The sequence below is a fragment of the Bradyrhizobium sp. NP1 genome (assembly GCF_030378205.1).
Lineage (GTDB): Bacteria > Pseudomonadota > Alphaproteobacteria > Rhizobiales > Xanthobacteraceae > Bradyrhizobium.
In genome coordinates, this window is the sequence record NZ_CP127385.1 from 4,262,463 (window position 1) to 4,315,398 (window position 52,936).

69 protein-coding genes and 1 pseudogene (2 of these 70 only partly in view) are annotated in these 52,936 nt (G+C 64.3%); 34 read left to right on the top strand and 36 right to left on the bottom strand.

Features of this window, described 5'->3' with window-relative positions:
- A protein-coding gene (locus QOU61_RS20510; protein WP_289653020.1) for an acetamidase/formamidase family protein crosses the window boundary here: on the bottom strand, positions 1-177 show its 5' end (the start). Its footprint begins 990 nt before the window's first position; only the first 177 of its 1,167 coding nucleotides appear in the window; the start codon lies at positions 175-177; the stop codon falls past the left edge of the window.
- A gap of 248 nt (positions 178-425) precedes the next feature.
- On the opposite strand from QOU61_RS20510, the pseudogene QOU61_RS20515 reads away from it, so the two are divergent.
- From QOU61_RS20515 to QOU61_RS20530, 4 genes and pseudogenes are all read left to right on the top strand, one after another.
- Positions 426-644 (top strand): annotated as a pseudogene (locus QOU61_RS20515) (DMT family transporter); the annotation flags it as partial.
- A 281-nt stretch (positions 645-925) separates the two neighbouring features.
- Positions 926-1,552 carry a nucleoside deaminase gene (locus QOU61_RS20520; protein WP_289653021.1) on the top strand — a complete coding sequence of 209 codons (627 nt, stop codon included), beginning with the start codon at positions 926-928 and terminating at the stop codon, positions 1,550-1,552.
- A 231-nt stretch (positions 1,553-1,783) separates the two neighbouring features.
- Positions 1,784-3,055 (top strand): alkaline phosphatase family protein, encoded by a 1,272-nt coding sequence (locus QOU61_RS20525; protein ID WP_289653022.1) that lies wholly within the window; start codon positions 1,784-1,786, stop codon positions 3,053-3,055.
- Between the two features lie 492 nt (positions 3,056-3,547).
- Entirely contained in the window at positions 3,548-3,775 is a 228-nt protein-coding gene (locus QOU61_RS20530) for a hypothetical protein (RefSeq protein WP_289653023.1), read from the top strand.
- Positions 3,776-3,979: 204 nt separating this feature from the next.
- Here the strand turns inward: QOU61_RS20530 and QOU61_RS20535 are convergent, their stop codons facing one another.
- Positions 3,980-4,435: a cupin domain-containing protein gene (locus QOU61_RS20535; protein WP_289653024.1), complete on the bottom strand. Its 456-nt coding sequence runs from the start codon at positions 4,433-4,435 to the stop codon at positions 3,980-3,982.
- A gap of 92 nt (positions 4,436-4,527) precedes the next feature.
- Between QOU61_RS20535 and pdxR the strand changes: the two genes are divergently transcribed.
- From pdxR to QOU61_RS20555, 4 genes are all read left to right on the top strand, one after another.
- A complete protein-coding gene (gene pdxR / locus QOU61_RS20540) occupies positions 4,528-5,964 on the top strand; it encodes a MocR-like pyridoxine biosynthesis transcription factor PdxR (protein WP_289653025.1) in 1,437 nt (478 codons plus the stop codon).
- Between the two features lie 162 nt (positions 5,965-6,126).
- Positions 6,127-6,342: a hypothetical protein gene (locus tag QOU61_RS20545; RefSeq protein ID WP_289653026.1), complete on the top strand. Its 216-nt coding sequence runs from the start codon at positions 6,127-6,129 to the stop codon at positions 6,340-6,342.
- A 252-nt stretch (positions 6,343-6,594) separates the two neighbouring features.
- A complete protein-coding gene (locus QOU61_RS20550) occupies positions 6,595-6,828 on the top strand; it encodes a DUF6894 family protein (protein ID WP_289653027.1) in 234 nt (77 codons plus the stop codon).
- A gap of 8 nt (positions 6,829-6,836) precedes the next feature.
- Positions 6,837-7,013 (top strand): hypothetical protein, encoded by a 177-nt coding sequence (locus QOU61_RS20555; RefSeq protein WP_289662307.1) that lies wholly within the window; start codon positions 6,837-6,839, stop codon positions 7,011-7,013.
- 55 nt (positions 7,014-7,068) lie between these two features.
- On the opposite strand, the gene QOU61_RS20560 is transcribed toward QOU61_RS20555, so the two are convergent.
- On the bottom strand, positions 7,069-7,488 hold the full coding sequence (locus QOU61_RS20560) for a hypothetical protein (RefSeq protein WP_289653028.1): 420 nt from the start codon (positions 7,486-7,488) through the stop codon (positions 7,069-7,071).
- Positions 7,489-7,761: 273 nt separating this feature from the next.
- Here QOU61_RS20560 and QOU61_RS20565 point away from each other — a divergent pair, with 273 nt between their 5' ends.
- Positions 7,762-8,364: a hypothetical protein gene (locus QOU61_RS20565; RefSeq protein ID WP_289653029.1), complete on the top strand. Its 603-nt coding sequence runs from the start codon at positions 7,762-7,764 to the stop codon at positions 8,362-8,364.
- Between the two features lie 63 nt (positions 8,365-8,427).
- Here QOU61_RS20565 and QOU61_RS20570 read toward each other — a convergent pair whose 3' ends face one another.
- The gene (locus QOU61_RS20570) at positions 8,428-9,576 is read right to left on the bottom strand and encodes an ABC transporter substrate-binding protein (protein ID WP_289653030.1); all 1,149 of its coding nucleotides are present in this window, start codon (positions 9,574-9,576) and stop codon (positions 8,428-8,430) included.
- A gap of 167 nt (positions 9,577-9,743) precedes the next feature.
- Between QOU61_RS20570 and QOU61_RS20575 the strand changes: the two genes are divergently transcribed.
- Positions 9,744-10,493, top strand: coding sequence for a hypothetical protein (locus QOU61_RS20575; RefSeq protein ID WP_289653031.1), 750 nt, complete (start codon positions 9,744-9,746; stop codon positions 10,491-10,493).
- 109 nt (positions 10,494-10,602) lie between these two features.
- On the opposite strand, the gene rpsU is transcribed toward QOU61_RS20575, so the two are convergent.
- Positions 10,603-10,881, bottom strand: a complete 279-nt coding sequence (gene rpsU / locus QOU61_RS20580; RefSeq protein ID WP_289661626.1) for a 30S ribosomal protein S21 — start codon at positions 10,879-10,881, stop codon at positions 10,603-10,605.
- A gap of 388 nt (positions 10,882-11,269) precedes the next feature.
- Entirely contained in the window at positions 11,270-12,430 is a 1,161-nt protein-coding gene (locus QOU61_RS20585; protein WP_289653032.1) for a sensor histidine kinase, read from the bottom strand.
- A gap of 76 nt (positions 12,431-12,506) precedes the next feature.
- Here QOU61_RS20585 and QOU61_RS20590 point away from each other — a divergent pair, with 76 nt between their 5' ends.
- Together QOU61_RS20590 and QOU61_RS20595 are read left to right on the top strand one after the other, a co-directional pair.
- Positions 12,507-12,848: a response regulator gene (locus QOU61_RS20590; protein ID WP_289653033.1), complete on the top strand. Its 342-nt coding sequence runs from the start codon at positions 12,507-12,509 to the stop codon at positions 12,846-12,848.
- A gap of 164 nt (positions 12,849-13,012) precedes the next feature.
- Complete coding sequence (locus QOU61_RS20595; RefSeq protein WP_502876799.1) at positions 13,013-13,177, top strand: hypothetical protein; 165 nt, start codon at positions 13,013-13,015, stop codon at positions 13,175-13,177.
- A 269-nt stretch (positions 13,178-13,446) separates the two neighbouring features.
- Here QOU61_RS20595 and QOU61_RS20600 read toward each other — a convergent pair whose 3' ends face one another.
- Positions 13,447-13,869: a hypothetical protein gene (locus tag QOU61_RS20600; protein ID WP_289653035.1), complete on the bottom strand. Its 423-nt coding sequence runs from the start codon at positions 13,867-13,869 to the stop codon at positions 13,447-13,449.
- Between the two features lie 365 nt (positions 13,870-14,234).
- Between QOU61_RS20600 and QOU61_RS20605 the strand changes: the two genes are divergently transcribed.
- The 5 genes from QOU61_RS20605 (at position 14,235) to QOU61_RS20625 (ending at position 16,150) form a co-directional block, all read left to right on the top strand.
- The gene (locus tag QOU61_RS20605) at positions 14,235-14,504 is read left to right on the top strand and encodes a hypothetical protein (protein WP_289653036.1); all 270 of its coding nucleotides are present in this window, start codon (positions 14,235-14,237) and stop codon (positions 14,502-14,504) included.
- Complete coding sequence (locus QOU61_RS20610) at positions 14,497-14,799, top strand: hypothetical protein (RefSeq protein ID WP_289653037.1); 303 nt, start codon at positions 14,497-14,499, stop codon at positions 14,797-14,799. The genes QOU61_RS20605 and QOU61_RS20610 overlap by 8 nt, the downstream gene beginning before the upstream one ends.
- A gap of 28 nt (positions 14,800-14,827) precedes the next feature.
- Positions 14,828-15,106, top strand: coding sequence for a DUF1488 family protein (locus QOU61_RS20615; protein WP_289653038.1), 279 nt, complete (start codon positions 14,828-14,830; stop codon positions 15,104-15,106).
- 458 nt (positions 15,107-15,564) lie between these two features.
- Positions 15,565-15,771, top strand: coding sequence for a hypothetical protein (locus QOU61_RS20620; RefSeq protein ID WP_289653039.1), 207 nt, complete (start codon positions 15,565-15,567; stop codon positions 15,769-15,771).
- A 226-nt stretch (positions 15,772-15,997) separates the two neighbouring features.
- Complete coding sequence (locus tag QOU61_RS20625) at positions 15,998-16,150, top strand: hypothetical protein (protein ID WP_289653040.1); 153 nt, start codon at positions 15,998-16,000, stop codon at positions 16,148-16,150.
- 43 nt (positions 16,151-16,193) lie between these two features.
- Here the strand turns inward: QOU61_RS20625 and QOU61_RS20630 are convergent, their stop codons facing one another.
- The 7 genes from QOU61_RS20630 to QOU61_RS20660 form a co-directional block, all read right to left on the bottom strand.
- Complete coding sequence (locus QOU61_RS20630; RefSeq protein WP_289653041.1) at positions 16,194-16,715, bottom strand: GDSL-type esterase/lipase family protein; 522 nt, start codon at positions 16,713-16,715, stop codon at positions 16,194-16,196.
- A 131-nt stretch (positions 16,716-16,846) separates the two neighbouring features.
- Entirely contained in the window at positions 16,847-20,212 is a 3,366-nt protein-coding gene (locus QOU61_RS20635) for an ATP-binding protein (protein WP_289653042.1), read from the bottom strand.
- Between the two features lie 826 nt (positions 20,213-21,038).
- Positions 21,039-21,497, bottom strand: a complete 459-nt coding sequence (gene greA, locus QOU61_RS20640) for a transcription elongation factor GreA (protein ID WP_289653043.1) — start codon at positions 21,495-21,497, stop codon at positions 21,039-21,041.
- Between the two features lie 32 nt (positions 21,498-21,529).
- Entirely contained in the window at positions 21,530-22,339 is an 810-nt protein-coding gene (locus QOU61_RS20645; RefSeq protein ID WP_289653044.1) for a DUF2066 domain-containing protein, read from the bottom strand.
- 411 nt (positions 22,340-22,750) lie between these two features.
- Positions 22,751-23,041 (bottom strand): copper-binding protein, encoded by a 291-nt coding sequence (locus tag QOU61_RS20650; protein ID WP_289653045.1) that lies wholly within the window; start codon positions 23,039-23,041, stop codon positions 22,751-22,753.
- A gap of 66 nt (positions 23,042-23,107) precedes the next feature.
- Positions 23,108-23,341: a hypothetical protein gene (locus tag QOU61_RS20655; RefSeq protein ID WP_289653046.1), complete on the bottom strand. Its 234-nt coding sequence runs from the start codon at positions 23,339-23,341 to the stop codon at positions 23,108-23,110.
- Between the two features lie 95 nt (positions 23,342-23,436).
- Positions 23,437-24,339, bottom strand: coding sequence for a coiled-coil domain-containing protein (locus QOU61_RS20660; protein WP_289653047.1), 903 nt, complete (start codon positions 24,337-24,339; stop codon positions 23,437-23,439).
- 173 nt (positions 24,340-24,512) lie between these two features.
- On the opposite strand from QOU61_RS20660, the gene QOU61_RS20665 reads away from it, so the two are divergent.
- On the top strand, positions 24,513-24,848 hold the full coding sequence (locus QOU61_RS20665; protein WP_289653048.1) for a hypothetical protein: 336 nt from the start codon (positions 24,513-24,515) through the stop codon (positions 24,846-24,848).
- 17 nt (positions 24,849-24,865) lie between these two features.
- Here QOU61_RS20665 and QOU61_RS20670 read toward each other — a convergent pair whose 3' ends face one another.
- Both QOU61_RS20670 and QOU61_RS20675 read right to left on the bottom strand, forming a co-directional pair.
- Positions 24,866-25,702 carry an HD domain-containing protein gene (locus QOU61_RS20670; protein WP_289653049.1) on the bottom strand — a complete coding sequence of 279 codons (837 nt, stop codon included), beginning with the start codon at positions 25,700-25,702 and terminating at the stop codon, positions 24,866-24,868.
- Between the two features lie 157 nt (positions 25,703-25,859).
- The gene (locus QOU61_RS20675) at positions 25,860-26,210 is read right to left on the bottom strand and encodes a hypothetical protein (RefSeq protein ID WP_289661630.1); all 351 of its coding nucleotides are present in this window, start codon (positions 26,208-26,210) and stop codon (positions 25,860-25,862) included.
- Positions 26,211-26,445: 235 nt separating this feature from the next.
- Here QOU61_RS20675 and QOU61_RS20680 point away from each other — a divergent pair, with 235 nt between their 5' ends.
- Positions 26,446-26,688 (top strand): hypothetical protein, encoded by a 243-nt coding sequence (locus QOU61_RS20680; protein ID WP_289653050.1) that lies wholly within the window; start codon positions 26,446-26,448, stop codon positions 26,686-26,688.
- A 128-nt stretch (positions 26,689-26,816) separates the two neighbouring features.
- Here QOU61_RS20680 and QOU61_RS20685 read toward each other — a convergent pair whose 3' ends face one another.
- Positions 26,817-27,002 (bottom strand): hypothetical protein, encoded by a 186-nt coding sequence (locus QOU61_RS20685; RefSeq protein ID WP_289661632.1) that lies wholly within the window; start codon positions 27,000-27,002, stop codon positions 26,817-26,819.
- Between the two features lie 275 nt (positions 27,003-27,277).
- On the opposite strand from QOU61_RS20685, the gene QOU61_RS20690 reads away from it, so the two are divergent.
- A complete protein-coding gene (locus tag QOU61_RS20690; protein WP_289653051.1) occupies positions 27,278-27,670 on the top strand; it encodes a hypothetical protein in 393 nt (130 codons plus the stop codon).
- A gap of 182 nt (positions 27,671-27,852) precedes the next feature.
- Here QOU61_RS20690 and QOU61_RS20695 read toward each other — a convergent pair whose 3' ends face one another.
- Entirely contained in the window at positions 27,853-28,443 is a 591-nt protein-coding gene (locus QOU61_RS20695; RefSeq protein ID WP_289653052.1) for an NADPH-dependent FMN reductase, read from the bottom strand.
- On the bottom strand, positions 28,440-29,210 hold the full coding sequence (locus tag QOU61_RS20700) for a helix-turn-helix transcriptional regulator (RefSeq protein ID WP_289653053.1): 771 nt from the start codon (positions 29,208-29,210) through the stop codon (positions 28,440-28,442). Before QOU61_RS20700 ends, QOU61_RS20695 begins: the two co-directional genes overlap by 4 nt.
- Positions 29,211-29,330: 120 nt before the next feature.
- Between QOU61_RS20700 and QOU61_RS20705 the strand changes: the two genes are divergently transcribed.
- The 3 genes from QOU61_RS20705 (at position 29,331) to QOU61_RS20715 (ending at position 31,714) form a co-directional block, all read left to right on the top strand.
- The gene (locus QOU61_RS20705; RefSeq protein ID WP_289653054.1) at positions 29,331-30,194 is read left to right on the top strand and encodes a nitroreductase family protein; all 864 of its coding nucleotides are present in this window, start codon (positions 29,331-29,333) and stop codon (positions 30,192-30,194) included.
- Between the two features lie 68 nt (positions 30,195-30,262).
- Complete coding sequence (locus QOU61_RS20710) at positions 30,263-31,204, top strand: alpha/beta hydrolase (protein WP_289653055.1); 942 nt, start codon at positions 30,263-30,265, stop codon at positions 31,202-31,204.
- Positions 31,205-31,255: 51 nt separating this feature from the next.
- Positions 31,256-31,714 carry a hypothetical protein gene (locus QOU61_RS20715; RefSeq protein WP_289653056.1) on the top strand — a complete coding sequence of 153 codons (459 nt, stop codon included), beginning with the start codon at positions 31,256-31,258 and terminating at the stop codon, positions 31,712-31,714.
- Between the two features lie 38 nt (positions 31,715-31,752).
- Here the strand turns inward: QOU61_RS20715 and abc-f are convergent, their stop codons facing one another.
- The 7 genes from abc-f to QOU61_RS20750 form a co-directional block, all read right to left on the bottom strand.
- Positions 31,753-33,375 carry a ribosomal protection-like ABC-F family protein gene (abc-f, locus tag QOU61_RS20720; RefSeq protein WP_289653057.1) on the bottom strand — a complete coding sequence of 541 codons (1,623 nt, stop codon included), beginning with the start codon at positions 33,373-33,375 and terminating at the stop codon, positions 31,753-31,755.
- Positions 33,376-33,547: 172 nt separating this feature from the next.
- A complete protein-coding gene (locus tag QOU61_RS20725) occupies positions 33,548-33,697 on the bottom strand; it encodes a hypothetical protein (RefSeq protein WP_289653058.1) in 150 nt (49 codons plus the stop codon).
- Positions 33,698-33,791: 94 nt separating this feature from the next.
- Positions 33,792-34,160: a hypothetical protein gene (locus QOU61_RS20730; protein WP_354142459.1), complete on the bottom strand. Its 369-nt coding sequence runs from the start codon at positions 34,158-34,160 to the stop codon at positions 33,792-33,794.
- Between the two features lie 212 nt (positions 34,161-34,372).
- Positions 34,373-35,197 (bottom strand): tetratricopeptide repeat protein, encoded by an 825-nt coding sequence (locus tag QOU61_RS20735; protein ID WP_289653059.1) that lies wholly within the window; start codon positions 35,195-35,197, stop codon positions 34,373-34,375.
- Positions 35,198-35,273: 76 nt separating this feature from the next.
- On the bottom strand, positions 35,274-35,960 hold the full coding sequence (locus QOU61_RS20740) for a substrate-binding domain-containing protein (RefSeq protein ID WP_289653060.1): 687 nt from the start codon (positions 35,958-35,960) through the stop codon (positions 35,274-35,276).
- Position 35,961: 1 nt separating this feature from the next.
- Positions 35,962-36,666 (bottom strand): GrlR family regulatory protein, encoded by a 705-nt coding sequence (locus QOU61_RS20745; RefSeq protein ID WP_289653061.1) that lies wholly within the window; start codon positions 36,664-36,666, stop codon positions 35,962-35,964.
- A gap of 282 nt (positions 36,667-36,948) precedes the next feature.
- A complete protein-coding gene (locus tag QOU61_RS20750) occupies positions 36,949-37,983 on the bottom strand; it encodes a glutamine synthetase beta-grasp domain-containing protein (protein WP_289653062.1) in 1,035 nt (344 codons plus the stop codon).
- 554 nt (positions 37,984-38,537) lie between these two features.
- On the opposite strand from QOU61_RS20750, the gene QOU61_RS20755 reads away from it, so the two are divergent.
- Entirely contained in the window at positions 38,538-38,762 is a 225-nt protein-coding gene (locus tag QOU61_RS20755; protein WP_289653063.1) for a DUF2735 domain-containing protein, read from the top strand.
- Between the two features lie 114 nt (positions 38,763-38,876).
- On the opposite strand, the gene QOU61_RS20760 is transcribed toward QOU61_RS20755, so the two are convergent.
- Positions 38,877-39,188, bottom strand: a complete 312-nt coding sequence (locus QOU61_RS20760) for an MliC family protein (RefSeq protein ID WP_289653064.1) — start codon at positions 39,186-39,188, stop codon at positions 38,877-38,879.
- 83 nt (positions 39,189-39,271) lie between these two features.
- On the opposite strand from QOU61_RS20760, the gene QOU61_RS20765 reads away from it, so the two are divergent.
- The gene (locus tag QOU61_RS20765) at positions 39,272-40,018 is read left to right on the top strand and encodes a tyrosine-protein phosphatase (protein WP_289653065.1); all 747 of its coding nucleotides are present in this window, start codon (positions 39,272-39,274) and stop codon (positions 40,016-40,018) included.
- A 9-nt stretch (positions 40,019-40,027) separates the two neighbouring features.
- On the opposite strand, the gene QOU61_RS20770 is transcribed toward QOU61_RS20765, so the two are convergent.
- Both QOU61_RS20770 and QOU61_RS20775 read right to left on the bottom strand, forming a co-directional pair.
- A complete protein-coding gene (locus QOU61_RS20770) occupies positions 40,028-40,225 on the bottom strand; it encodes a hypothetical protein (protein WP_130579548.1) in 198 nt (65 codons plus the stop codon).
- Between the two features lie 98 nt (positions 40,226-40,323).
- On the bottom strand, positions 40,324-41,037 hold the full coding sequence (locus tag QOU61_RS20775; RefSeq protein ID WP_289653066.1) for an SGNH/GDSL hydrolase family protein: 714 nt from the start codon (positions 41,035-41,037) through the stop codon (positions 40,324-40,326).
- 129 nt (positions 41,038-41,166) lie between these two features.
- On the opposite strand from QOU61_RS20775, the gene fabG reads away from it, so the two are divergent.
- Positions 41,167-41,847 (top strand): 3-oxoacyl-ACP reductase FabG, encoded by a 681-nt coding sequence (gene fabG / locus QOU61_RS20780; protein WP_289653067.1) that lies wholly within the window; start codon positions 41,167-41,169, stop codon positions 41,845-41,847.
- Between the two features lie 26 nt (positions 41,848-41,873).
- On the opposite strand, the gene QOU61_RS20785 is transcribed toward fabG, so the two are convergent.
- Entirely contained in the window at positions 41,874-42,578 is a 705-nt protein-coding gene (locus QOU61_RS20785; protein ID WP_289653068.1) for a GrlR family regulatory protein, read from the bottom strand.
- 196 nt (positions 42,579-42,774) lie between these two features.
- Between QOU61_RS20785 and QOU61_RS20790 the strand changes: the two genes are divergently transcribed.
- The 3 genes from QOU61_RS20790 (at position 42,775) to QOU61_RS20800 (ending at position 44,180) form a co-directional block, all read left to right on the top strand.
- Positions 42,775-43,464 carry a DUF2161 domain-containing phosphodiesterase gene (locus tag QOU61_RS20790; protein WP_289653069.1) on the top strand — a complete coding sequence of 230 codons (690 nt, stop codon included), beginning with the start codon at positions 42,775-42,777 and terminating at the stop codon, positions 43,462-43,464.
- Between the two features lie 23 nt (positions 43,465-43,487).
- A complete protein-coding gene (locus tag QOU61_RS20795; RefSeq protein WP_289653070.1) occupies positions 43,488-43,787 on the top strand; it encodes a putative quinol monooxygenase in 300 nt (99 codons plus the stop codon).
- Positions 43,788-43,880: 93 nt separating this feature from the next.
- Positions 43,881-44,180, top strand: coding sequence for a hypothetical protein (locus QOU61_RS20800; protein WP_289653071.1), 300 nt, complete (start codon positions 43,881-43,883; stop codon positions 44,178-44,180).
- 66 nt (positions 44,181-44,246) lie between these two features.
- On the opposite strand, the gene QOU61_RS20805 is transcribed toward QOU61_RS20800, so the two are convergent.
- A complete protein-coding gene (locus tag QOU61_RS20805) occupies positions 44,247-44,870 on the bottom strand; it encodes a GNAT family N-acetyltransferase (RefSeq protein WP_289653072.1) in 624 nt (207 codons plus the stop codon).
- Between the two features lie 136 nt (positions 44,871-45,006).
- The gene (locus QOU61_RS20810; protein ID WP_289653073.1) at positions 45,007-45,405 is read right to left on the bottom strand and encodes a PaaI family thioesterase; all 399 of its coding nucleotides are present in this window, start codon (positions 45,403-45,405) and stop codon (positions 45,007-45,009) included.
- Between the two features lie 132 nt (positions 45,406-45,537).
- Here QOU61_RS20810 and QOU61_RS20815 point away from each other — a divergent pair, with 132 nt between their 5' ends.
- Complete coding sequence (locus tag QOU61_RS20815) at positions 45,538-46,323, top strand: cobalamin-binding protein (protein ID WP_289653074.1); 786 nt, start codon at positions 45,538-45,540, stop codon at positions 46,321-46,323.
- Here the strand turns inward: QOU61_RS20815 and QOU61_RS20820 are convergent, their stop codons facing one another.
- Positions 46,324-47,604 carry an ArgE/DapE family deacylase gene (locus QOU61_RS20820; protein ID WP_289653075.1) on the bottom strand — a complete coding sequence of 427 codons (1,281 nt, stop codon included), beginning with the start codon at positions 47,602-47,604 and terminating at the stop codon, positions 46,324-46,326.
- 163 nt (positions 47,605-47,767) lie between these two features.
- Here QOU61_RS20820 and QOU61_RS20825 point away from each other — a divergent pair, with 163 nt between their 5' ends.
- Positions 47,768-47,980 carry a DUF6719 family protein gene (locus QOU61_RS20825; protein ID WP_289653076.1) on the top strand — a complete coding sequence of 71 codons (213 nt, stop codon included), beginning with the start codon at positions 47,768-47,770 and terminating at the stop codon, positions 47,978-47,980.
- Positions 47,981-48,004: 24 nt separating this feature from the next.
- Here QOU61_RS20825 and QOU61_RS20830 read toward each other — a convergent pair whose 3' ends face one another.
- Both QOU61_RS20830 and QOU61_RS20835 read right to left on the bottom strand, forming a co-directional pair.
- A complete protein-coding gene (locus QOU61_RS20830) occupies positions 48,005-48,370 on the bottom strand; it encodes a hypothetical protein (RefSeq protein ID WP_289653077.1) in 366 nt (121 codons plus the stop codon).
- 45 nt (positions 48,371-48,415) lie between these two features.
- Positions 48,416-48,571, bottom strand: a complete 156-nt coding sequence (locus tag QOU61_RS20835) for a hypothetical protein (RefSeq protein ID WP_289653078.1) — start codon at positions 48,569-48,571, stop codon at positions 48,416-48,418.
- A gap of 274 nt (positions 48,572-48,845) precedes the next feature.
- On the opposite strand from QOU61_RS20835, the gene QOU61_RS20840 reads away from it, so the two are divergent.
- Positions 48,846-49,118, top strand: coding sequence for a hypothetical protein (locus tag QOU61_RS20840; RefSeq protein WP_289653079.1), 273 nt, complete (start codon positions 48,846-48,848; stop codon positions 49,116-49,118).
- Positions 49,119-49,129: 11 nt separating this feature from the next.
- On the opposite strand, the gene QOU61_RS20845 is transcribed toward QOU61_RS20840, so the two are convergent.
- Complete coding sequence (locus QOU61_RS20845) at positions 49,130-49,639, bottom strand: CreA family protein (RefSeq protein ID WP_289653080.1); 510 nt, start codon at positions 49,637-49,639, stop codon at positions 49,130-49,132.
- A 245-nt stretch (positions 49,640-49,884) separates the two neighbouring features.
- On the opposite strand from QOU61_RS20845, the gene QOU61_RS20850 reads away from it, so the two are divergent.
- Positions 49,885-51,684 carry a L,D-transpeptidase gene (locus QOU61_RS20850; RefSeq protein WP_289653081.1) on the top strand — a complete coding sequence of 600 codons (1,800 nt, stop codon included), beginning with the start codon at positions 49,885-49,887 and terminating at the stop codon, positions 51,682-51,684.
- Between the two features lie 116 nt (positions 51,685-51,800).
- A protein-coding gene (locus tag QOU61_RS20855) for a glycosyltransferase family protein (protein WP_289653082.1) crosses the window boundary here: on the top strand, positions 51,801-52,936 show its 5' portion. It continues 505 nt past the right edge of the window; 1,136 of the gene's 1,641 nt are visible here — the first part of the coding sequence; the start codon lies at positions 51,801-51,803; its stop codon lies beyond the right edge, outside the window.

Genomic DNA, 52,936 nt, shown 5'->3' on the forward strand with positions numbered 1-52,936 from the left:
GGCCGCCGTCGCCGCGGAGCCGAACTGATCGTCAAAGGCGTCGCGGGTCTCGTAGACGATGTAGTCGCCCGGGCTTGCGCTCGCGACCGGCGGCAACGCCCAGTGCAGGCGATTGAAGCAATTGGGATCGTCCTTTGCGGTTGCTCCGCTCCGCTTGATCTCGACCGTCCTGGTCATGGCTCTTTTCCTCCTGCTCAATTCCCCTTTGCGACGGGGTCCCTTTCCATACCCGATCGCGTCGGCTCGCGATCGGGATCGTCGCGGGGCTCCCGTCAAATTGAACGGTTCGAACCGATCCGCGGCCGTTCGTATGCGCGCGGACATTGGCGCAGATGGATGAAAATGCCCCGTTATGCGTTGTTGGATATCGCTAGCGGCAGCGATCGGCGGCCGGCATCCGGGACTGTCCTGTTGCGCGCCGTTGCGGCGGGGCGTTCGGCGCGATCTTCATCGCGCTCGCCATTCTGCTGATTCCGAAACTCGGCGCGGCAACCTTCATCGCCCTCCTCGTCGCGGGGCAAATGCTCTGCTCGCTCGCCTTCGACCATTTCGGCCTGCTCGGCATTCCCGTCCAACCCGCAAGCCTGATCCGGCTTGCCGGCGCCGCCTTCCTCATTCTCGGCGTCGTCATGATCCGCATGTAGCCGTTATGCGGGCGGTATCCGGCTGATCCGCCGGCCGTGAGGTCGATCTGGAATGTGGTAAGTTGCCGAAAGTGCATAGCGCATCCGGGGCGCTTGGACCAATTTCCTGATGCCAAATCGCAAAAGCGGCTCTCGCGTGGTGTCACGTTTCCTGAAGTCAACGAAACCAATTTGTAACGTCGATTGAATTATAGATATCGGGGGGTCATCATTTTTGGCAGGGCAAATCCCGCAGTCCTCGTCAGGATAGCTGCCGTGCCGTGAAAGCGGAGGCCGAGAGCATGCGTGATCCGCAAGCGTCCGATGCGATCATGATGCGTCGCTGTATTGCTCTCGCCAAATCCGCTGGACAAAACGGAGAGTACCCGTTTGCGTCCGTCATCTCGCGGCGGGGCGAGTTCATTTGCGAAGCGCTCAATCTGGTCAGGGCTGAAGGAGATGCCACGCGACACGCCGAAATGGTTGCAATTGCTTTAGCGCAGAAGAAGCTCGGCTCCATGAGCCTCGATGATTGCACGCTCTATTCGACCATAGAGCCCTGCGCGATGTGCTGCTACGCCATTCGTGAAACCAGGATCGGAAGGGTCGTGTTCAGCTTGCGATCGCCGGTCATGGGCGGCAACTCGCGCTGGAAAATTCTCCACGATGATCACCTGTCATCGAAATTGCCGGAAGTATTTGCCCGGCCACCCGAGGTCGTATCCGGATATTTGCAATACGAGGTTCAGAACGTATTTCGGAAGCGAAGTCCGCTCGTCTGGGAGTTCTTGAAGGCTCGAGAAATATTCATTGACAGTCCCGATATCGATCACGTCGAGACTTCGAACTCGAAAATCAGGCGAAGCCTTTGGTGGGGTCTTGTCAACTGGGCAAGGGCCTCGATTCTCGATCGCTTTTGGCGCGGTTAGGATTGGCTACATCAGCGCGTGGCGGTGACGAGCAAGATGGCGAGCCCTCGCCGATCACGCGCCGCGCCGCTTTATTCCCTCCGCCCACGACTTTTTAAAATCCAACTCCCCGCGTCCGCTTCGCGCATCCGTCGCGCACCTGTAACAAACGCTCACTAGCAGGAGACCCCGGCGCTGGTCCGCTTCGCGAGCCCGCGCGAGATTGATCGTCATCCAATTTGGGGAGCATCCATGTTCGACTTGATCAAGCGGCCGCTTGCTGCGGCCATGCTGATAGGGACGCTGACGGCCGCATCGCAGGCCACGGCGCGCGACCGCGATCACGATCGCGACGGCCGGATCGGCCATGTCTTCGTCATCGTGCTCGAGAACGAAGGCTTCGACATCACCTTCGGCGCCAACTCGCCCGCGCCCTTCCTGTCGAAGACGCTGCCGAGCCAGGGCGTGCTCCTGAAGAACTATTTCGGCACCGGCCATGTCAGCCTCGACAATTACGTCGCGATGATCTCGGGGCAGGCGGCGACGCCGCAGACCCGCAACGATTGCGGCGTCTATCAGGATTTCGCGCTCACCGGCATCACGCCGGACGGCCAGGCTGTTGGCACCGGCTGCGTCTATCCCGCGTCCATCAAGACGCTGGCCGATCAGCTCACGGCGACCGGCAAGAGCTGGCGCGGCTACATGGAGGACATGGGCAATGATCCGGCGCGCGAGCAGCGAAGCTGCGGGCAGCCGCTGGCCAACGGCAAGGTTGCGCTCAACCAGGCGGATGACACCCAGGCCGCCGAGCCGCAGGATCAGTACGCCGCGCGTCACAATCCGTTCGTCTACTTCCACTCGCTGATCGACAGCGGCGCCTGCGCCAACCACGTGGTCAACTTCAACCGCCTGGCACAGGACCTGGCCTATGAGTCGACCACCCCGCATTTCGCGTTCATCACGCCCAATCTCTGCCATGACGGCCACGACGCCAAGTGCAAGAACGGCGAGACCGGCGGCCTCGCCGGCGCCGACGCCTTCCTGCAGAAGACCGTGCCGATGATCCTGAACTCGCCCGCCTTCAAGGAGGATGGACTCCTGATCATCACCTTCGACGAGGCGAGCCTCGATGCGGCGCCGGACGGCAAGGGCAACCTCGTGCTCACCGCCGCCGGCGAGACCTGCTGCGGCCAGCAGCCCGGACCGAACCTCGCGCCGTTTCCGCAGAGCACCGAGCCGTTCCCGAACGTGATCTTCAACTTCCAGAGCTTTGGCGGCGATCGAACCGGCGCGGTGCTGGTCTCACCGTTCCTGAAGGGAGGAACGGTGTCCAACGTCCCCTACAACCACTATTCGATGCTCAAGACGGTCGAGGATATTTTCCACCTCGATCATCTCGGCTATGCCGGCCAGCCCGGGCTGCAGGGCTTCTTCGGCTGCGCCAACTCGGACATCGCGTTCCGCTCCCGCGACGACGATCAGTTCGGCCGCTGCGAGCGTGAGCGCGAGCGCGATCGCGACTGATCGCTCGCGATCCGAAACGGTCTATCCGTGGCCCCCGACGGCGTGTCCGTCGGGGGCCGCTTTCTTTTGCGCCTTTGCGCACCTGCGCCGCTCGAGGCGCCATACCTCGGTATAGGTCCTTGAACCCTTTGGATGCCCGAACTTTACCTGCGTTCAATTGAGCCGTTGATGCTGATCGTCCTAGGTTTCATGCATCGGACAAAGGCACATCACCTTCATCAAGTCCGACAGTGGAAAAGGGAAAGACCCGTCGCGATAACGCCAGGAGGAGACAATGCCCGACCGTTTCGAAAGTCTCAGACATGGCAAAGCCGCACGATGCGCCGTCTGTGATGGCCGGTTTGGCCTCGTCCGGCACTACGCGTGGCGGACCCAGCTTTGCTCCAGGAAGTGCGTCGATCGCTTCAGAGCGCGCCGGGAAAGCGACCGCAACTGGCTACCCTTCTTCCCGACCGCTTTCGATCCGCTGGCAAGGAACCGCGCGAGGACCTCATGACGTTCGATATCTCACAGCGAGGCAAGGAATATTTGCAGACAGCCCGGACCCTGCTCCGCGCCGCCCAGACCATGACCGACCGGGCGATTGCGGCTCAGCTCAAGGCGCTGGCCGACGACTACGAGCGGCGCGCCGAGAAAGCATCGCAAGCCGATGCGGCCAAGGCGGCGGCCAGGGCATCGGCCCGCGTGGACGCCAGCGTTGAGGGCGCGTGGGGCGCTTGATGGACTGCCTGCCCGCGGCCACGGCTGGCTGAGGCGCGGCGGCAGCCCCATGAGTTCCCTCGCGGTGTGTGAATCGCATCACATGGCGTTCCCGCGAATCGCGCTAGGCTTGGGCCTTCTCCCTTACCTTGGCCCGCCCGCAAATGGGCGGGCTCTCCTTGAGCCGCGCCGCCCGTACGCAGCCCGCGCTAGTAGGGCCGTCCCTCACAGTACCTTCATCAGATCGGCCGCGCTGGCGCCTTCCGGCGCGATGTAGATCGCAAGCAATGTCGCGGGCTCGGTTGCGCTCGCGTTGCGCGAGACGCGGTGGATGGCGCCGACCGGCTCCCACCACGCCTCGCCCGCCCGATAGGTCCGCTCGGGGCCGTCGCCGACCTGGGATGCGATCGCGCCCGACAGCACGAACGCCATCACGCCATTGGCATGGGCATGCGCCGGCGATCCCGTCCCCGGCGGATAGGTGACCTCGAGCAGCGAAATCTCGCGCGCGGGATCCCCGGGCAGCTTCTGCCTGATCACCTCGCGCCTCGACGACTGCTTTGCGTTCTTTGCCGCGTCCTGCGCGGCCGCCTCCGTGCCGCGCGCGGCGGCGAAGGCCGCGACCAGCGCGGCAAGCGAAGCAAGGCTGAATTCGCGTCTGGCCAGGTTCTTGTCCGTCATGGGATGTCTCCGCATCGATGCAATCCGGATGCGGATCGAAGCACGCGCATGGCCTAGCCTGAAGAGCCAAGATAAGACAAAATGACCGGGCCATGGCCCGCCCGCGAACACACCCGAAAATCGCCGGGGATCCCGCCCGCAGCCGGTCCGATCCGCTCTATCGGCAGATCTACCAGCGGTTCCGACAGGCGATCGCGAAAGGCCAGCTCCGGCCGGGCGACCGCCTGCCCTCGGTGCGCGATCTCGCAGCCGAGCTTTCGACAGCGCGCGGCACGGTCGATGCCGCCTATGCGGTGCTCGCGGGCGAAGGCTATGTCATCAGCCGCGGGCCTTCCGGGACGATCGTCGCGCCGGGGCTCCCCGATGTGGCGGCCGCCGGTCCGTCCAGGCGCCGGCTCCCGGCTGCGGCGCCATCGCCCGAACATGCCGCGCCCAGGCCCTTGCAGATGGGACTGCCCGCGCTCGATGCCTTCCCGCGCAAGCGCTGGGCGCATGTCGTCGCGCGCGAGGCGCGGCGGCTCTCCGCGGCGCAGATGATGTATCCGGACCCGGCCGGCTTCGCGCCGCTGCGCCAGGCGGTCGCCGCCTATCTGGTCGCCTCGCGCGGCATCGCCTGCGAATGGCGGCAGGTGGTGATGACGACCGGGTTCCAGGGCGGCCTCGATCTTGCGCTGCGCGTCCTGCTTCGGCCGAACGATCGCGTCTGGATCGAGGACCCGTGCTTCCCGCCGGTCCGCGCCGCGCTGGAAATGGCGGGCGCGCGCCTCGCGCCGGTCGCCGTCGATGCCGGAGGCATGCGCGTCGCCGACGGCCTCAAGCGGGCGCCGCGCGGGCGGCTGGCGGTGGTGACGCCCTCGCACCAAAGCCCGCTCGGGGTCGCGCTGTCGCTGCCGCGCCGCCTCGCGCTGCTGCGCTGGGCCAACGAGGCCGACGCCTATGTGATCGAGGACGATTATGACAGCGAATTCCGCTTTGTCGGCCGCCCGCTGCCGGCGCTGAAGAGCCTCGACCGCGAGCAGCGCGTGATCTACGCGGGATCGTTCAGCAAGACGCTGTTTCCCGGCCTGCGGCTCGGCTATCTGGTGCTGCCCGATCGCCTGCTGCCGCGCTTCGTCGAGGCCAACACCTGGCACACATCGGGGCAGAGCGCCTTCGGCCAGCGCGCGGTAGGGGCTTTCATGACCGAAGGGCATTTCGCGCGGCATCTGAAGCGCATGCGCAAGCTCTATGCCGTCAGGCGCGCCGCCCTCGTCGACGCGTTCCATGCCAGCTTCGGCGAATCCATGACCATCGCGATGCAGCCGGGCGGGATGCACCTTCTGCTGCGCCTGGCGAGCCGCACCTCCGACGCGCGGCTTGCCCGGCGCGCGCAGGCCGAAGGGCTCGCCGCCGAGCCGCTTTCGCCACGCGCGATCCGGCATGATTGCGGCCAGGGCCTGCTGGTCGGCTTCACCAATGTCGCCGAGCACGATGCCGCCGCCATCGCGCAGAGGCTCAAGCATGCGCTCGGTTGCCATCTTCCGGGGTGAGCAGGCCGGCCACCTGCCCCGGAACCGGCTGTTGCGCGGCGACAACGGCTGTCGGGCGGAACCCACAGGCATTCGCTTCGCTACAATCTTTCCTTCTGCCCGCCATCTTTTCGCACCCGCCGCGCGTCACGCTGCCTGTGGTTGTATTGCGGAGGGCGTGCGATGGACACCGAGCTTCAGACCAAGGTTGAGAAGTACGAGGCCAAGGTCGTCCAGTGCGAGGAGTGGGCGCGCAAGGCGCCCGAGGGACCGCAGCGGGAATTCTACACCGTGCTCGCGCAGTACTATGGCGAGCTCGCCACCGACTTCCGCAAAATCCTCGCCAAGCGCAGCGCCGCGTTTCCGCTGTTCGCCGGCTCGGAGCAGAAGAGCGCCTGAGCGCGACGTCTTTCGCCATCCGCTGTCGTTCGGCCGGTGACGCTGCGGCCTCGCATCGTTGGCGCGGGCTCATTGGCCCTTCCGCCTGATGACCGCACGCTGCGCGCCCGCACATCCGGTCATCACCTCGATTTGATTCGAATCCTCAGGGATTCCCGTAGTTTCCCGATGCGGGATGATCCGGATTCTCCGCTTCCCCTCCCGCTGCTATCCCTCACCTCCGAGTGGGGCGATTCCTCAGGAAAGCGGACCATGACCGAAATCTATTTCCACTGCTCCGATGCCGAACACGTCATGATCGATCGCTGCGGCTCGGCGGTGGACGATCTCGCCGAGGCGCACGCGCAGGCGCACCGCTTCGTTCGTGCGCTGATCATGACGCCGTCAACCGAAGACTGGCGCGACTGGATCCTGCACGCCACCGACGAACGCGGCGAGGAGCTCTTCGTCGTTTCGTTCGCTTCACTCCTCGGCAAGCTGCACTGAGATTCATCATGTCGCGCATCCCGTTCGCTACGATTGAGCTTCTCCAGCGCGTGCGCGCGGTCGTCGCGCGCTACCAGGATCTGGTTGTAAACGTGGTCAATCCCTATCGGCCCGAGCTCTACTATATGCGCGGTCCGGGCCCGAAATGGCGCGCGAAGCAGCAGCTTCGCCATCGCAATCCGTAGAACGGATCAGAGATGCAGGACGCCCGCGCCGGTTGCGGCCGGGCACCTTGCAATATCACACGCAACCCATACCCCGGCGTGCTGGCGGAACTAACGCCAGTGCGGCATGTTGTGACCGGCGTGGGGACCCGCGATCAGCGAGCGAGGTGAAATCATGGCGATTTGCACCGAAAAGCACCATGCCAATCACGCCCATCAGCACGGTCCGGGATGCGGCCACACGGCGGTTCATCATCAGGGCCACATCGACTACCTGCATGACGGCCATCTGCACCACATGCACGGGGATCACGTCGATGAGCACGCGATAGCGGTCGACGCAACGAACCCCGTGCGCTGCACGCCGGACAATGTTTGCAGCGGTCATACGCACGGGCCGGGCTGCGGCCACCAGCCAGTCCCTCACGGCGATCACGTCGACTATCTGGTCAACGGCCGTCTGCATCACCCACACGACGACCATTGCGACGACCACGGACCGCTGTCTCTGGCTTGAGGCTCGCAGCCGGGGGACGCGCTCGCCAACCCGCCCTAGAGCGTTTTCGAGCGCTCCGCCCGAAAGCCGCCTTATTGTCGCCGGCCTGATAGCGCGCGCGTGCCACGTTCGCGCACGATGGTTAATGCGGCAACCGCGCTGTCCTTTAAAACCAGCCACAATTTGCACTTCTTCAATTTTAGACTCGGTAGAAGTTGAGTCGAAGCGCGGGAAGGGCGGCGGCCGCCGCGGGAGTTCAGACGGAGTAACTCCATGCATCTCGCAGTCGTGAGCGGCTCCATGCGAGCCGCTGTCATCGTCGTAGCGATCGTGGTGGTGGCAAATCCGTCGCATGCGTCGAAGTCCTGCATGACGCAGGCGGAGGCGCGCGCGCAATTTGCCACATCCCATCTCTACTGGCATGGATCGGGCCATTGCTGGGACGCGACGCCGCCCCGGCACGATCTCGTCCGCCGCGTCAGGCCGAAGGAGCATCGTGAGGCCCAGCGCGACACCGAGGAGGCCAAACCGCCCGCGCCCAGGTGGCGCGAGGCGATGTCGGAGATGCTGCCGGCCGAGGCGGTGTTCGGGCCCCCGGTGCTGCCAGCGTCGCCAGCGCCCCCGGTCGTCGATGCGGACGACCCGCCGCTTTCGCGCGCGAACTGGCTCGACCGCTGGGTGGATATCGCCCAGACCGTGCCGCTGGCCCTGCTGGCGCGGGGTCCGGAGCCGGCCGATCCCGCACCGGCGGCTGCGCCCAAGGCCGAGCCGCTGGTCACGACGACCCGCGTGATGCTGACGTTTCTCTCGCTCGTGCTGGCGCTCGCGATCGTCGAGCTTCTGTTCCGGGCGACGACCCGCGAAGGCCGCAGATAGGCTCGAAAAAAGCCGCCGGCGTGATCGCCGGCGGCCGCCCGATCGTGCACGGATTGGCAGCGGCTACTTCATCAGCCTGAACTTCCCGCCCTCGACCTTGATCAGGAACGCGGTGCGCTCGTCATAGCCGTTGTGGTCGGTCGCGCTCATGTTGGAAAGGCCGTTGTTGAGATAGACGTCCTTGCCGCGCTCGAGCTCGTCGCGCAAGGCGGCGCGGAATTCCGGCGTGCCGGGTTTTGCCGTCTTCAGCGCGCCGGGCACCGCCTTCTTCAGGAGCGCGATCGCGTCCCACAGATGCGCGCCGAAAATATTCGGCTTCGTGCCGTTGGCGCTTTCATAGGCCGAGATGAATTCCTCGGTCGCGCGGCGGAACGGATCGTTCTGCGGCAGGTCGGGAGCGATGGTGAAGGCCTCGCCGGCGAACACCGCGCCCTCGACATCCTTGCCGCCGAGCTTGATGAATTCCTCGGTGGCAACGCCATGGGTCTGGAAGATCTTGCCGGTAAAACCCTTCTCGCGCAGCGCCTGCTGCGGCAGCACGGCGGGCGTGCCGGCTGACGCGACGAACACCGCATCGGGACTGGTCGCGATCACCTTGAGCGCCTGGCCGGTCACGCTGGTGTCGGCGCGCGCATAGACCTCGTGCGTGGTCACGACAAGCCCGAGCGTCGGCGCGAGCTTGCTGACCTCCTTGTAGTAGCCTTCGCCATAGCCGTCGGAGACCCCGATATAGCCGAGCGTCTTGACGCCCGACTTCGCGATGTATTTCAGCATCGCGGAGGCCATCAGGTCGTCATTGGGCACGACCTTGAAGGCCCAGTGCCGCTTGTCGTCCATCGGCTGCACGATCGCGGTTGCGGCCGCGAGCGAGATCACCGGCGTCTTCGATTCCAGCGCGACGTCCAGGATCGGCATGGTGACCGGCGTCAGCGACGAGCCGATCAGGATGTCGACGCCTTCCTGGATCACCAGCCGCCGCGCATTCTGGGTGCCCTTGGTGGGATCGGACTCGTCGTCGAGCGTGATGTAGACCACCTTCTCCCCGCCCATCTCCTTCGGCAGCGCCGCGACCGTGCGGATCTGCGGTTGCCCGAGCGCGGAGCCCGGCCCCGAGGCCGAGACGATGATCCCGACCTTGATGTCGGCTTGCGCTGGCATGGCACCGAGCGCGAGCGTTGCGGCGACGCAAAGCCCGCCGAGACCGATTTTCATTTTCAAGTTCCTCCCCATGTTGCCGTCGAAGGCTGGCGAAAGGCCCGGCCTCGCCGGGTTGCCTCGTTTTCCGGCAGCCGGCCAGCCGCGTCGGGCCTCCACGTTTTGCGAGGAAACCAGAGCCGCCGCCGCTCGACAAGTCGACCTAAGGACGGTACGAATTGCCGATGCGCCCTCGCAAGTCCACCCTTGCCGCGACCACTCTTTTCCTTGCGGCATCGTCGTTCATGGCAGCCGATGCCGGCACGGTGGTACCGCAGGCCGCGGAGGTCCACCGCCCCTTGCCGGTGCGGCCAATCGTCCTTGCCGGCGACGATGAAGAGAATTTCGACATCGACCTGATCGTCGGCCTGTCCGGCAAGTGCCCGATACTCACCATCGCGGGGCAGCCGCTCGGCTGTCGCGCCGTGAAGTATTTTCACGGCCAGGGCGGCCGCGCCTATTTCACCATCGCGATCGACGATCCCACCGACGGCGCGCATATCGTTTCATTCTCGGGCGACAAGGCACGCCGCGACGGCGACCGCTACGAGCTTTCGGTCGACCAGATGCTGCTTAATTCAAAGGACCGGCCCAAGGTCAACGGGCTGCGCGCCCCGCTGGTCGAGCCGTCGAACGGCACCTGCAAGCAGGTCGGCGACATCGAGAGGAAGCAGATCACCAGCATCGCCTGCCTCGCCACCGACCAGAACGGCAGGAAATACGAGCTGCAGTTCCAGGCCGACGACGGCCCGGTGACCGTGCAGCGGATCAGCCAGGCGCCGCTGCAATCGATCAAGCGGCGCGAGCGGCTGAAGGCCCTGACTGCCTGCCGACGCAAGGCGAGGGACGCGCAGATCCTGCGGCGTGACTCCACCACCTATCTGATCCAGTGCATGGAAGAGAGCGGCCAGCCTCCGACCCCCGACGACCAGTGACGCGCCATCGCCCCCGCGTCAGCACGGCGCCACGGACGCTCCATCTCGATGAAGCCCCGCCGCTATCGAGCGCCGGAAGGCCGAAGTCACAATATCCTATGAATCGCGTCTAGACTGTTGGCACGCCGGTGGTCGCGGGCAAGGCTCGCTTGCGCGCCGGAAGCTCTCGCTTCGGCGGCGCCGGGATCAGTCCTTCGCGTATGGCCTGCTTCCGCGCAAGTTTGCGGGCTCGACGCACAGCCTCGGATTTTTCGCGGGTCCTTTTTTCCGATGGCTTTTCGTAGGAGCGTCGCCGCTTCATTTCCCTGAAGACGCCCTCGCGCTGCATCTTCTTCTTCAGCACGCGGAGCGCCTGGTCGATGTTGTTATCGCGGACAAGTACTTGCAATGTCGTTTGCTCCGATCGGTTGATACAAGCCCGAGCCAAAAGCGTGCGCGCTCGCACCGCGCAAAAAAGCGCGACTTTGTTCTGTTCAATCCGACGATGTCTTTGGAAAAGGGTCTTTACGACCGATCTACAAGGCCCAAGGCCAATCGAAGATGGAAAGCTATACACTTATTTCGCGGATGCAAGGTGCGTTTCGCCCCCCGGACGATAGATCCGCCCTCCACCAGGGCGTGCGCCCCTTCAGCTTGAACCAGCCGAAACCTGGGAGCAGGCAGCGGTTCCACCGGCGTCGGTGGCCGAGAGACGTTGCGCTCCCGCCTGCGCTGGGATGGCGACCGCGGGGCACGCGTCGGATGATCAAAACCGTCGTCGACGAACCACTCGAAGATCACCTTGCAAGGTTGGCCATCGGAAAATTCATCGAGACCACCAATCCTTCTGGAAGCCAGTGGCAGACCATGTGTCCGCCATGCCTGCTGATCGTGGACTCGACCAGCGATGTTCCGAACCCCTTGCTGGAGGGTTTTCCGACGACGGGGCCGCCGAGTTCCTTCCATTCGATGGAGAGGCTCTCACCGTCGACGGACCAGCTGAGTTCGACCCTCCCTTCCTCCCTGCCAAATGCGCCATACTTGGCAGCGTTCGTTGCGAGCTCGTGGAAGATCAGCGCCATGCTGTTTGTCGCGTGATCTCCAAGGCTGACATGTGGTCCGTCCATGGAGGCCCGTTCGTATGGGCGAAGCACGATTTCCATGACCTCACGAAGACCGACACTCGGGAACTGGCCATCCGCAAATGCCCTTCTTACGAGCTGGTTGGCTTCTGAAAGCGCGTGCAGCCGGCCCGAAAGCTTGTTCACCAGATCTTCCTTGGTATTCGAGGTTCGGGCGGTCAGGCGCAGCATGCCGCCCGTGATCGCAAGCAGGTTCTTGATCCGGTGCGCCATCTCCCTCGTCAGCTGCTCCTGCTCGGTCAAGGCGGCTTGCAGCCTTTCCTCCGACTGGACCATGCGCAGGGCGACGGCGGAGAAAGCTGCCAGTTCGGTCAATACCCGCGCATGTTCCTGTGAGAAGTGTTGGCTTTTGGACGCGACAACCCAGAGCGTGCCGACAGCTCCGGTTTCGTCCGGCTCCCTGAGCCGAAGAGGCACGAGAAGCACTTCTGGAACCGAGATGCCGGCATCGCGAATCCAGTCATAGACGGCCTCCGGGTGCTTCATCAGCACCGGCTCGTTGTTCGCAAGCGTGATGCCGCACGGGCTGAAATCGAACGGCGTTCTCATGCCTTCAAAAGCGGAAAGCGATCCGTGAAGAGCGAACCAGCGAAACTGCCTGTCGCGATGTTCGAGAATGGAAATTCCGGCGGAATCCGCCCCGGTGGCCTCCATCGCGAGCCGGACGAGGCGAGGCAGCACCTCGTTCGGATTGTTGGCCATGTCATGGGCGAGATCGCGAAAGGCCAGCTTCTCGCGGAGATAGTCCGGAGTGGCGGAGCTGCGCTCGGCGAGCTCGTTGGTAATGATGATGTCTGATATTTCGGGCGGCAGCATTTTGATGATCGCTCAGGAACTTATGCCGCCGACAGCACTTTAAACATGTTAAACCCTTTTCGCCCGGAGAGAGCAGTTGAGAATACTCCTCGTCGAAGACGAGCCGCTCGTTCTCATGGATATCGAACTTCAGCTGCACGAGGCAGGATACGAGGTCATTTCGGTATGCGATGCGGACAGTGCGATCACGGTGCTCGCTGACGGCACGATTGATGTGGTCTTAACCGACATCGACATGCCCGGTTCCATGGACGGTCTTATGCTTGCTGAGGCGGTGCGGAGCCGCTGGCCGCCCGTCGAGATTGTGGTCATGTCGGGGAAGCGACGTCCGGCGCGCGAGGACCTTCCGTTACGGGCTCGCTTCATCGAGAAGCCTCTTCATACGGCAGACCTCCTCAACGCCGTGAGTGTGTGGTGAAGGAACGGCCTGGGAAGAGATAACGTCGACGTCACTGTCTCGCTCGCTTGCGGTTCCGTGCCACGGGCGCGCAAGTCATCGCGACAGTCAGCCTGAAAAAAACGAGGGGCACCGCTATTCAAATGGAGAGCCAAATGTCCCAGCGAATACCAGCGAGCCGCGTTGTGCTCGAAGCCAACAGGGCATTCAAGTCAACTCAGCCGGAAACGACCGAATATGAAAAACTCCAAAGAGCCTTTCACGACAATCGCGAGCGGCTGAAGTCGGAGCGCCTGGCGCGAGAGGCCAATGCCACCAAGCGCGGCCGCAAGACCCGCCCTTCCTCCTGACCTTGACCGACCTGGCGTCGGACCTGGCGTCGCCCTTTGCTCCGGCTCTCTAACGGTCCCGCGACCGGCCGGCAGGTGGATTCGGACGCGCCTCCAAGGTTCCATCAGTACGCCGGATTGCCCGCCTTGCGCGGCTACCCACGGCAAACAGTGAGGGCCCCGCCCCTTCTCCAGTTCCAGCAAAGGATCGGAATCCGCAGGACCGCGCAAACGCTGCGGTCGCCTGTGCAATCACGTTCGGGAGCCGATCGTTGACAGACCGACCGGAGCTATTTCTTCCTGTCTGGCGCGAAGCTCGGCTGCCAGGTCGCCGCTTTCTGGCTGGGTGCCGCGGCAATGACCTTGATTTTTTCCTTCTTGGGTTTCTTGATTTCCCGGTTACCCCGCCGCTCGCCCTTGTTGGCCATGCCGGTCTTCTCCTGTTTTTCGAGACGACTGAATTCGTCTGGCAACAGGACCTGCCCGCGTGGAGTGCAGATCCTAACGTCCATGTAGCCTTGTTGCAGAAGCTCCCTGGCCTTCCTTAGCGCGGCCGCCGCCGTGACGCGGCCGAGATTTTTGCGAGACCCTTCGTGGTCGCCGCCGACCAGGTATTTCAGTTGCATCCGCCTCGCGCCGGCGCGACCTCGTTGTTTTGGCGCGTTTTCCTTGGGCGAACCGGTACCCGTTTCGCTGGAAAGCGCTTTAGGCATGGAACACAGCCACCGCGATCACGACAACAACAAGTAACAGCGGGACGATGACGGGTGGCACCATCCATTCGGCCATGCGAGATTGCCGCAAGGAAATGCTCCTGCTTCTATGCGGCGGGAGCGCGCGGGCCCTCAGTCACCGGTGAATGCCGTCGGAGTTGCGGTGATCGCGAACCCTACGCCGCTATTGCCACAATAGCGAGCGCTAAAGCGTCTGGTACCAGCCGCGGCAGAAGCACGCAGCAAGCAATCAGGAACCGCTCGTGCTCGGCGCGTGGCAAGAAAGCGATGGCTATTGCGGGTGAACGGGCGCATGCTGAGTTCCGGGCAGCGCCAGCGCTGGCATTGGTGAAAGGCAGGCGCGCATGACCATCCGCTCGCGACGTGAAATCGTCACCTTCAGACATCCGTTCCGGATCAGAGGCATCGATCGCTTGCTGCCTGCCGGCGAGTACGCCGTCATTACCGACGAGGAGACGATCGAGGGGCTTTCATTCGAGGCATTCCGCCGCATCGCCACCATGATCATCGTGCCGGCAAGTGGCTCGCACGGGCTTGCGACCGAAATGGTCTCGATCGGCTCGGTCGATCTGGCCGACGCCCAACGCATTGACGCAAGCGTCTCCGATGTCTGAGGAGCCATTCGACCTCGACAGTCATCGCGGCTTGGCGGCGCAGAAGGCGACCGACATCCGCCGTGCGCTGGCGGAAGTTGAGACACATGCCAGGGACCTGCGCGAACGGCAGGCTGCACTGGAAAGTGGCCTATTGTCGATGGTCGCGACGTCATGGCCGGAAGCGGCCGCCAAGGCGCGCTACGTGCTCAACTTGTACGCTGCGGCGCTGCCGCCGGAAGATACGCGGCATCGCGATCTCGTCGCGGCTATCCTGGAGGATTTTGCCCGTCTCACCGCGCAGGGTGAGCCATGATCATTGCCGCGTTGAAGGAATTTGTCACATGACGCTCACGCAAGGCCGCTTCATCGGATACGAATACGACAGGATGATCGTCCTGTTCTCGATGCTCGACGATCGGAGGGAGATTCCCTGCGCGATCTCCACCTCCGCCATGGACCAGCTGGAAGGCGCGGTGCGCGTGCAAGCAAGCCAACGCGAGGCGCAGTTCATGCGGCTGCGCGAGCGCATCGAAGCCTGCGCCGACGGCAAATACCGGGCGACCGAGCTCGAGGGCACGCCTCCGGGGATCATCCTGCGCAGCATTGATTTCCGGAAATAGCAGCAACCTTCCCCTTCGTGCTTTTTGACGTGCGCCGATGCGTTTTGGGTGTAGGCTATCGGGTATCACCGCTCAGTCATTGGCATATATCGGTGACTGAGAGTGTTGTGCTCCCGCCACAAGCAGGGAGTGCTACATGCCAGACGCGCAACTCACCAACAAACTCTCGGCTCGCGAAACCGTGCGCCCACGGTGTCCGCTGTGCCAAGGCCTTATGGAAGTCCTGCATGTTGCGTCAGGAAGACCAGGCTTCGAGCATTGGACCTTGAGGTGCAGGAAATGCGGGCTTGTCCATCAAGCACAGGTCTCCGCAGATCCAATCAATTCCGAAGCACTGGCCTGGTGCGACGGCGAGCTGAAGCCACCCCGATAAGGGCGAATCTGCCCGACTTCCCTCGTTATTGCCGGCGAATGAGCGCAGCATTCCCAGCAAGGATATCCGACCAAGGAGGTTGCGCGTGAAACAAGATGTCTACAACAGCAAGGGTGTCCACGTCGGCCTCGTGATCGGTCCAGCCATTTTCGATCTCTCGGGGAAGATGCTGTATGAGCTCAAGGGAACAAAAATCTACCGGGTGTCCGGTGAATTGATTGGTCATCTGTATGACACGAGCGTTTCCGAAGGGCTGCGGCTCGACAAGGCGGCTGATCGGCTATTCGCGTAGCTTCGACGCACGGCGCTAACGGCGACGGTTGCTTGTGCCGTTTACTTATTTTCCCGGCCCGAATTTTTGTAGGCTTTTTATACGGAAGCTGCGCGCGCCGAACGTGATGTAGCAGGCGAGACAGGCTGAGGTCATAAGTCACATTGAATTAAGCTGCCCGGGTTACAGTTCACTCGGACGAATCAGGGCCCGGGGACTTATGAGACAGGCACGGAAATCGGCGAACTTGCCGCGAGAAAGGGCTGCGACAACGGCCAGCGACGACGAATGTATCGAGCGGCTGGCCTTGCTCATCGAGCACCAGGACCAAAACAAGCTGCACGAAATCGTCGCGCTGATTGCCCGCCTGACGGCTCCGATGCAGATCGAGTCGTACTGAAAATTTCAAGAGCCCCAATCGGCGGCCTCGCGGACCGCCGATGTCAATTGATCAAGGGCAGCAATTGGCTGGCGAGATAGCGTTGTCCCGCCGCGGTCAGATGAATGCCATCCGGCAGAACCATGCCCTTCCCTCTGGCGGCCATGTAATAGGGAGCCGCGTCGATCACACGAATGTTCCGCGCCTTCAGCCGTGCGACAATCTCGTTCACCCCGGCCCTCGCCTGCTCGGTCGTTGCGCCGCGACGGACATCGTTTCCGCCAATCAACAGGATGACGGTGCGCGTGCCCTGGGGCACGGCGCCGTCGAGCCTGCTCAGCACGCCTGAGGTCGTGTCGCCGGAGATCCCTTGGTTGCTGACGGAATAATTCTTGCCGTTGGCGTGGAGCATCGCCTCGAGCTGGGACGGGAAAGCCTCGCCGGAAGAAACCCCGTAGCCTTGAACGACGCTGGCACCGAGCGCAACGATTTGCGCGTGAGAAGCGGGAACGCAGGCGGCCTGGGAAACGAAAAAAGCAACAGCCCAAAGAACAGCTTTCATCCAGTATTGCGTGGAGCGATTCACGTCTTCCCCCAATTTCGAAAACGCGCCGAAACCTCAAATTCGGCAGCAGACGTCGGCGTCCGTCCGACCGATGTCCAGTCTACCGCCGACAGTCCACGCGACAAGGGCTCTCGGCTTTGCCGGACGTCCCATCAACGTAGTTCGTCGAGCAGCATCCTGGCATTTCGCAGGTCGCTCGTGTCGAAACCTTCGGTGAACCAATCGCGGACGGGGCCGAGCAGGTCACGCGCCGCTTGTCGTTCGCCCTGATCACGCAGGAGCCGCGCCAGGCTCATGGACGAGCGCAGTTCCCATGACTTCGCCTGCTGCGCTTGCGCAAGCGTCAGCGAGTGCTCGAACTGCGCTTGCGCTTTCGCCACGTTGCGCTGCGGCGACTTGAGCTCGATTTCACCGGCGACGCGATGAACTTCGGCCTCGCACCACCTCTCCTTCGTCGCCTGCATGGCTGCCATTGCGTTGTCGATGCAACGCCAGGCATCATCGAACTGGCCCGAATCTGCATGGGCGATTGCCAGCATGAACTCCTGCTCCGGTGTGAATATTGTGGATCCGGCCGATCGCCACAAATCGATGCCGGACTTGACCATCTCGACTGCTTTGGCTTGCCCCGTCAGGGTCAGGATGTAGCCGCGCCTCAGCACGCCCTCCGCCTTCCGGAACGGCGCACTCTTCTCCTCCGCCAGGGCAACAAGCTCTTTCAGAAGCCCGTTCGCCGCGTCGTAATTCCCGCAGTAGGTGTTGACAAGAATTGGGAAATTCATCGTAAACATCAACGTGGCGGCATGGTCGATCTGGCGCGCTTCCTTGAGCGCGCCGTCTGCATCGTTGAGCGCAGCCTCAGGGTAACCGAGCAGCCACAAGGCCATTGAACGAAAGCCCAGGCAGGTCACACGGAGGTCCTGGCCAAACCGGGTGATCAATCGCCGGTGCTCGGCAGGGCGGTAAAGGGCGAGCGCTTCATCGTAGTGCGCTCGAGCCTGAACGATGTCCCCCACCAGCGCCAGCGTGCTCCCCATGGTGCGATGTCCAACGATGAGTGGCACCACCGTCCCATCCCTGTCGTCAAATTCCAGAAACCGCGCCGCGAGCTCCCGCGCGACGTCACCGTCGAAGCATATGAAATTGACGATCCACTGGCCAAACAGAGCTGAAAGCAGCAACGACGTATCATCGGGAGATTCGCCGAGACGTTCCGCCTGCTCGATCAGCGCCCCTACCTGAGCCACGGCAGCCTTGGTTTCGGGCGCGCCATACCCTTTGACATGCATGAGCGTGTTCATGAGCGCGACTTGCAGAATAATCTGCTCGCGGCGCAGATCACGCGTGCTGGGCAGGGTTGCGATCTGCGCCAAAGCCTGGCCGAGTTGTTCTGCTGCTTCGGCCAGCGCCGAGCGGTCTTGCGATCGCTGTCCCGCCCTGCCCCATAGGTGCGCTGACTTCTCGATCAGGTTGGCCTTTGTGCAGTGACGCGCCAGCAGCTCCGGCTGGCTCTCGGCGACCTCGGCGAACTGTGTTTCAAGGATTTCGGCGATACGCGCATGCAGTAGCCGCCTCGGCTCCCGCAGCAGCGTGCTGTAGGCTGCGTCCTGCACCAGCGCATGCTTGAACAGATAGCTCGCATGCGGCGGGGTGCCCTGTCGAAACAACAGACCAGCCGCAACGAGCCGGTCGAGATTGGCATTCAATTCGGCGTCCGGCTTTCGCGCGACCGCAGCCAGCAGCATGTGGGAAAACTCCCGGCCGATCGCCGCTCCGACCTGTGCGACGTCCTTCGCAGGGCCGAGCCGGTCGAGCCGCGACATCAGCGAGGCTTGCAGGCTTGCCGGGACCGCCGCCACGGACTTCGACTGACGTGCGACCGGCCGCTGCATCTTGCTCTCCCCCTCCGCATCCAGCACCGCCTTGGTCATTTCCTCGACGAAAAGTGGAACGCCATCGCTGCGCTCGATGATGTCCTGGCGGACGCGCGTCGGCAGCGAGCGGCTACCGACGACTCCCTGGATGAGGGAATCGATTTCACGCCGCACCAGGCGATTGAGCGTCAGTGCGGTCACGTGTGACCGTCCAATCCAGGGCGCGCTGAATTCCGGCCTGAAGGTAACCAATATCAAAAGCCGCGGCCTCACGGCGAGATCCACCAACCGGGCAAACAATTCGAGGCTGGTTGGATCGGTCCAATGCGCATCTTCTAAAATCATCAGCACGGGACTGATCCGCGCCAACGCCTCAAGCTGCGAACAAAGGGCTGCGAGCGTTTTCTGGCGTCGAAGCTGTGGCTCGACCTCGACCGGCGGGTAACGTCCATCGTTGGATAGCGACAGCAGTTCGGCAATCAGGGCCGCATCCTCGGGCGATGTCGAGCTTTGCGCCAGCAGCGCGTCGAGCTTGTCTAATTTGGCCTGCGGGCTGTCATTGTCCTCCAACGCAGCCGCACGCATGAGCTGGCTAATGATCGGATAGAGTGCGCTATCAGTATGCTGCGGTGAACAGACATAGCGCAAGCGGATGTGCGGCTCGCGCGCAAGTTGTTCCAACAGTGCGAAGGTGAGCCGCGATTTTCCGATTCCCGCTTCACCGGAAATCAGCACCACCTGACCTTCGCCGACCTTGGCCCGCGACCATCGTCGAAGCAGCAACTCAAGTTCTTCTTCCCGCCCGACCAGGGGCGCCAGCGCACTCGCGCGCAGCGCTTCGAATCTGCTTGCAACCGCACGAGGTCGCACTGCCGCCCACGCCCGCACGTCACCCTGAATGCCTTTGAGGGCTGCTGTCCCAAGGTCCTGTAGATCGAACAGATTTCCGAGCAGCTTCCGGGTGCCATCAGCGATGACCACCGTGTCGGGCCGCGCGATCGCTTGCAACCGCGCCGCCAGGTTTGGCGTTTCGCCCACGATATCGTGTTCCTGATTGTCGTCTGACCCGATCAGATCTCCGACGATCACTACCCCGGTCGCTATGCCGACGCGGATCTGCAGAACGACCGGAACCTGGAGGGAAGATACCGCCGAGACCAGCGCCAGTCCGGCCCGTACCGCGCGCTCGGGATCATCCTCATGGGCCTCGGGATAACCGAAATAGAGAAGAGCGCCGTCGCCCATATATCTTGCCACGAAGCCGTCGAAGCGCCGTACGGTTTCTGCGATGCATTTCTGGTAGGCCGAGATGATGTCTCTCAAATCTTCGGGGTCCATGCGCGCCGAAAGCTCGGTCGAACCGACCAGGTCGACGAACATCACCGTAACTTGACGGCGCTCCGCGACGTCGGCGGTCTTTGGGGCCGTCGGAGCCGCAGGAGGCTCTGGCGCGGCCTGCGCCGCGGTCGCAGGCTCGTTGATGGCCGCAAGGATCTTGCGCCGGTGCCCGAGCGGAATGCCGATATCCTTCAGGTCTTGATCGGTCAGATGGGGCAGTACGGAGACGTCAATTTCATTTTCGGCAAAACGCTGCGCGTATTGCCCGAGACCAAGTCGCTCAAGCCACTCGGCGATCTGCTGCACATCGCCTCCCGATCTACAGGCCTCAAGCTCAGTACCGCAGGATAGACAGTTTATACTTTTTGCGAAGCAGATATAGCCGGCTTCGTGCCCCGCAGCGTATGTCCGCAGCAGGTCGGCTAGGCCACCGGTCGCCCAGAACTTCATATTGCACGGCCTGGCGCGGGTGATTTGCCCGACGGGCAAATCAGCGAAATCTCTGTCCAGCCCTGCCCGAAAAAATAATCTGCTTGAGCCGTCGGGCAAATCAGTGGCTTTGATCGGCGCGTCCCGTGCCCGATCAAGAGGGGCGCTTCGCGATCGTCACGAGTGTTGGGCGCGGGATGCGATGGACGCGGGCGGTATCGCAAGACGAACGATGCTGACGCGGACGGCGAAGTCGTGTGGTCCTGATATCCCGACGCTGATATCAAGCCTGTGACATCTTCGCAGGCGACGGTGGCAAGAAAGCCCGGTCACCGGGGAGAGCACGAAGGAAGCCGTAAAACCATCGCGCAGGGAATGCCGTGATGTTGCGGCGTACCTGTGGTGACTAACTCGTGTGCTTTCTTCATTCGCACGCGAGGCTGCGGGTGCGCACCGCGCATCCGGCATTCCCTGCGCCCTCTGTTGTCAGAGGGACACCAATTTCGCAAGACCCGGGCGGAGCAAGCCGCGGGAAGGCGAACGCACGCTCCTCTTGCCGTCATGCCCCGCGCATGCGGGCATCCAGTACGCTGCGGCCTGTCGGACCAAATGCTGACGCCTCTGGAATACTGGATCGCCCGGCCAAGCCGGGCGATGACACCGTGGAATGGGCTGTTTGAAAATTGAATCAGTCGCTTTGCCGCTATGCGATCGCCGTGATCTCGGCGTCGTCCTTGCCCGCCCGCACCGTGTCGCCGATGCGCTTGCCGAGCAGCGACTGCGCAAGCGGCGAGACATAGGAGATCGACCCCTTGGCCGGATCGGCCTCGTCCTCGCCGACGATGCGGAAGGTCTGCTGCCGCCCGTCCTCCCGGACGATCGTGACGGCATGGCCGAACTGAACGACGGTCGCATCCGGCGCCGGCGCGCGGAGCTGTGCGGTGGCGCGGCGCGCGTTCCAGTAATGCAGATCGCGTCTCGCCGCAGCCAGCGCCTCACGATCGGACGCCGCCTGGGCTTCGCCGTAGGCCTGGCGCGCCGCAGCCAGCGCCTCGTCGATCATGGCCAACCCCCGTTCGGTGACGAGGTTGGCGTGTTCCGAGACCGGGCGGTCCGGAAGCGCTTCCACATAGTCGTCTTCGTTGGTAAAGGCTCGGCTCATGATGGTCACATAGGTATCGACGGGCGGTCATCCTACCCCGGTTCGCCGTTGCCGGACAGGACTTGCGCGGCGCCGCCGATCGCGCGCCGGAACACCTCGTCGAAGGTTTCGGCGCGAAGCGGCCAGCGATGGACGCGGCCCTGCTCCTCGAGCCGCCATTCCGCGATCCAGCCGAGCGCATTGTCGTCCCACGTCAGGTGTCCGACCAGCGTGGCATCGCCGCCATGCGTGGAGGCGAGCATGGCCAGCGCCGCAGGCGGGATCGCTTGGGCCGCCGTATCGACCTTCGCTTTCGAAAGCATGGCTTCGTCCGGAAGCAGGACACGCATGCCGCGCCTGGCCGCGGCAGCGAGCAGCGCCTGGCGCTGCAGTTCGGATTGCTTCGCATCCGCAGTGACGATGAATTGCCGCGGGCCCTGTTCCATCGTGACGACGGCCAGCAGGCCCGGCCTCGACAGCCAGGGCCTCAGCCCGAGCGATGCCAGCAGTTCGTCGATCCTCTGCGCGTCGAAGTCGACGATCAGGAAGAACGAGCGGTCGCGCGTGCCCTGCTCGTCGTTCTTGGGCTTGCCGGATTTCTCGTCGCGATAATCGAAGGCCTCGACGAAATCCTTCGCGCGCGCCTTGTAGGGCGCAAGCCGCGGATCGCCGGCAAGCTGGAGCGCGCCGGAGCGCTTGATCAGCACGTCCTCGAGACAGGCTGCAAAGCCATTGAGACGGTTCGCCTCGCCCTGGCCGGTGACGATGGTCTGCGCGCGGTGGAGATCGTCAGCTTCGGTTGCGAGCGTGGCACGAGAGCAGGCGAGCACGAGGGCAAACGCGACGACGATGACGCGAGCCACGCGTTCGAGATCGCACCGGCCTCCGGGCGCGGGCCTGTTCCCGGGTTCCCCATGCACGAGAGATTGTCGCACGCCTTTCGATCCCGCTTGACAGGCCGCCACGCGAGGAGGAGCATCGCATGGTCGGCCGGTGACGACCAGCCATCCGGCGGCAAATCCGCACGGAAAGGAGGTTTTGATGAGTCCACCTCCGCAAAGACCGCCGCGCAGTGCGAGGGAACACGTTCGGGCCACCGCATAGCGGCAACCCCACGGACGGAACGCCGGGCAAAGGCTAAGTGGGCCGCATCAGTGAGGCATGGCCCCTTGCCTTCCCGGCGCTGTCGTTTCTGCCACGCCGTATCCGGCACTTTCCAGGTCAAGCAGTCGGGGTTTCGCGTAGGATCGTCGATGAGCCGGATTCGCCGAGCTTTATTGCTTTTGCAGCTTGGTGATCGTCTTGCCGTTCTCGCCGGTGGAGAAGGTCACGCGGTTGCCGGCATGGACCGCATCGAGCATCGCGCCATCCTGCACCTTGAACTCTTCGGTCGGACCGCCGCTCGCAGCGCCCACGGTGCCGTCCTGCGTGCGCTGAATCGCAATCGTGCTGTTGAGCCGATCGATCTTCATGATCGTTCCCGTCGCCTGCTGCTGCGCGGCAACCGCCGACAGGCCGAGGCCGATCGCGACAGTGCTCGCCAGAATGATCGTAGCTGTCCTCATCGGTTCCTCCGAATTTCGAGACTCGGTGACAAGACGCGGCGGGGCGAATTGGTTCCCGCGGAACCGTTAAAATTCCAATTTGTCAGGCACGCTGCCGAATTTGCGCAGCACCGTCGTCGATGTCTCGGGGTAGCCGGTGCGAACGAAGGCGACGGCGCCGGCATGGCCAAAGATCTTCCAGTAACCCTTGGCGCGCTCGATCGCGGCAGCCGGGGTCGCACATTTGAATGCCTCGCCTGCGACAAGGCCCTTCTCCGTCAGATCGATCGGCACCGCAATGAACTGGGCGATTTCTCCCACCGCTGCGCCCTCCCTGGTTTCTGCTCAGTCAACGCCAATGACCGGCGGGCGTTTTGATGCAGATCAACCGCTTTTGCAAGCAGCACCGTGGCCACTCAGGCGACGCTCGCGCGAGCGCCCTCCTGGTCGTCGGCGGCGAGCGCGTCGAGATCGACAAGCTGGGCGTCGTCAGGCGCCTCGCCCTGGGCCTCGCTGCCGTGGACATGCATCAGCGTCTGCACGCGCCGTGCGTTGAGATAGTCGACATGCTGGTGGCGCAGCGCAGTCGGCAGCAGCGCGGTCGGCAGCGCGACCACCGTGAACGCCCCGGCCTTGCGCACCTCGCTGCCCTCGCGCCAAAGCAGCGGATTGAGCGTGTAGATCATCTGCCGCTCGATCTCGGGGGACGGCGCGCGATGATCCTCATCCGGCGCGGCCAGTGCCCTGTTGGCGTTCCCGGCGCGGGTGCGCACCGCAAGCGCCCGCAGTTCCCAGCAGATCAGGTCCGCCGCCGAAAGCACTTCCCGCCGCATCGCTTCCACATTGCCGGCAAAGCGGGTCGCTTCCGCCACCGAGGCGACGCCGTTGCTCACCGCGCCAACCAGCGCCGAGGCGCCGGCGCCGAACTGCGGCACCGCCTGTTCGATCGCCACGGCCAGCGCCTCGATCTGGTCGGCCGCGAGCTGGCGATCGCGCTGCGCCGTCGCCTCGATGAGCGCGCGCTCGGCTGCAACGATCTGCTCGTCGAGCTCCGCAAGCTCCGCTCGCAGCGTCTTGGCACGCTCCTCGACCTCGCGCAGCGTCGCTTCCGCCTGCGCGAGCCGGCTGGTCGCGGCGCCCGCCACCGCCAGCCGTTCCGCCGCGGCGCGCTTGTCGGTAAGCAGCGCCTCCGCCGCACCAGCGCGGGCCGCGAGCTTGCCGCGCTCGACCTGCTTGCTCTTCAAGGCACGTTCGAAGCGCTCGACCGGGCTGAGTTCACGCTTGAAAAACGGGCTGAGTTCACGCTTGAAAAATGCCATGCCATCTCCTCGTGGCTCGATTGGCTCTCCGAATCAGCCAGACGGTATATTGCCAGTGTACCCGAAAAACTTGGCTCAGATTGCGGCCCGGCCCGCGGCCACGGGCGGTATCCCCTCATCCCCGGACGGTATGAACCGGCGCACCGCCGCCCGCGAACGGCTATTGGAGCGGGTTGCCGCAGCTCGGGCCCGATGGCCAGGTCCGGCAATGCGTGCTGGTCGCCCTGCGCCAGCGCACCGGCTCCGACGGCCGGGTCAATACGCGGCTCTCGGTGAACATCAGCCGCGGCAGCGGGCTCACCTTCCTGATCCAGGACGACGGCCTGCCGACCGAGCAGCCGACCGATCCGAACGCCTCGGCGCTGCCGGCGCCGCGGCCGCGCTCACCGAAGATCGCCGTGACGCCGGCCGGCCCGCCCGGGGTCGAGGACAAGCAGAAGATCGAGGGCTGGGATGCGTCCGAGCTGCGCAACCGCAACGGCATCGCGTCCGAGCCGGCCGGGCAGTGATGCGGCGCCTCGCGCGGTCAGCGTTGCGGACCGGACAGCGCGATGTCGCGCTCGGCGCGGAACACGTTGCCGTAGAGGTTGGCGATCCACTGCCGTCCCCTCGACGTCATGTTGAGGTAGCCGATCTCGGTCTGGATATGCGGCGCCACGCTGTCCCAGTAGAACTGGGGATAGCGGTTGACGATATCGGCCGGCGATTCATAGCCGAGCTGGCGGTTGACACCGACCTCCTCAAACTCGTGGTAGAGCGCATTGGCCTTGCGCAAGTAGTTGGGGTCACCGAGCTGGCCGATGAAATCGGCGGCGCGGACGATCGAGGCCTCTGCGTCGTGGCGCTGGCCCGTCAGCGGCGGGAAACGCGTGCCCTCGATCGCGTCGGCAATGCGCTGCCGGTCGAGCAGCGCGATGTGCTCGATCCGCCGCATCACGTAGAGTTTGGAGCGATCGACATGGTGGTGCATCAGACCGGCGTCGGATGCGCCGCGCGGCAGGCTGATCTTGGTGCCGGCCGCATCGATCAGAAAGCCGTCGGGGCCGTCTTCCTGGAAAAGCCCGCGCACATAGCCGATGTCGTGGGCAAGGCAGGCGATGATCACATGCGCGTAGTCGTCCGCCGTGATGTGGGTGTGCAACGCCCGGCCGCGCAGGATGTCGTGCCCCGCCAGTGTGACGAGCAGCGTATGCTCGACATTATGGTAAAGCGCATCGCTGTTGCCGATGCATTCGAGAGCAAGCCGCGCCGCCGCGGGAACGATCTCCACGAGCTGCCCCTGCGACGATCCGAAGCGACGTCGCATATAGGAGCCGAGAAATTCCTCCAGGGCGTTTGCCGCAAGCTCCGGTAACGTCATCATGGTTGCCTCCCCCGCCTGCGACGACCAGCGACAGCTCCTGATTTTCGTTTTGTTTTTCCGGTTCGCTTGTTGTTGACGCGCTGCGAGCATAGCCCATCGGCCTTCGGTGACCAAACCGGAAGACGCGTGGAAAACAGAAATATATTGCCGTGCGTTGCTAGCGCTGCGGCACCGGCATCGGCGGACGCGGCGATGAACGTGGTGTACCAGCCGCCGGTTTGGCCGAGGCAGCGCGTGACCGGCCGCGCGGCGCTTCGTCAACGGATTCGAGATAGGAGGTCAGCGCCCAGGCCGAACTTGAATTGCTCGCATAATGCTGCTGCAAGAAAAGAAACAACGTCAGGCTGAAGCGGCCCTTGGCAAGCCCGCGCGCGCTGCTGTGACACGCCGCGCAACCTTCGGCAAACAGCTTCGGCGCGGATTTTCCCGCATCGAGATTCTGGGCCGATGCCGTCGCAAATGGCCCCGAGACGGCGCCAAGAACGAGCAGGCCGCATGCCACGGCCATCCAACGCTGCACGATCGCCCCCAATGTCCTCAACGATGCCCCGCACCCACCTATAAGCAATAAATTCGCAAAGCCTGTCAAAAAGGAGGCAAGGCGCTGATGTCCCTGATGACAAGCGCTGTCGGCAGATTTCTCGCTTCATTAAGGACGTCGTCGGCCTGCCGGCACGGCAAAAAATCGCCAAAATCTGGAAAGAAGCCAGCTTGCAAATCCTTCAAGCAAGGAGAGCCTGCAAATGCGGATCGCACCCGTGATCGCCGCCGGCTCGGTCGCCTTCCTGACCGTTCTGGCAGCCCCCGTCTCGGCGAAAAATGCCGAGGCTCAAAAGCCGGAGGAAAGGCCGGTTTCGTCGCCTTGCCACGCCTACGAGCCGCAGGCGGACGGATCGTTGAAGGAGATTCCGTGCCAGGAGGTCGGTGCCGGTCGCCAGACGCCGCGCAAGGCCGCCACACATAATACCGATGAGGAAGCGCGCTAGGCGCGGCCCTACAGCGCAGCGGCGTTTGTCAAAGCGAAAAAGAGGGCGGCGGCTCGTCGCCACCGCCTGTCCTGTTCGTTGGCGCAGCCGCAAAGGACGGCGGCCGCGCGAAGATGGGGCTCGACGCGTCAGCTCTGATGCGGCCCTCGCATCATCTTCATGGCGTCCTCGATGTGACGCCATTCCCTGGCCTCCTCCTCCTCGCCCTTGCTCTCGCAGGCCAACGCATTCTGCGCCACGCGGGCGATCGCTTCGGGTCCATGCCGCTCAAACATCTGCCGCGCGATGGTGTGAATTTGCATCTCGGATATCATGTCGCTCTCCAGTACCGCGTCATGCCCGACAGCCAAGGGGCTAGTCTCCCGTCGCCAGGCATCCATTTCCAACCATTCAACCGCCGATCGCGTTCCCCTCACCTCGTCGATTTTGGCTACCCGTCGATCGTGCCGGCGTTCGAACTGGCAGCGTCTCTGCCACAACTGCGAGGCGTCCCCGCGCCGCGCCGGCTCCGGCCTGGCGCCGCAATTGCACTCTCTTCTCGCCGCATTTTTCGGCTACTGCCGATCCGATGAGATCGAAGGCAAGCTCCATGAAAACACTGGTCCCCGCGGCGATCGTGCTGTCGCTCGCCTGTTCCGTCGCACGCGCGGATGAACATCGCGGCGGCGACGCAGCGCTCGGCGCACTCTCGGGTGCCGTGGTGCTAGGCCCGATCGGTGCGGTCGCAGGCGCCGTCGTCGGCTACGCGGCCGGCCCGTCGATCGCCCGCTCCTGGGGTTTTCGCCGATCAGGCGCAAGGAATCGCGCGGGCAAAGCCGCGCCGCAGGAGACGCGCACCTCCAGTCGCGATGTTCGTGACGCGCAAGCCGCGGCACCGCCGACCCAGGCTGCACCACCGCAGGCCCAAGCTGCGCCGGCGCAAGCCGCGCCCGCACCTGCCCCACGCGCATCCACGCTTCCGCCGGTGCAGAGCCTGGAGTGAGCGCTCCGGCCGCCTTGCTAGTGGTGTGGATTTGACATTCGCTGCTCGTCCTAACCACGAGTTGGCAAAGCGAATATCAAATCCAAAACTCCACTAGAAACCTATATTTGCCAGTGGTCCTTTGATTCCAACATTCGCAAACATGCTTCTCAAAACGGGATGCGAATGTTCGAATCGGACCCCTAGTAGGGCGGCTTCCGTCTAGCCCGCTGCTCCCTCGCTGCCTCCACCCACCAGATGAGGTCGTCGGCAAAGCGCGGAAATGACCTCTCCAGCGCCTTGCCCGCCTCCCCGATCGGCTTGCCCTCCGGCGACAGCGTCTGCGCGATCGGCCCGGCCGCGATGGTGCTGGAGACCACCACCATCCCCATCTCCGAGAGCGTGCCGTGCCACGCGGTCGCCGCTCGCGCCCCGGCAAATCGGCCCGCCGAATAGCTCGCGATCGCCGCGGGACGCCAGAACCACTCCTCAAGAAAATGATCGGTGAGGTTCTTCAACCCCGGCTGGACGCCCCAATTATATTCGCCGGTGATGAAGACGAAGCCATCGGCATCCCGGATCTGGCCGGCGAGTTGCTCCAGCGCCGCGGGTGCAGCGCCCTTCGGATATTCCTTGTACATCCGGTCGAGGATCGGCAGACCGACCGCTTTCGCATCGATGAATGCGACGTCATCGCCGCGCGCACGAAATCCGTCGACGACGAATTGCGCAAGGCGAATGCCCATCCGGTCCGACCGGTAGGAGCCATAGAAAACGAGAAGACGATTGCTCATGAGGACCGCAGCAATTGCCGCAGGTTCGTCACGCCCATGCGGGCATAGGCGCTCTTGCGGTGGGAGATCACCGTGGTTTCGGCGATACCGAGATCGCGCGCGATCTCGGCCGCCGACATGCCGGCCTTGGCGCGGGCCGCGACCTCGCACTCCCGCGCTGTAAGCGCGGGATGACGGTTGCGAAAATGCGCCTCGACTTCGGCAAGGCTGCCGCCCTCATCGCGCGCGAGGCCCCAGTGGCGGTCGACGCAGGCGACGAGGATCGGCAGCAAGGCCGCGGTGCGGTCGAGGTCGCGCTCCGAGAAGCAACCGCTGTCGCGGCTGCGGTAGACGCTGACTGACAGCGACGCCCCTGAGCGGGTTCGCACATAGGAGAAGCGGTCGGCGATGCCGGTGCGGTCATAGCAGGCGCGGCGATAGGCGGGGAAACGGATCTCTGACGCGGCCTGGTAGGTCAGATGCGCCGCGGGCGAGACGTCCGACATCAGCGTGAAATTCACGTCGCTGGCGTAGTAGCTCATATAACCGCAAAGCGCACGCTGCGCGTTATGCTCGCCCGTCGTGGTCGCAGTCCCCACCAGTTTGGGGGCACCGGAGCGCGCGAGCGAGAATACGGATACGAAATCCGCCCCGACGCTTCGCCGGCAGAAATCGAGCAGGCTGTCGATGAACCCGGCAGTGCCGGCGTCGCGCACCAGTCCCGCCAGCGCCGCCGGCGAGACCTTCACGTCACCATCGCAAGGCATGAATGGGCGAACGTGATACATCCCTGCTCCTCCCTTGCCGCGTCATCGCGCCTTGCTTGCACTCCTCAGATCTGAGGAGTGTGGCGCCATTGCCCTGCCCCTATACTAATCGCTTCACGGGCATCGGGTCGAGGTTTGCAAATGCCGGATCAGCCGCTTTTTCAGGACGTCATTCGCCGCCGCCGCAGCGTGAGGAAATTCGAGCCGGGCCGCCGCATCGGCCGGGACGCGCTGTCCCGCATCGTCGATTGCGGCCGCTGGGCGCCGTCCGGCGCCAACGTGCAGTGCTGGGATTTCGTCGTCGTCGACGACCCCGCGGTGCGCGACAAGGTGATGGCGGTGTTCCTGCGCCAGGCGCAGCGGCTGGTCGATCATGCCAAGGGCTTCCCGGCGGTCAAGAAAACCTACCTCGCCAATACCGTCGCCATCGTGCTGGTGATCGGCGACCCGCGCTGGAAGGCCTGCTTCCCGCAGGCGACCACCCCGGAATTCGATGCCGAATACCGCACCAATAACGAGGCGATCTTCCTGTGCTCGCTCGGCGCGGCAATCCAGAACATCCAGCTTGGGGTCGCCGCCGAAGGCTTGACCTCGGCCTGGCTTTCCGGCGGCGGCGAGGACGAGACCAATCGCGAGCTTGCGGAAGTGCTGAATTACCCGAGCTGGATGCGGGCCTATGGCACGATCCCGATCGGCTTTCCCGCGGTCGACCAGAACCGCCGTTACCGGCGGCCACTGGAGCAGGTGCTGCACTGGAACAGCTACGAGCCGCGCCAATACCGGCAGCATGCGCTCGTCGACTTCTACGAAAGCACGCTGCGGCCCTTCGCGATGTATCGCGAGGAGGAATCGATGGACACCTGGCCCGACCGCGACGAGATGCTCGGCGACTGGAAGGACGCGTTTACCACTCCCGTCACCAATCCGGCGGGTACGCTCGAGCCGGAAGCGGATTTCTCGAAACCCCGCGTGATCGGCCAGGCTACGAAGCGGCGGAAGACCTGACACGCGCCAGCACCGCTTGACGGCATGCATGCGCCTCCCCTAACTCGGACCGCACGAGGGGGGAGTCCATGAGCCGTGAAAAGACCGACCGGCGCGCGTTTCTCGCGGCCGGGCTTGTGGGCGGCGCGGCCCTGATCTCCGGCGCGAAGGCGGATACGGCAAAAGCCTATCGCGACTACACCCAGGCCGAGCTCGACGCGTCGATGGACCAGACGCGGTGGGCGCCCAACATGCACGCCGTTCTCGAAAAGTGGAAACCGCAGAGCGAGAAGGCACGACAGACCTTGACGTCGCGCTCGGTGGCGTATGGGGCTGCGCAATACCAGGAGGTCGAGGTTTTTCCGTCCCGCGACGGCGCCCCGATCGTGTTCTTCATCCATGGCGGCGAATGGAAGCGGCCCGGCAACGACACCAGCGCCTTTCCGGCATTGTCGCTGGTCCCCGCCGGCTGCGCCTTCGTCAATGTCGGCTTTCGTGCTGCGCCGCAGTTCAAGCTGACCGACATGGCCGACGACGTGCGCCAGGCATTGATCTGGACCTACCGCAACGCGTCCTCCTTCGGCGGCGATTCCGGCAAAATCTTCGTTGTCGGCCACTCCTCGGGCGCGCATCTCGGCGGAGTGATGCTGACGACCGACTGGAAGGCGCACGGCCTGCCCGGCAATCCGATCCGCGGCGCCGTGCTGTTCAGCGGCCTCTACGACCTCGAACCAGTGTTGATCAGCATGCGCCGCGAGTGGGTAAAGCTCTCGCCGGACGAGGCGCTTGCGCTGAGCCCGGTGCGTCACGTCGCTGGCGTGACGACGCCGACAATCGTCGCCTGCGGCGCGAATGATTCGCCGGAATTTCGTCGGCAATCCCAGGAATTCGGCACCGCCCTCGCGTCGCGATCCGCCGGCTGCCGCTTTGTGCAGGCACCTGACCTCAACCATTTCGAGGTTCCGCAAACCTTTGTCGACGCTGATGGGGTTGCGACCAAGGTCGTGCTGGAGCAGATCGGCAAGGCGTAAGTCGGGCGTTCGTTGTTCGAACCGACCGGGCGGCCGGGCCGACCAACGGCCATGACGCCCGAAGAACGAGCCGCAGAAGTCACCGAGATCATCGCCAGCGCAGCGACGCTGCCGCTGAAGGACGCGGCTTATTCGCTTTGGCGTTCCCGTTATCGGCTTGATACGCTGGAGGACCGGCCGACCGCAGACGAAGTACGCATCAACCGTGCGCTGTCACCGGCCGCACTCTCGGCCAAAATCAGATACGAACACGATCACGCCCAGGATGGACCTGCCTTCGTCCATATGAAGCGGGCATTTCCCGACGCGAGCGACGACACGATCAAGCAAGCCGTCATCGCTGCGGTGAAGTTCGAGGACGCCTGCGAGAAATATTTCTTACAGGACAACAAGGTGGATTACTGGGAGCGCTGCGTGCGCGCGGTCGGTTGTGCGCGCAAGGAAAACCCCGGTTATCTCGAAAGCACCTATCAAGCAGCATGCAACAATGTTGCCTATGACTGGAAGTAGCGGCCGCAAGGCCTGCAGCCAGGGCGGAACAGCCCAGTTCAGCTCCGCAAGCCTGGCGCCTCCTGGCCGGTGCGCGCGACATATTCGGTATAGCCGCCGCCATATTGATGGACGCCCTCGGGCGTCAACTCCAGCACGCGGTTGGACAAGGCGGCGAGGAAATGCCGGTCGTGCGAGACGAACAGCATGGTGCCCTCATAGTTCGCGAGCGCCGCGATCAGCATCTCCTTGGTCGCCATGTCGAGGTGGTTGGTCGGCTCGTCAAGCACCAGGAAATTCGGCGGGTCAAACAGCATCTTCGCCATGACCAGCCGCGCCTTCTCGCCGCCGGACAGCACCCGGCACTTCTTCTCGACGTCGTCGCCGGAGAAACCGAAGCAGCCGGCGAGCGCGCGGAGCGAGCCCTGGCCTGCGAGCGGAAACGCATCCTCGAGCGACTGGAACACGGTGCGCTCGCCGTCCAGCAGGTCCATGGCGTGCTGCGCGAAGTAGCCCATCTTGACGCTGCCGCCGACCGCCACAGCGCCGTCGTCCGGCTCGGTCGAGCCTGCAACAAGCTTCAGCAAGGTAGATTTGCCCGCGCCGTTGACGCCCATCACGCACCAGCGCTCACGCCGTCGCACCTGGAAATCAAAGGATTCGTAGATGAGCCTCGTGCCATATCCCTTGCGCACGCGCTTGAGGCTGACGACATCCTCGCCCGAGCGAGGCGCCGGCTGGAACTCGAAAGCGACCGTCTGGCGCCGGCGCGGCGGCTCGACGCGTTCGATCTTTTCCAGCTTCTTGACACGGCTCTGCACCTGCGCCGCGTGCGAAGCACGCGCCTTGAAGCGCTCGATGAACTTGATCTCCTTCGCCAGCATCGCCTGCTGGCGTTCGAACTGCGCCTGCTGCTGCTTCTCGCTCAGCGCGCGTTGCTGCTGATAGAATTCGTAGTCTCCGGAATAGGTGGTGAGCGCTCCTCCGTCGATCTCGATGACCTTGTTGACGATGCGATTCATGAACTCGCGGTCGTGCGAGGTCATCAGCAATGCACCTTCGTAGCCCTTCAGGAACTGCTCGAGCCAGATCAGGCTTTCGAGGTCGAGATGGTTGCTCGGCTCGTCGAGCAGCATGACGTCGGGCCGCATCAGAAGGATGCGCGCCAGCGCCACCCGCATCTTCCAGCCGCCGGAGAGCGCGCCGACGTCGCCATCCATCATCTCCTGGCTGAAGCTCAGGCCCGCGAGCACTTCGCGCGCCCTGGTGTCCAGCGCATATCCGTCCAGCTCCTCGAAGCGCGCCTGCACCTCGCCGTAGCGCGCGATGATCGCGTCCATGTCGTCGGCACGATCGGGGTCGGCCATGGCGGCCTCGAGGTCCCTCAACTCGGAGGCCACCGCACTGACCGGGCCTGCGCCATCCATCACCTCGGCGACCGCGCTGCGGCCCGCCATTTCGCCGACGTCCTGGCTGAAATAGCCGATGCTGACACCGCGATCGACAGCGACCTGGCCCTCGTCGGGCTGGTCCGTCCCCGTCACCATGCGAAACAGCGTGGTCTTGCCGGCGCCGTTCGGGCCGACGAGGCCGGCCTTTTCGCCCTTCTGGAGTGCGGCGGAGGCCTCGATAAAGAGAATCTGGTGGCCGTGTTGCTTGCTGACATTGTCGAGACGGATCATGGGCGCCTGAAAAACCGGAAAATCGTTGCGCCGCTCTTATTCGATGTGGCGCGCCGGTGGAAGGGCGCAGGTGCAGGAACCTGTCGGGCCGCACGCAATGTCAGACGTTGCATGAAATGGCGGCGTCCCATCGCGCTCAGGGAATGGGTGTGCCGCGCCCCGCTCGGGGCCGTCAGTGCCGCTTGAAATATTGCACGGCGCGCTCATGCTTCTCGGCGGCCCCGCGCGAGTTGAAGGTGCCGAGATTGCGGCGCCTGCCGGTCTTCGGGTTCACCTTCCGTGAATAGAGCCGATACTTCCCGGATGACAGCTTGCGGATCATGGAACGGCCTCCCTGGCAGCCCCTGATAACAATGGCGACGAGGCGGCTCGGTTCCGGCGACTGCCGCGATCGTTCGAAATCCCTGGCTACAGCCCTACCGCTTGCCTTGCGGCGAAAAGACCTGATCCCCGAACGGCTGGTCGGCCGGCTGCCGCATCACGATGAAGGATCGCCCCATCGCGGCGTGGCAGGAATTGCAGCCGTCGGTCAGTTCGCCATAGGCTTTCGCGAAGCGCCGGCCGTCTTTGGCCTCGATCGCACCAGCCAGCGCCTGCAACGGCGCCGCCAGCGTCGTCACATTGCTCGCGGGGATGCCGGAATAGAGCTGCGCGGCTTCTACCAGGCCGCCCTTGAGCTGGCCCAGTTCGAACGCAGCAAGCGCCCAATTGGCCGCCTTGCCTGCGTACCAGAGCTTGGTATGGCGCATCTGGGCGGTGTCCATGATGTCGCCGAGTCGGGGCACATATTGATCACTCGAGGATGCTCCCGGCCCGGTTTGGGCCGCAACAAGAGATATGGATGACGCGGCGACGCACGCCGTGAGCAAAACCGCGAAACGTCGATAGCTCATTTCCATGCCTTGCCTGCTTGTGATGCCAGTCATTCCGTAGCGCAATCCACGACAATCGATTTGCGTTTGATCAAGGCGCGCCCGCCAGCAACCTTTTCTCCGAACTAGAAGCAGAGATTGGTGACGACATTGCCGCGCTTGTCCTTGATCGCATAGGGACAGCGCAGCCGCTCCAGCGCCTTCTTGGCATCCTCGTCGCCAAGCGCCGCCGCGCGCTCGTAATAGGACTTGGCGGCGGCCGCGTCCTTGGGACCACCCCGCCCCTCCTGGGCGAACGCTCCCATCCGCTCCAGCGCGCCGGCATGGTTCTGCGTGGCGGCCTTCTCGAACAGCGCGCGGGCGCGGACGTCGTCCTTCTCGCCGCCGGTGCCCTCGGCCAGCATCATGCCGAGCTGATACTGCGCTTCCGGGTTGGTCTCGGCGGCCCTCGCCAGGAGATCGCGCGACCGCGCCGGGTCGCCCGGCGCCGTGCCGCCGCCGAGCGCCGCGAGATTGGACACGCCGCGCGGATTGCCGGCTTCCGCCGCGCGCTGAAACAACTGACGCGCCTGGGCCTCGTCCTTTGTCACACCCGCTCCAGTGCCATAGAGCACGCCGAGCTCGACCATCGCCGAGCTCGAACCCTTGTCGGCCGCCTTGCGCCAGGCCGCGATCGCCTCCGGCATCTGGCGGTTCGCTGCATAGGCGCGGCCAAGCTCATACATCGCGCGCCGCGAGCTGCCGGCGGCCTTTTTGCAGAATTTGATCGCGGTCTCGATATCCGACGCCGCGACCTCAGCCACGCCCTTCGCGTCGGCCGGCTTGTCAGGATCGGCGGGATCGGCCGCGAGGCGGTCGCACAGCACGAGTTCGGCCGACTGCGCATGCGCAAGCCTGGGCGCGAGCGCGACAAGCAGCGCGAATGCGGTCAGAGACAGAAGCAGCCTCATGCCCACAACGTGCCGCCGCGCGCGGGCGAATTCAAGGCGCAAATGCCCCGCCGCTTTCCGAAGCTCGTGACACACCTCAAATCGCAGGTACCAGTCCGGTCTCGCGCAGGACAGGCACGACCTCGGGTGATGCGAGGAATTTCAGCAGACGGTCGGCCTGCGCGACCTTCGTAGTCGAAGCCATGCGGCCTGCGGAAAACACCGCCGCGGTCTGCAATTCGAGCGGGATCGGCCCGACGATGTCGACGCCGGCGATCTGCTTCAGCTCGCTGATCTGCTGGACCGCGAGATCGGCCTCGCCGCTGATGAGGCGCTCGGCCGTAAAGCCCTGCGTAACGACGGCGCGGGCGTTGACGTCAGCGGCGATGCCCATGCGCTCGATCAGCTTTGCGAAATAGATGCCGCTGGCGCCGGCTTGCGAATAGGCCACCGCGCGCGCGGCGAGCAGCGCCTTGCGCAGCGCGGTCTCGCTTGTGATATCGGGACGCGAACTGCCGGCCCTGACGGCGATGCCGACATAGGAGCGCGCCAGCTCCACACAGCTTTCGCTTGCCACCTGCCCTTCGGCCGCGAGCTCTTCGAGGCCTTCGCGGGTCAGGATCACGACGTCGGCAGGCTCACCGGCGCGCAGGCGGTCGAGCAGCGCAAGCGTCGGCGCAAAATCGGCATCGATCCGGGCGCCCCCTGCCGCCTGATACTGGCCCGCGAGGCGGCCGGCCGCGCCTTTCAGCGCCAGCGTCGAGAGCACGCGCACGCTGTCCATCTCAAAGGCCCCTCATCAGTTGCAGAGCGGCGGTGAGGCGCAGGCTGCGCTTGCCGGCCAGCGCGGTGGCATCCAGATGCGCGCCCTTCTCGTCATAGGTGCCGGAAAAACCGATGCCGACCTCGTGACCACCGAAAACCGGGTTCGCGCCCCTGGCCGGCGTGTGCTCCTGGTTGAGGATCTGCCCCTTCCAGCGGCCATTCTCCGAAGTGTAGGTCCCGACATAGTAGAAGAACGCATCGCCGCCGAGGATGCGCCCGTCGTTGAGCAGCATCACGCCGGTCAGGCCGCCTTCGACGCCATCGAGCATGCGCAGGTTGATCGCATAGAGCCCGTTGCTGATCCCGCCCTCGCCGACGGCACCCGCGATCGGCATCGCCTGCTCCTCGACCGGCGTCATCACCGACCGGAATAGCGCGCCCGGCAATTCCTTCAGCCGTCCCTCGAAGCGATAGAGTCGGCCGTCGGACCGGCCGCGCGCCAAAAGCGTCGCATCGTCGGTGCCGGCCATGGCGCGGTAATTGGGATCGGGGTTGTGCCGGACCGTCCTGATCTCGATCGCAATCTCGTCGCCGATCTCCTGATAGGTGCCGATATGCGCAAAGGCGGAGTTGCCGCCGAGCATCCTGCCGGCATTGGCATACATCACGCTGCGGCCGACCGCCTCGTCGAGCTGAAACCTGACGGTATAAAAACCTCCGAACAAACCGATGTCCCCGGCTGGCGGTCCGATTTTGACACTCGCGGCCCACTTGGGGAGTTCGTTAGCATGCCGGCCCAAGTCATTGGAAGCACGGTGCGTTCGGCGACTGAGCCAGATCGTCCGTCATCTGTCCGGCGCGTCGCTGCCATGGATCGAATCTGGCCACACCTGCGACCAGCGCTGCGGCAAAAACGCAAATGATCCGCCAGGGCGGTCAAACCCGTGGCGGATCATTCGATCATTGGGACCGGGACGCCAGATCCCGGCCCTCTTGGCCCTCTTGGATCAGGCCGCAGCTTTGGCGCCGGTCGGAACCATCGCGATGGTCTTCAGAACCTGCGACGCGATCTGGTAGGGGTCGCCCTGCGAGTTCGGGCGGCGATCTTCCAGATAGCCCTTGTAGCCGTTGTTGACGAAGGAATGCGGCACACGGATCGAGGCACCGCGATCGGCCACGCCCCAGGAGAAGGTGTCGATCGAGGCGGTCTCGTGCTTGCCGGTCAGGCGCATGTGGTTATCGGGGCCATAGACCGCGATGTGGTCGGCACGAGCACCCTTGAACGCGTCCATCAGCTTCTCGAAATAGTCTTTGCCGCCGACTTCGCGCATGAACTTGGTCGAGAAGTTGCAGTGCATGCCCGAGCCGTTCCAGTCGGTGTCGCCGAGCGGCTTGCAGTGGAATTCGATGTCGACGCCGTACTTCTCGGTGAGGCGCAGCATCAGGTAGCGGGCCATCCACATCTGGTCAGCGGCGGTCTTGGAGCCCTTGCCGAAGATCTGGAATTCCCACTGGCCCTTGGCGACTTCCGCGTTGATGCCCTCGTGGTTGATGCCGGCGGCCAGACAGAGGTCGAGATGCTCTTCGACCATCTTGCGCGCGAAGTCGCCGACATTCTTGTAGCCGACGCCGGTGTAATACGGCCCCTGCGGCGCGGGATAGCCGGAGGCCGGGAAGCCGAGCGGACGGCCGTCCTTGTAGAAGAAATATTCCTGCTCGAAGCCGAACCAGGCGTCGGCATCGTCGAGGATGGTAGCGCGCTTGTTCGAAGGATGCGGCGTCTTGCCGTCGGGCATCATGACTTCGCACATCACCAGCACGCCGTTTGTGCGCGCGCCGTCCGGATACACGGCGACGGGCTTGAGCACACAGTCGGAGCTGTGGCCCTCGGCCTGCATGGTCGATGAGCCGTCGAAGCCCCACAGCGGGAGCTGTTCGAGGGTCGGAAACGAAGCGAATTCCTTGATCTGGGTTTTGCCGCGCAAGTTCGGCGTGGGCGTGTATCCGTCGAGCCAGATATACTCGAGCTTGTACTTCGTCATTGAGCCTCTCTGTATCTAGTCATGCGAAAGATGGGGACCGAATGCCCTGTTCGTTCGCGCAGATGTACCCGGCCACCATCGGCCGGTTCCTCTCAAGCAATTTGGGTGCCAGATCGCTGCGCTGCGGCAGTCATCCACACACGAGAAGTTGTCCGTCCGTCCGCGGCAAAAAGCGCTGTCGCAGGTGCGGCATAGCGGCGCGGCGAGCGCCGCGCCCGCGTGGCCAGATCGCGGATTTAGGTCAGCATTTCAGCCTGTTTCCGCGGCAGTCGGCGTCTTGTCGACGGGCCCGCTCAAACGAGCGGCAACGCGTGCCGGCTTGCGGGCGGGACGGCCCGCCCGATCCGGCAACCCGCCGGCCGGTTCATGCGTTGATCGGCGACGCACTGCCCCACCGAAAGCAACTCGGAAATTGCCTATAAATTATACAGAAACTGATCGGGTTTTGGTCAGGTTGCATCGACGGAGGCAGCGACCGATATCGAAAGAAGTAAACCACACGCGAACGACTCGGGCGCACGATGGGGTCAACGCACCGGGGCAAGGAGAATCCGATGGCCACGAGTCTCAATCAAGGGTCCGCCAAGATCTACCAATTCCCGGCTGGAGGCCGCGCCGGCCTCGGCGGGCGGCGCTACGAGGAGGCGGGCGGCGTAGGCACGACGCGCGTCAACGAGGCGCTGTGCAGCGACAGCTGGTATCACGAGGCGGCGATCCAGGAAGCCAAGTCCCAGCCGACACCCAAGCCGACCAATTCCAAGCCGGTCTGGGAGAGCTGATGGCGATGCTGGACGCGGCTTTGGCGCCGGCATCATGCCGGCCGGTGAACCTCGGGAAATAGAAAGGGCCGAAATCCGTTTCGGCCCTTTTCATTTGCGCCGCCTATCGTCCCCTCAGGCCAGTTGGCATGCGGTGGCCCGGTGCCTCGCATGTCGCATCGTGGCGCCGTCGCGCGTCAGCTTCAGCACCACGCCGCGACCCGTGTAGCGCGATCCCTGGAACGCCGGCCGGCGGGCCAGGGTCACCGGCTGGCCGTCGATCTGCATATAGGCGTTGGTATCGTGCGGATAGAAACCGACGATGAACTGCGTGCCGTCGGCGCAGCGATAGGTGTTGAAGGTCTGGGCGGAGGCGGCCGTCGGGCCGGCCAAAATTCCGGCAAGTGAAGCCGCCATCGCCAAAAATATCGTCTTGCGCCAATTCATCATTGCCCCCTAAAGCTTGGCTGATCGAGACCCTGAACACGCGGTCACGCCGATGCCGTGAGAGCATGGCCAAAGCTCGTTCGATGTCAAACAGTCCCGTCCGTCATCTCCAGCTCGAAGGCGCGAGCAATTTTCGCGACCTCGGCGGCTATGCCGCGCACGACGGTCGCCGGGTGCGCTGGCGACAGATTTTCCGATCCAATCATCTGGGCCACGTCACCGACGCCGATATCACGGTGCTGCGTGCGCTCAAGCTCAAAAGCGCGTTCGACTTCCGCGGGGTCGAGGAGCGCGCCAGCGCGGTGTGCGGCATCCGCGAGATCGCGGTGCATTCGCTGCCGATCGAGCCGACGGTGGTGGCCTCTCTGCGCTCCCGCGCCGCTTCCGGCAGGGCGCTGTCGCCGCGCGATGCCGTCGAGGTGATGCGCGATTCCTACCGCAACTATGTCCGCAACAATACGGTGAGCTTTCGCGCGCTGTTCGCGCATCTGCTGGACGACCAGGCGCCGCTGGTCATCCATTGCAGCGCCGGCAAGGACCGCACCGGCTTTGCCTGCGCGCTGATCCTGCATGCGCTCGGCGTCGGCGAGGCAGCCATCGCTGAAGATTATCTGTTGACCAACCGCTTCTACCGGCGCGATCCCAACGCCAGCACCGATCTGCCCGACGAGGTCAGGCAGGTGCTCGGCTCGGTCGATGCGTCATTTCTCGCCGCCGGCTTCGAGGCGATCACGGAGCTCTACGGCGATCTGGAGAGCTATTTCCTCAATGGCCTCGGCCTCGGCACGGGAGAGCACGCCGAGCTCAGGGCACGCTACCTGGAGGCGTGAGGCGACCGCTCAGGCCGCCGCTTCGAGCTCCGCGTCGAGATCGGCGATCACCTCCTCAAACGCGGAGATCGCCTGCTGGACGGCGGCGATTTGCATCAATTCCCAGCCGCTGACGGGGCCAGCGCGGTTCTGCAGTGCGACGACGAGGTCGCGGCGCTGCTCCTTAAGCTGAACAAGCGGTAAACCGTGATCCGGAAGATTTCCCATAGCTAACCCCTGCCTTGGTCAGAAGCCGCTTGTACCTGAACGATTCTGCAATCCGCTTACAGAACTCGCGAAAATTTTAGCGATCGCGGCCCATCGTTCTAGGTGGCGGGCGCGGATGCGACCGCTTTCAGGATCGTATCGCAAAGTCCTCTGGAGAAGCGCTGCGTGCTCGCGTCGCTCTGGTGCAGCTTGTCCGGATCGGTCGGGTCGAGCATGCGCTCGAACGAAATGTCGTTGTGGACGTGCCAATGCCGCATCAGGGCCCAGCGATGAAACAGGTTGACGCCCGCCCGCTCCGCCTTCTCGGATATCAGCTTCACCATGCGCTCGGAGAGATCCGCCTTGTCATCGAGCAGCATCGCGGTGACGTATTGCGGGTCGATCAGCATGACGTCCATTTTTGCCGGCTCGGCGCACAGCCGCTTCAGCCCCGTCTCGATATCAGCTGCGATGCTGTCGATGTCATAATCCTGGCGGTGGAACACGGCATTGGTGCCGACCTGCCAGATCACCATCGCCGGTTCGAGCGGGAATATGTCGGTGTCGAAGCGAAGCAATTCCTTGTCGGCTTCCTCGCCGCCCCGGCCACGATTGATCACGTCAATCCTGGCATTCCCCGTGGCGCTCCTCAGATACATTTCGAGCCAATGCGGGAAAGGCACGACGTCCGCCCTCCCCGCGGTCGACGACGACCCCATCGCCACGATCCTGACGAGACCGCCGCTGCGGATCGCCGCGGCGAGGCGTGGCAGGGGATATCTCAATCCAATGACATCGTCGGGAAGATCGGCAAAGGCGAAGCCGTCGACCATTTCAGGATTCCGTTTGCTCGCGCTGTCGCATGGCGTGCACCCATCTCGCCGCGAAACGATACGGCATTGCAAATAGAATCCGTCCGACCATAGTTGGCCAACGGGCCTCTCGTGCCCAGGGAGATCATCATGAAGGGAAAAGTCGTTGTCATCACGGGCGCGCTCGGCGCGCTTGGCCAGGTGGTTGCGGCAGAAGCCATGTCGCAGGGTGCTCAGGTCGCCGGCATCGATCACGCTGCCGCACAGGGGTCGTCGGGCGGGGACCGGCTCGAGATCGGCGGCGTCGATCTGTCGGATCCGGTCGCGGCCGGCAAGGCGATCGACGCTGCCGTCGCGCAGTTCGGCCGGCTTGACGCGCTGGTCAATATCGCCGGCGGCTTTGCGTTCGAGACCGTCGCCGACGGTAGTTCAAAAACGTGGGAGCGGATGTATGCGCTCAACGTGCTGACGGCGCTCAATGCGTCGCGGGCGGCGATCCCGCATCTCACCAAATCGGGCGCCGGGCGCATCATCAATATCGGTGCGATCGGCGCGCTGCAGGCTGCCGCCGGGATGGGTCCTTATGCGGCGTCGAAGGCCGGCGTGCACCGGCTGACGGAATCGCTTGCGGCCGAACTGAAGGGACGCGTCACGGTCAACGCCGTATTGCCCTCGACCATCGACACACCGGCCAACCGTGCCGGCATGCCGAACGCCGATTTCTCCAAATGGGTGACCCCAAGGGAACTCGCCAACGTCATCCTGTTCCTGGCGAGCGAGGCCGCAAGCGGCGTCACCGGCGCGCTGATCCCGGTGAGTGGCCGCGTGTAGCCGACCGCGCGGCCTGCGGGCGATGTCTAGGTTGCGGCGAGCTTCTTCAGCACCGCCTTGAAGCGGACGCTGCGCTTGCCGGCGAACGCGGTGGCCTCGCCTTCCGCGCCCTCGTCGGTATAGGTCCCGGAGAAGCCGATGCCGACCTCATGCCCGCCGAACAGCGGACGCTCGCCCCGGCTCGGCGTGTGCTCGCGGTTGACGATCTCGCCCTTCCATTTGCCACCGGCCGCGCTGTAGGCGCCGATATAGTCGAAATAGGCGTCGCCTCCCCTGATCCGCCCGTCGTGGAGCATCATCACGCCGGTATTGCCGCCGTCGAGCCCGTCGAGCATCCGGATGTGGATGGAATAGAGCCCATTGCCGATGCCATCGGGGCCGACCCGGCCGGGCGGCGGCGCGTCGGCATCGTTGATCGGGCTCAGGATGGTCCTGAAGGCGACGCCTGGCAGCGCTTCCGTGCCGCCTTCGGAGTGGACCTCCTCGCCGATGGCGCGGCCCCTGAATGTCATGACGACGTTATCGACGTCGAACATCGGGGTATAGTCCGCATTGTGGTTGTGGCGCGACATCAGCATCTCGGCCACCATCTCGCCGCCCGCTTCCGTATAGTGACCGATGAAGGAGTAGCCGGAATCGCCGCCATAGAGCCTGCCACCCTCGGTCGCGAACATCACTCCGCAACCGGCGCCGCGCACGGTTTCGAACCGGAACTTGTAGAGACCCTTCATCTGCGCTTCGTCGCCCGCAGCATTCGAAAGAATGCAATGTCGCCCGCGCGGATAGCCGCGCGCGTTGCCCGTTCTGCCTGTCGTCTTGTCCCAGGCGCAGCATAGCCGGTCCGGCGGGTTTCAATCAAACGCTCCCGCGAATTCGGCTAAAATCGCGGACATTGAGTCGCACCGCCCGCGACCCCGGAGTTTCGGCTTGGAAACCGCGCTTTACCTTCCCGTCAAACGCTTCCTCGAAAACCTCGGCTTTACGGTCAAGGGCGAGATCGGCGGCTGCGATCTGGTCGCGCTCAGCGGCGACGAGCCACCGGTCGTCGTCATCGGCGAGCTGAAACAGACCTTCAACCTCGAACTGATCCTGCAGGCCGTCGACCGCGCCGGCAGCTCCGACGAGGTCTGGATCGCGGCCAGGATGTCGATGCGCGGCAAGGGCCGCGAGAGCGACGCGCGCTACCGCAACCTCTGCCGGAGGCTCGGTTTTGGCATGCTCGCCGTCACCGGCAACGGCCAGGTCGAAGTGATCGTGAAGCCGCCGACGACGGCGCCGCGCCGCAATCTGAAGAAGCGCTCGCGGCTGGTCGCCGAGCACCGCCGCCGCCAGGGTGATCCGGCGATGGGCGGCTCGACGCGGGCGCCGATCATGACCGCCTATCGCCAGCAGGCGCTCGCCTGCGCATCGGCCTTGGCGGAAGGCCCGCGGCGGGTGCGCGACCTCAAGCCGCAGATTCCCGACGCACCGAAAATCCTGCTGCACAATGTCTATGGCTGGTTCGATCGCGCCGAGCGCGGCATCTACATCCTGACGGACGCCGGCCGCGCCGCGCTGAAGCGCTGGCCGCAGCATGTCCCGATACCGGCGGTGGAGGTGGCTGACGCCGCGCGATAACGACCGAACACGGAGGAGCGCAGATGATCATCGTGACAGGCAGTGTGACGGCGCGGCAGGACTCGTTCGACGAGGTGCGCAAGCTCAGCCTGGAGCATGTGCAACGGTCGCGCCGCGAACCGGGTTGCATCTCCCATGCCGTCCATGTCGACTGCGAGAATCCGCTGCGGCTCGTCTTCGTCGAACAGTGGGCTGACAGTGCGGCGCTGGCAGTCCATTTCGCCGTGCCGGCCTCGCGTGATTTCGTTCGCGCGTTGCAGGGGCTCTCGGCAGGCGCGCCGACGATCGCGATCTACGACGCGAAACAAGTGGAAAAGCTCTGACTCGCAACGATGCATGGCTGATTTGCCACACCAATTTCATATTGCAATGCAACATGATGCACCCTAGGTATCCCGGATCAACGAGAGGCCCCGATGAGCGAAGACTGGAATACCAAGTATGGGCCGCGGCGTGTCCGCCGCGATCCGCCGACGCTGGACGAAGCGATTTTTGCTGCCGTCGGCATCACGGACGATCAAGAGGCGCAGGCGGACATCGCCGCGTCGCTGATGGGCCTGCCCTATGAAGAAGTTCTTGCCGAAGTGAAAAAGCTCGGCCGCGCCTCGGCACGCGTGGCCACGACCCGCGTGATCGCGGGCGAACAGGGCGCGCAACGTTCGGTCGTTGTGGAGCGGCGTACCGTACGTCGATTCGCCACCCGCACCGGAACCTGATTGCTCCCGCATTCTAGCCATTCGCGCGATCTGCGATCGGCGAATGGCTCAGCAGATACACTCCCCTCAGGCCGTTCGGCCCAATCCATACATCCGCCAGAACGATCGCCAGTAGACGCGGTTGACGTTGGCGATCGCGCGCGCGGCCGCGAGCGTGGTGTCGAAGGCGAACGGCACCGGCTGGGGCACGTTCTGCCTGGTCAGATCCACCGTGCCGGTGGATTCGCCGTGGCTGAACGTCAGATGCGCGCCGAACTTATTGGCGAGCGCCCGCATCGCTTCGTTGCTCGCACCGGTGGTGATACGAAGGCTTTCGTAGCCCTTGGCACGCGCCTCGGCGATCAATTGCCGGAACAGGAAGCTGCCGACGCCACGACGGCGCACGGAGGCTTCCACGCTGAAGGCGATCTCCGGCAACGTGTCGGACGACGGCTCCGGCGGATGCAGTTCGGCTGCGCCGCGCACCACGCCGTCTTCGAAATAGGCGATGATGATGGTGCCGTCATTGGCGCATTTTTCGGCGTACCGCTCGATGAAGCGATCGTCGATGAAACCGTTGAAGCGGTCGTGGCGGCTCATGCGGTCCAGCCGCAGCAGGTGATCGCGCAGGAGCGGCAATTCCTCGTGCTGACGGAGGGTGCGGACGAAGCTTCGCGCGCGCATCGGGCCGGCATGGTTTCTCTGTTGCATGTCAAAAAACTCCTCTTAGATGACCCTCGAGGAGGCGTCCGAATCCCTAGACCTCATATATTGTGCAGCGCAGCAAGATTTTCAAGACCTTCGCGACAAAAAATGAAACAAGGATTCACTTAAAGATTCAGCGAGCTTAGAGCACCATCTGGGTTTGCGTGATGATCGCAACCAGCTTGCCGTCCTCGGTCTCCAGCCTGATCTGCCATACCTGGGTACGGCGCCCGCGATGTACGGGCGTCGCCGTCGCCACCACGACGGCGCCTTCCCTCACTCCCCCAATGAAGTTGGTCTTGCTTTCGAGCGTGGTCGTGCCCTTGGCATCCTCCGGCAGGTTGATCACGGTGGCCGCGGCCCCCACCGAATCCGCGAGCGCCATGATGGCCCCGCCATGGATGGTGTGATGGAGGGTGCAGAGGTCCGGCCGCACCGTGATCCGCGCCACCACGCGTCCCCTGTCGGCTTCCGTGAAGGTCACGCCCATCAGCTCCGCAAACGGCATCTTCAGCGAATTGATCTTCTCAAGCGGCGTCATCGGCGCTCCCCTTGTCGTCCAAGCCATATTCGAGGCGCGAGGATGGAGTAGCCGGGTAAAGGAGGCAATGACCTCCGAGGTAATGGTGCGCCCGCATTGCCTGTCAGCCGCCCGCGCGGCATAGGGTTGGTCATGCGCCACTTCCCGCCGCAACGCATCGTCTGCCTCACCGAGGAGACCGTGGAGACGCTGTACCTGCTTGGCCAGGAAGACCGCATCGTCGGCGTCTCCGGCTATGCGGTGCGCCCGCCTCGGGTCAGGCGCGAGAAGCCGCGGGTCTCCGCCTTCATCTCCGCCGACATTCCAAAGATCACGGCGCTCGCGCCCGACCTCGTGCTGGCCTTCTCCGACCTGCAGGCGGATATCGTTGCAGAGCTGGTGCGCGCGGGCGTTGCGGTTCATGTCTTCAACCAGCGCGACGTCGCGGGAATTCTCGCGATGATCCGCACGCTCGGCGCCATGGTCGGCGTGGCGGAGCGGGCCGATCAGCTCGCCAGGAGTTACGAGGAACGGCTCGCCGCGATCGCTGCGACCAGTCGTCCCGGCCCGAGGCCAAAGGTCTATTTCGAGGAGTGGGACGATCCCTTGATCAGCGGCATCGGCTGGGTCTCCGAGCTGATCGAGATCGCGGGTGGCGAGGACGTGCTGCCGGATTTGCGCCGCAAGGCGGCGGCGAAGGACCGCATCGTCGCGCCAGACGTGGTGCGCGCGGCTGCGCCCGACGTGATCCTGGCGTCCTGGTGCGGCAAGAAGGTCGTGCCCGACCGGATCAGGCAGCGCCCGAACTGGGACACGATCCCGGCGGTGCGCAACAACCGCATCGTCGAGATCAAGTCATCGCTGATCCTGCAGCCGGGCCCGGCCGCGCTGACCGACGGGCTCGATGCGATCGTTGCGGCGCTTTGGAACGAAGGCTGATTACGCCTTCTCGACCCCGCACCATTCGGCGATGAACAGCGCGGTTGCCTTGGTCGACTTTCGCAGCGATTCCAGGTCGACATATTCGTTGAAGCCGTGCATCGCCGCGCCACTGGCGCCGAAGCAGAGGCTGGGGATGTCGTGGTTCAGCCCGTAGAAGCGGGTGTCGGTCAGCGCGGTGAACACGAGGTCCTCGACCGCCCCGCCATAGACCGCACTGAACGCCTTCCCGAACGCAGCTTCCGGCGCAGCCGAATTCGTCAGCTCGTAGCCCTCCGACAGAAAGCCCGACCACTCGACCGCAGGTGGGTTGTTGGAAAGAAAGCGGTGATCGCGCGCCGCGGCCGCAACACAGGCCAGGATTTCCGCCTGCGCGTCGGCGACCGGCCAGCCCGGCAGGATCGCGATCCGGCAATCGACGTCGCACCACGCGGGCACGCTGGAAGCCCAGTCACCGCCCCTGATGATCCCCGGATTGAAGTTGATGGGATGATTGAGCGTCTTGAAGTGCCGGTCGCTCCTGGCCCGCTCATTCCATTCGGCCTCGAGCTTCTCCAGCGCGTGGATCAGATGATAGGCCGCAGTGATGGCGTTGGAGCCCGAGCCGGCCTCGAACACATGCACGGGATGGCCGCGCACTTTCAGGCGAAACCAGATCACGCCGACCTGCGAACGCACCATCTTGCCGCCGGTCGGTTCGGGGATGAAGCAGGCGTCGGCCCGATAGCCGCGCTGCAATGTCGAGAGCGCGCCGACCCCGGTGCTCTCCTCCTCGATCACGGACTGAAAATGGATCCGCGCGGTCGGCCGGAAGCCGGCAGCCCGGATCGCGTCGAGCGCGTATAATGCGCCGATCGTGCCGGACTTCATGTCGCAGGCACCGCGGCCATACATCCGCCCGTCCCTGATGACGGGCGAAAATGGCGGCGTCTCCCACATGTCGAGCGGGCCGGTCGGCACGACGTCGCAATGGCCCTGCAGGATCAGCGACTTTCCGGCGTCGTTCGCCGGACGGTAGGTGCCGACCACCGTGCGCGCCCTGGAGAAATCGTGCTCGATCGGACCGTAGCCGCGCAGATCCTTCAGGTCGTCAGGGTTGATGTGCCAGTCGTCGACCTCATAGCCACGCGCGCGCAGGAGATCGCCGATCATGTCCTGGCACGGCCCCTCCGCGCCGCGGGTCGAGGGGATCGCAACGAAATCCATGGTGGTGGCAAGCTGCGCGTCGAAGCCGGCATCGACGGCCGCAAGGATTCGTTGGTGAGTGTCGTTGGCGTTCATCGCTTACCCCGTTGTGCTCGCGGGGCGGATCAAATCACAGTTCGCCGCCGAATGCAGGTTCCCGCCGCAGCTTTCAGAATCGGCGCGGGCTGCGTAGGCTTTCCCGGCAACGCCTGTGCTTTTGCGGAGAGACTGGATGGCTGGACGAGCTGGATGCTATGCGATGCTGCTGCTTGCGCTGACCATGTCGGACGCAAAAGCCATGACCGACCAGGTGCCGAACGAACAGGCCATCGTCGATCTTCGGCTCGGACAACGCGTTCAGGTCGATGACGGAACCTGCCCGCAGGGCCAGATCAAGGAAGTGTCCGGCGCCAAAATGGGACCGACCGGCATTGAACGCGCGCGAAGGTGTGTGCCGCGCCGGAAGAAATAAGGAAATGCGTGGCGTGTGACGGCGCTAATGCGCCGGATCGAACATGCACTGCAAGGTCGGCCTCGCAATCTTGGTGAAAGTCGGGCCGATCTCGGATCGCTTCGCGGCGGGCACCCAGTTGTTCTCGATGGTGGGCACGCCGGTCTCGCTGATACCGCGGAGCAATGCTTCGCGCAGATCCTCGTCCTCGACGACCGCGGCGGCGTGATCGTGCAGACAGCCGCAGACTTCCTCCGGATGCGCCCAGCGGCCCAGCATGTGCGGCGCGCACTGGCGGACGAACTCACCGCGCGGATCGGATGGCTTCATGAGCGAAATCATCTGCGCCTGCGCGGGCGCAGCGAGCGCCAGGCACGCGACGAGGGCACCAGAGAGGAAACGAATGAGCATTGCGAGCCTTACCGGCAACTTTCTTGTTCGACGAAAGTGCCAGCCTTAGTTGGCGGCGACAACCAGTGGCGCAGCCGTCGCGATCGGCGAACCACTATAGGCAAAGGTCCCGACACCGGGGAGGCTTGTGTCCGACGAGCCAGCCAGGGACGGCCCAACCATCACGAAGGCGAAGGCCAGGATGAAGCTGATGGTCCGCATTTGACGGTCTCCGGAAAATAGCTTGCGGCGCAGCCCGCCGCTGTCGTTGGGCCCTGATAACCATGTCCGGTTTCGTTCATTCTGCGCGCGAAGCAGAAAATGGTTTCGTCACGGGGCGAATTGTTTCGTCGCTGCCGAGTCCACGAAACAATGAAGCAAAAACCTCAATGATTTCAGATCGCGCGATTGAGCCGAGGCGGATTGAGATGGGTCAATGACCCTGCTGTGAATAGCGGCGATACGGCGCTAGGGAAGTCCCGCTCGGGCAAAGGCCATGCAACCTTTCAGCCTGTCGGCGCGTTACAAGCCTTCTTCAACAAGGATGGCCGTTATGGGCAGTGGCCGCACCGTTGTTGGCAATACACCTCCCCGCAGGCCGATTTCGGCCGGCACCGCCGATCCGCCCCGCACAACCCTCTCGCCGGCGATGTCGCTGCAGCGCGGCGACTTCGGCAATGTCTCTACGCCGCAGAAATTCGTGCATCTGGTCGGTTGCCGCGACGCCCGTCCGAAGCCGGAACTGCGCCCGACGCCGGCGAAGCGCTAGGCCCTCGCCCCTCACTGAATGTAGTCGCCGCATTTCTGGACGGCGGCGTCAGCCGCGCCCCACGGCATGATCGGCACCGAGGAGGTCGAATTCTTCGGCGATCCCTCGATCAGCTTGTCGGAATACACCATATAAACCAGCACGTTACGCTTGGCGTCGCAGCCGCGCACGATCTGCATCTTCTTGAAGAACAGCGAGCGGCGCTGGCGAAACATGTCATCGCCCTGCCCCATTTTGTCCTTGAAGCGGATCGGCCCGATCTGGCGGCAGGCCAGCGAAATATCGGAGACCTCTTCGGCAAGGCCCATCCAGCCCTTGAAGCCGCCCTTCTCCGGCACGGTGAAATGACAGGCCACCCCCTCCACCTCGGGATCATCGATACCGTAGGTTGCAAGCTTGTCGTTCGGACTCATCCATTTGAACACGGTCGAGCGGCGGAAGATGAGATCCGGCTCGTCGGCGGCCGTCGCTTGGGTGGCGAAAGACAGCGCCAGCACGACCATCAGGAGCAGCGAGGCCATGGGCCGTCTGTCACATTCGCTTAAGGCAGGAAATGGCATGGAAGTCTCCGTGGGGGTGTCGCCCATGTAGGCGCCCGACCGCCCTCACGGAAGGCGCGCGGCGAGCCATCTCGGCCGCGGATTTAACGCAATGTGAGGCTTTTTTGGTACGCTCAATTTGAATCGGGCGGGCTTTGCGACTGGGGCGCTGGTGAACGGGTTTTGTGTCTGCGACAACAAACCCCATACGAACTGGGAATCGGGAAATGCGCGTAACCGAGCGTCGGATTTCTAACCGGGCTATTTCAACCAATCATTTTTGGGGTCTGGCATTGTTGGCGGCGGCCGGCACGGTCGCTGCCGGCAGCGAGGCGAATGCCGCTGTCTACTACTGGCAGGACTCCGACCCCAGCTTCTACCGCCCGGTACCGATGGCCCAGCCGCGATCGCAGCGGCCGCGGCGACAATCCGCGCGCAAGAACATGGTCGAAAAGGAGACCAGCGCCAAGCCGCAAGGCCCGCTGATCATCGCGGTCTCCATCGACAAGCAGCGGGTGCGGGTGTTCGACGCCAACGGCTTCTTCGCGGAAGCGCCGGTGTCGACCGGCATGCGCGGCCATTCCACCCCGACCGGCGTCTTCAGCGTCATCCAGAAACACAAATTCCACCACTCCAACATCTACAGCGGCGCGCCGATGCCCTACATGCAGCGCATCACCTGGTCCGGTGTTGCGCTCCACGCCGGCGTGCTGCCGGGCTATCCGGCCTCGCATGGCTGCATCCGCATGCCGATGTCGTTCGCCGTCAAGATGTGGAACTGGACCAGGATGGGCGCGCGCGTGTTCGTGACGCCCTACGAAATCCCGACGCCAACAAGCTTCGCGCATCCACTGCTCGCGACGATGAAGGTGGCGCCGCAGCCGGTCGCGACGGAGGAGCCCGCGAGCGACAAGCCGGTGCCGGCGAAAGCCGATAAGGGCGCGGCCGAGGCGAAGCCCGACAATTCCGAATCGCGGCTTGAATTGCGCTCAACGGTCGGCCATGTCGATCCGCCCAAGGCCTCGGCCGAGGCAGCGGAGAACAGCTCATCGCACGAGCAGACGCACACTGCCGATGCGGGCCGCAACATCGATGCCGCCGCGCCCGCGGTCACGATGTCGGACGCCGCCGGCGGCACCGCGCGGCGCGAGGAGGAACAGGCCGACGGCACGCGGTCGCGACTGGTGAAACCGGCGGATAGCGATGCCGCGCCAGGCGTGGCGATCGCAACCCAAGACAAGCCGGCGCAAGACAAACCAGCGCAGGACAAACGGGCCCAATACAAACCGGCCGAGACCGTTGCCGTCGACATGAAGCCGGTCGATGGCCCGAAGCCCGCCGACAAGCTTGCCCAAGCCAGGCTCGAGAGCAGCAAGGCTGACGACAGGGCAGAAGCCAGGAAGTCCGAACCGGCTGTCGCGGAGGCCGCGAAGCCGGCGGCGGCACAATCCGCGGCCAGCCCTTCCGCAACCAGGCCGGAAGAGGCGAAGACCGTGGCGGTCGCGCCCGATGCGAAGAAAGACCAGAGCCGGATGGCTGGCGAGACTCTGCCTGCAAGAGAATCCCGGCGCCCGGGCCAGATCGCGGTGCTGATCAGCCGCAAGGATTCCAAGCTCTATGTGCGCGAGAACTTCAAGCCATGGTTCGAGGTGCCGGTGACGATCGCGCCGAGCGACCGACCGCTCGGCACGCATGTGTTCACCGCCGAAGTCGACAAGAACAATGCGAATGGCCTGCATTGGTCGGTGGTGTCGCTGCCGATGTCGGCGCGCAGCGTGCAGCGCAGCCAGGACCAGGAGCAAATCGTGCATCGCCGCAAGGCCGCAGCCACGGGTCCGGTCGAGATGAAGTCGATGCCGGCGCCCGACAGCCCGGCGGAGGCGCTCGACCGCATCAGCGTGCCAGCTGATGCGATGGCACGCGTCAACGAGGCGCTGGCGACCGGCGGCTCGATCATCGTCACCGACCAGGGCATCAACCAGGGCGAAACCGGCGAGGGCACGGACTTCATCGTCTCGCTGCGCTAGCCAGCTTCGCGCAGCGCCATTGGCGGGAACGCATATCCGACCGACCGGAGCAAAAAAGAAGCTGGAGCACCGGTTCTGATTCAATCAGAGCCGAAAATGCTCTAGAAGCGGCCGGCATGACGGAACTCTCCACCGCGCCTTCCTCCGCGGCGCCAGCACACGCATCCCGCGACGCGCTCGACCGGCTGACCCCGCTTGGCTGGCGCGGCGGGCTGATCGCGATTGTCGTTGGCCTCGCGCTGTCCTTCTTCCTGTTCGGCTACGCCGTGATCTACTGGCGCAATGCCGATATGGATTTCATGGTGATCTACAGCGCGCTCGCCATGAACGATGGCAGGCCGCAGCAGTTCCTCGATCACACCGCCTATCTGACCATCCTCACCGTCAAGTCGTGGTTTCAGCTGTTGCACGGGCTCGGCCTGCTCGACGCGTGGACGCTGTCGGCCTTTCCGCCGCCGACCGAGCCTGCCGCCTTCGACACGGCGATGACGCACGCGGTCCGCGCCGGACGCCTGCTGGCCTTCCTGATCGCGATCGGCTCGGTACTGATCTTTGCCGCGCTCGGGCGCCGCATCCTGCGCGACTGGCGCGTCACCCTGCTCGCTACGCTCGCCTTCGCGCTTTCCGGCGGCATCGCCGTGCATTCGCGTATCCTGCGCAGCGAGCTGGTCGCCGCGCTGCCGGTCATCTTCGCGCTGATGATCCTGATCGCGACGGGACGGCGCGCGAGCCTGTTCCGCCCCCTTTTCGTCGCCGCCAGCGCGTTCCTGTGCGTGCTTGGCCTCGAGAACAAGGTGCAGGCGATCCTCCTGATCGCCGTCCTGCCGTTCGTGGTGCTGCCGTTCGGTGGCAAGGAAGGCCGCAGTGTCAGGTTCTGGCAGAACACGTCCGGAAGCTGGCTCGTCGTCGCCGCCGCCGTGCTGCTTGCGCTCGCGGCCGGATCGGCCGCATGGCCGCTCGCCCGCGTCGGGTTCGACCGCGCCCTGCTGGACGCCGCGCAGTTTCATCCGCTCCTGCTCGGCCGGTTCGGCGTCTACCAGATCGCGCTGCTCGCACTGGTCGCGGCCTGCATGGTCGCCTATGCCGCGATCTGGCGGATAGCCGCCGCCGAGACGCTCGCGGCGATCGCAGGCGCAGCGGCGGCCGGCGCGGCCGCCCTGCTCGTCCTCGACATCGACTACAACACCGCCAACGTGATCGCCGTCTTCAATCCGCTGGAGAAGATGCTGACCTTTGCCGACACCAGCACGGC

Bases quoted from the DNA above. Each gene is read 5' to 3' on its own strand.
- QOU61_RS20845 (WP_289653080.1), bottom strand. From the start codon at position 49,639: ATGGCCTCGCTGCTCCTGATGGTCGTGCTGGCGCTGTCTTTCGCCACC.
- QOU61_RS20750 (WP_289653062.1), bottom strand. From the start codon at position 37,983: ATGACGAAGTACAAGCTCGAGTATATCTGGCTCGACGGATACACGCCC.
- QOU61_RS20830 (WP_289653077.1), bottom strand. From the start codon at position 48,370: ATGCTCATTCGTTTCCTCTCTGGTGCCCTCGTCGCGTGCCTGGCGCTC.
- pdxR (WP_289653025.1), top strand. From the start codon at position 4,528: ATGGCCCGCCCGCGAACACACCCGAAAATCGCCGGGGATCCCGCCCGC.
- QOU61_RS20840 (WP_289653079.1), top strand. From the start codon at position 48,846: ATGCAACCTTTCAGCCTGTCGGCGCGTTACAAGCCTTCTTCAACAAGG.
- QOU61_RS20555 (WP_289662307.1), top strand. From the start codon at position 6,837: ATGTCGCGCATCCCGTTCGCTACGATTGAGCTTCTCCAGCGCGTGCGC.
- abc-f (WP_289653057.1), bottom strand. From the start codon at position 33,375: ATGATCCGTCTCGACAATGTCAGCAAGCAACACGGCCACCAGATTCTC.
- QOU61_RS20740 (WP_289653060.1), bottom strand. From the start codon at position 35,960: ATGGACAGCGTGCGCGTGCTCTCGACGCTGGCGCTGAAAGGCGCGGCC.
- QOU61_RS20700 (WP_289653053.1), bottom strand. From the start codon at position 29,210: ATGTATCACGTTCGCCCATTCATGCCTTGCGATGGTGACGTGAAGGTC.
- QOU61_RS20805 (WP_289653072.1), bottom strand. From the start codon at position 44,870: ATGCAACAGAGAAACCATGCCGGCCCGATGCGCGCGCGAAGCTTCGTC.
- QOU61_RS20775 (WP_289653066.1), bottom strand. From the start codon at position 41,037: ATGGTCGACGGCTTCGCCTTTGCCGATCTTCCCGACGATGTCATTGGA.
- QOU61_RS20570 (WP_289653030.1), bottom strand. From the start codon at position 9,576: ATGAAAATCGGTCTCGGCGGGCTTTGCGTCGCCGCAACGCTCGCGCTC.
- QOU61_RS20795 (WP_289653070.1), top strand. From the start codon at position 43,488: ATGATCATCGTGACAGGCAGTGTGACGGCGCGGCAGGACTCGTTCGAC.
- QOU61_RS20525 (WP_289653022.1), top strand. From the start codon at position 1,784: ATGTTCGACTTGATCAAGCGGCCGCTTGCTGCGGCCATGCTGATAGGG.
- QOU61_RS20810 (WP_289653073.1), bottom strand. From the start codon at position 45,405: ATGACGCCGCTTGAGAAGATCAATTCGCTGAAGATGCCGTTTGCGGAG.
- QOU61_RS20850 (WP_289653081.1), top strand. From the start codon at position 49,885: ATGCGCGTAACCGAGCGTCGGATTTCTAACCGGGCTATTTCAACCAAT.
- QOU61_RS20755 (WP_289653063.1), top strand. From the start codon at position 38,538: ATGGCCACGAGTCTCAATCAAGGGTCCGCCAAGATCTACCAATTCCCG.
- QOU61_RS20705 (WP_289653054.1), top strand. From the start codon at position 29,331: ATGCCGGATCAGCCGCTTTTTCAGGACGTCATTCGCCGCCGCCGCAGC.
- greA (WP_289653043.1), bottom strand. From the start codon at position 21,497: ATGAGCCGAGCCTTTACCAACGAAGACGACTATGTGGAAGCGCTTCCG.
- QOU61_RS20770 (WP_130579548.1), bottom strand. From the start codon at position 40,225: ATGGGAAATCTTCCGGATCACGGTTTACCGCTTGTTCAGCTTAAGGAG.
- QOU61_RS20545 (WP_289653026.1), top strand. From the start codon at position 6,127: ATGGACACCGAGCTTCAGACCAAGGTTGAGAAGTACGAGGCCAAGGTC.
- QOU61_RS20785 (WP_289653068.1), bottom strand. From the start codon at position 42,578: ATGAAGGGTCTCTACAAGTTCCGGTTCGAAACCGTGCGCGGCGCCGGT.
- QOU61_RS20815 (WP_289653074.1), top strand. From the start codon at position 45,538: ATGCGCCACTTCCCGCCGCAACGCATCGTCTGCCTCACCGAGGAGACC.
- QOU61_RS20800 (WP_289653071.1), top strand. From the start codon at position 43,881: ATGAGCGAAGACTGGAATACCAAGTATGGGCCGCGGCGTGTCCGCCGC.
- QOU61_RS20520 (WP_289653021.1), top strand. From the start codon at position 926: ATGCGTGATCCGCAAGCGTCCGATGCGATCATGATGCGTCGCTGTATT.
- QOU61_RS20535 (WP_289653024.1), bottom strand. From the start codon at position 4,435: ATGACGGACAAGAACCTGGCCAGACGCGAATTCAGCCTTGCTTCGCTT.
- QOU61_RS20710 (WP_289653055.1), top strand. From the start codon at position 30,263: ATGAGCCGTGAAAAGACCGACCGGCGCGCGTTTCTCGCGGCCGGGCTT.
- QOU61_RS20735 (WP_289653059.1), bottom strand. From the start codon at position 35,197: ATGAGGCTGCTTCTGTCTCTGACCGCATTCGCGCTGCTTGTCGCGCTC.
- QOU61_RS20585 (WP_289653032.1), bottom strand. From the start codon at position 12,430: ATGCTGCCGCCCGAAATATCAGACATCATCATTACCAACGAGCTCGCC.
- QOU61_RS20615 (WP_289653038.1), top strand. From the start codon at position 14,828: ATGACGCTCACGCAAGGCCGCTTCATCGGATACGAATACGACAGGATG.
- QOU61_RS20685 (WP_289661632.1), bottom strand. From the start codon at position 27,002: ATGATATCCGAGATGCAAATTCACACCATCGCGCGGCAGATGTTTGAG.
- fabG (WP_289653067.1), top strand. From the start codon at position 41,167: ATGAAGGGAAAAGTCGTTGTCATCACGGGCGCGCTCGGCGCGCTTGGC.
- QOU61_RS20670 (WP_289653049.1), bottom strand. From the start codon at position 25,702: ATGATGACGTTACCGGAGCTTGCGGCAAACGCCCTGGAGGAATTTCTC.
- QOU61_RS20675 (WP_289661630.1), bottom strand. From the start codon at position 26,210: ATGGCCGTGGCATGCGGCCTGCTCGTTCTTGGCGCCGTCTCGGGGCCA.
- QOU61_RS20660 (WP_289653047.1), bottom strand. From the start codon at position 24,339: ATGGCATTTTTCAAGCGTGAACTCAGCCCGTTTTTCAAGCGTGAACTC.
- QOU61_RS20725 (WP_289653058.1), bottom strand. From the start codon at position 33,697: ATGATCCGCAAGCTGTCATCCGGGAAGTATCGGCTCTATTCACGGAAG.
- QOU61_RS20715 (WP_289653056.1), top strand. From the start codon at position 31,256: ATGACGCCCGAAGAACGAGCCGCAGAAGTCACCGAGATCATCGCCAGC.
- QOU61_RS20650 (WP_289653045.1), bottom strand. From the start codon at position 23,041: ATGAGGACAGCTACGATCATTCTGGCGAGCACTGTCGCGATCGGCCTC.
- QOU61_RS20680 (WP_289653050.1), top strand. From the start codon at position 26,446: ATGCGGATCGCACCCGTGATCGCCGCCGGCTCGGTCGCCTTCCTGACC.
- QOU61_RS20610 (WP_289653037.1), top strand. From the start codon at position 14,497: ATGTCTGAGGAGCCATTCGACCTCGACAGTCATCGCGGCTTGGCGGCG.
- QOU61_RS20550 (WP_289653027.1), top strand. From the start codon at position 6,595: ATGACCGAAATCTATTTCCACTGCTCCGATGCCGAACACGTCATGATC.
- QOU61_RS20760 (WP_289653064.1), bottom strand. From the start codon at position 39,188: ATGAATTGGCGCAAGACGATATTTTTGGCGATGGCGGCTTCACTTGCC.
- QOU61_RS20765 (WP_289653065.1), top strand. From the start codon at position 39,272: ATGTCAAACAGTCCCGTCCGTCATCTCCAGCTCGAAGGCGCGAGCAAT.
- QOU61_RS20820 (WP_289653075.1), bottom strand. From the start codon at position 47,604: ATGAACGCCAACGACACTCACCAACGAATCCTTGCGGCCGTCGATGCC.
- QOU61_RS20695 (WP_289653052.1), bottom strand. From the start codon at position 28,443: ATGAGCAATCGTCTTCTCGTTTTCTATGGCTCCTACCGGTCGGACCGG.
- QOU61_RS20605 (WP_289653036.1), top strand. From the start codon at position 14,235: ATGACCATCCGCTCGCGACGTGAAATCGTCACCTTCAGACATCCGTTC.
- QOU61_RS20835 (WP_289653078.1), bottom strand. From the start codon at position 48,571: ATGCGGACCATCAGCTTCATCCTGGCCTTCGCCTTCGTGATGGTTGGG.
- QOU61_RS20825 (WP_289653076.1), top strand. From the start codon at position 47,768: ATGCTGCTGCTTGCGCTGACCATGTCGGACGCAAAAGCCATGACCGAC.
- QOU61_RS20690 (WP_289653051.1), top strand. From the start codon at position 27,278: ATGAAAACACTGGTCCCCGCGGCGATCGTGCTGTCGCTCGCCTGTTCC.
- QOU61_RS20575 (WP_289653031.1), top strand. From the start codon at position 9,744: ATGCGCCCTCGCAAGTCCACCCTTGCCGCGACCACTCTTTTCCTTGCG.
- QOU61_RS20530 (WP_289653023.1), top strand. From the start codon at position 3,548: ATGACGTTCGATATCTCACAGCGAGGCAAGGAATATTTGCAGACAGCC.
- QOU61_RS20565 (WP_289653029.1), top strand. From the start codon at position 7,762: ATGCATCTCGCAGTCGTGAGCGGCTCCATGCGAGCCGCTGTCATCGTC.
- QOU61_RS20600 (WP_289653035.1), bottom strand. From the start codon at position 13,869: ATGCCTAAAGCGCTTTCCAGCGAAACGGGTACCGGTTCGCCCAAGGAA.